This is a genomic window from Bordetella holmesii (genome assembly GCF_020735985.1).
Classification (GTDB): domain Bacteria; phylum Pseudomonadota; class Gammaproteobacteria; order Burkholderiales; family Burkholderiaceae_B; genus Bordetella; species Bordetella holmesii.
Genome location: NZ_CP085973.1, coordinates 3,586,589 through 3,642,490 on the forward strand (window position 1 = coordinate 3,586,589; position 55,902 = coordinate 3,642,490).

Below are 55,902 nucleotides of genomic sequence, written 5' to 3' on the forward strand. Positions count from 1 at the left end.
GCTGGGCGGGGTGGAACCAGATCGAAACCGATGAGGGATTGGGCTTCAAGGTGCCGCTAATGCTGGCCTTGATGCTGTTTGCACTGTTTGCCTGCGGCGCGGGTGACTGGTCGCTGGACCGACGCTTGGGACGCTGCAGGCAGCGGCGAGGCGGCTAACTGTGAACTGTCAATAGGTTGTATTCGTCCAGGTTGAGTCTGGAGATGGGTACAGCGCGCCCGATGCCTTGGTGGGGTCGATGCCAGTTGTAGTGGTGTAGCCAGGATTTCATGGCATCGGCTCGGTGTTGGGAGTTCTGGTAGGTGTGAGCGTAAGCCCACTCACGCAAGGCCGACTGGATGAAGCGTTCGGCCTTGCCATTGGTCTGTGGGCGGTAAGGTCGGGTAAAGCGGTGCTTGATGCCCAGCTCATGGCACAGCGCGGCGAAGGCGCGGCTGCGAAAGGCCGAGCCATTGTCGGTGAGCAAGCGCTGGATGGTCACGCCCAGGCGCTGGTAGTAGGCCACTGCGTCCTTGAGGAACTGGACGGCGCTGGGGAAGCGCTCGTCGGGGTGGATGTCGGTGAAGGCCACGCGGGCGTGGTCATCGATGGCCACGAAGACGAAGTCCCAGCCGGCCCCCTCAACGGTATCGCGTCGGTTGCCCGTGACCCGGTGGCCAGGGCGCTGGATACGTCCCAGCTTCTTGATGTCGATGTGCAGCAGATCGCCGGGGGCCTGATGCTCGTAGCGCACCACCGGCTCGGCCGGCTCCAGGTCGGCCAGGTGCGACAGACCGGCGCGGGCCAGGACGCGGCTGACGGTGCTGGCTGACACGCCCAGCGCCTGGGCGATGCGCGCTTGGGTCAGCCGCTTGCGGCGCAGCTCCACGATAGCCAGCGCCTTGGTCGGCGCAATCGCTCGGGGCGAGACCGTCGGGCGCGAGGACGCATCGGCCAAGCCCGCCTGGCCCTGAGCCAGGAAGCGGCCCAGCCATTTGCGCACAGTCGGCGCGGTGACCCCATAGGCGCGGGCCGCTTCAGGCACACAAACTTGATGGGCGATCAATTGCTGGACCATTTCGAGGCGACGTAGGAAGGTCAATCGGGCATGCTTATGGGTGTTCATCCGGCCGGGCTCCTTGAGTGAACTGGGGGGTTGGCGATTTCCAGTTTCTCAAATCCGGTTCGGATGAACCATGCATACAACCTATTGAATCTTCACAGCTAACTGGCTTGCCGTGCATGGACGCCCTGGGCCAGCAGCTGCGGCGCTGCGTAAGGCTGATCGGCCAGACCGGCCGGGCGCACGCGCATGGGCTGGTGCACACGATGCGCGGGCACAAGGGAGTCGGGATCTTCCGGCTGGCTCCATAACGGGTCCGGGATCTCAGCGAACACCTGGCGCAGCCGCTCTCCCCAACTGCCACGGATCATTGCGAAGTATTCGTTCTGCTCGTCGATGCTCGCAAAATGGGTCACCTGCAGCGACCCCGACTCGTAGACGAGTAGATCCAACGGCAATCCGACCGAGATATTCGAGCGCAGTGTCGAATCCATCGAAATGAGTGCGCATTTGGCGGCCTCATCCAGCGGAGTGTCGGGCTGCAATACGCGGTCAAGGATGGGTTTGCCGTATTTGGCTTCGCCGATCTGAAAATACGGGCACTCCGGCGTGGCTTCGATGAAATTGCCTGCGGCATAGACTTGAAACAGGCGGTATGGCGCAGCGCCGATCTGGCCACTAAAAATCAGATTGATATTGAACTCCACGCCTTGCTCGCGCAAGGCCTCGGCATCGCGTTCGTAGACCAGTCTTACTGCTTGTCCCACGCGGCGAGTCGCTTCGAACATACTGGGGACCCGCCATATCGAGTCCGGGCGTCGGGCGTTTTCTTCCGCCAAGACGTTGAGCACGGCTTGACTGATGGCAAGGTTGCCGGAGGTCATGAGCACCATGACACGATCGCCTGGCAGCTCGAAAACATGTAGCTTGCGAAAGTTGCTGATCTGATCGACGCCGGCATTGGTGCGCGAGTCCGATAGAAAGACCAGACCCTGGTTGAGTTGGGCTGCGATGCAATAGGTCATGGGGCAGGGGCGATAAAGAGGGATGGCGGGGCTTACTGCTGATGGGCGGCCTGGACCTGAACCGAGACGCTCATGACCTCGCCTCCGCCGCCATTGCGCACTCCGCGCACGGGCGAAGCGGAGTCATAGTCGCGGGCCACTGCCAACCGACAGTGACAATCCGAGGCAAATTGCCGGTTAGTGATGTCCACGCTGATCCACCCTTGGCCGTCAAGCCAGACATCGACCCAGGCGTGGCTGGCAGCGTGGGCGGCCTCAGTATAGAGGTAGCCGCTGACATAGCGTGCCGGCACGCCCAGCCCGCGAGCGCATGCCAGGAAGAGGTGGGCGTGATCCTGGCAGACTCCATGACCCAGGCGCAGGACGTCACCGGCCGCGGTGCCGACGTCAGTCGTGCCAGGCTCATAGTGGACTCGGTCGCAGATAACGTCGGCCAGCTTGAGTGCATCTTCGGCCGTTCTCAGACCGTGTGGTAAAGCACCGCGCGCGAGTGCCCGCACGGGGTCGTTGGGTTGGGTGAGTGCGGTGGGCACGCAGAAGGCCTGCAAGGGAAGGCGAGGTTCTTCCTCGGGCAGTCGGCCTTGCGCGAGCGTGTCGATCTCGATGTGGCCGGTTACGCGCAGTTCAATCTCTTCGTGCGGCCGGGTCATCGTCAGTGTGTGGGTGATATTGCCGAAGGCATCGACCTGTTCCTGCAAGGGCGCGGGCGCGTCGATGAACCAGCGCAGTGCACGCTGATGTTCGTCCTGCCGGGGGGTCAGACGTAATACCTGGATGCTGTAGCTCACCGGCGAGGTGTAGCGGTAGTGCGTGATGTGGCGAATGAGGTGTTTCATGCTGGCTCCGGTTTCAGGTCGACAGCGGCAACAGGAAGTCCTGACTGATGCGGTTGCCCAGGTCGTTGATGCGTGCGAGAAAGGTCTCCAGAAAGCCGTGCAGACCGCTGCGCAGAATATCCTCGACGTGCCCAAACCGCAGTTCCGCGCTGAGCATTCCGGCGTGCCTTTCGGTTTGCGCCGAACGTTGGTTGGCGACCCGGCCGAGGTTGTCCGCCACTGCCTGTGTCGAGGCCAATAGCGAACGCGGCATGTCGCCGCGCAGGATGAGCAGTTCGGCCACGCGCTCGGGAGTGACGACGTCGCGGTACACTTTGCGGTAGACCTCAAGGCCGGAGACGGAGCTCAGAATTGCCGACCAGCGGTAGAACTCATTCTGGGGGCCGTGTTCGCCTTCGTGGAATTTCACGTCCAGCAGCCGCGCGGTGTTGTCGGCACGCTCCAGATGCATGCCCAGGCGCAGGAAGCACAGCGCCTCGTCTTCGAGCATGGTGCCCAGGGTCACGCCACGCGCGACGTGGGAGCGGAATTTCACCCATTCGAAGAATTCGCCTGGATTGCGCTCCGGCAGCCCGGAGCCGAGATGCTTTTGCAGCTCAAGCCAGGTGCTGTTGTAGGTTTCCCAGAGTTCGGTGGTCAGGCTGCCGCGTACGGCGCGGGCATTCTCTCGTGCGGCGCGCAGGCAGGCATGAATCGACGAGGGGTTGTCCGGGTCGCGCACCATATAGTGCAGCACGCTGGCCGGCGTGAGCTCCTCGTGGCGCGATTCGTAGTGGCGGTGCAGTTCCGAGATACGCAGCAAGGCGCGCCAGGAGTTTTCCCGGCTCAATGCGTCCTGAGGCAGCAGCGACATCTGAAGATTGACATCGAGCATGCGCGCGGTGCTTTCGGCGCGTTCGATGTAGTGGCACATCCAGAAAAGATGGTCGGCGGTTCGGCTCAGCATGATCAGTCTTCCAGTACCCAGGTGTCCTTGGTGCCGCCGCCCTGGCTGCTGTTGACCACCAGCGACCCCTCGGTCAGTGCGACGCGGCACAATCCGCCCGGCACGGTGCGGATATCCTTGCCGCACAGCACGTAGGGGCGCAAATCGACGTGACGTGGTGCCACGCCGGATTCCACGTACGTGGGAATCGTCGACAACGACAGCGTTGGCTGGGCGATGTAGTTGGCCGGGTGGGCTTGTACTCGCAGTTTGAAGTCGTCTATCTCTTGCCGGATGGCGCATGGACCGACCAGCATGCCGTAGCCGCCCGCACCGTGCACCTCCTTGACGACCAGTTCGTGCAGGTTCGCCAGGACATGCGAACACTCATCGGGACGGGCGCATTGCCAGGTAGGCACATTGGACAGAATCGGCTCCTCTCCCAAATAGAAGCGGATCATCTCCGGCACGTAAAGGTAGGTGGATTTGTCATCGGCGATTCCCGTGCCTATTGCGTTTGCCAGCGTGACGCGTCCGGCGCGGTAAGCCGATAGCAGACCCGGTACACCGAGCGCAGAGTCGGCGCGAAACGACAGCGGATCCAGAAAATCATCATCCAGCCGCCGGTAGGTCACATCCACCCGGCGCGGCCCGCGCGTGGTGCGCATGTAGACGGTGTTTTGCTCGACGAACAGATCCTGGCCTTCGACCAGCTCGACACCCATTTGCTGTGCCAGAAAGGCATGTTCGAAATAGGCCGAGTTGTACATGCCCGGCGTGAGTACCACGACTGTCGGATCGACATTGCCGCCCGGCGCGACCTCGCGCAGATTGTCTAGCAACAGGTCGGGGTAGTGGGCCACGGGCCGCACCTTGTTGCTGCCGAAGGCCTCTGGCATCAGACGCATCGACATCTTGCGGTTCTCCAGCATATAGGACACGCCGGACGGTACGCGCAAATTGTCTTCCAGCACGTAGAACTCACCTGCGCCTGCGCGCACGATGTCAACGCCACGCGACGTGGCAGTAGATATCCTCCGCCACATCGATATCCTGCATCTCAGGCCGGTACTGCGCGTTGAGGAACACTTGTTCGGCCGGAACAACGCCGGCACGGACGATGTCGTGATCGTGATAGATGTCGTGGATGAAGCGATTGAGTGCGCGCACACGTTGCTTCAGGCCCGCATCCAGACGCCGCCATTCCTGCGCGGCGATGATGCGCGGAATGAGATCGAAGGGAATGAGTCGTTCGGTGCCGGCCGCGTCTCCGGCCATCGAGAAGGTGATGCCCACCCGGCGGAAGTTCAGATCGGCTTCGATCTGGCGCGCGGCCATGATGTCGGGTGCCTGTCCGTCGAGCCAGTAGGCATAGTTTTCATAATGGGGACGGACGCGACCCTGGGCGTCGAACATCTCGTCAAAAGCAATAGCCAGGCCGTCCTTCATGGCGTCTCCTGCAATACACGGCCAAGGCGGCCGTGCGTTTTACAGAAGCTGACGCAAGCCCCGTGCCAGCTCTGACGGATTCGCGCCGACGGGTATGCCTCCACTGGATCCGAGAAATTGCGGGGTGGCCGCGGGCTGAAGGAGTACAGCAGGCCTGGTTTTGACGCTCGGCCTGACTGCACCGCGGCCACACGCACCAGAAAAGGTGCCGGCCGTTGCTTCAGAACGGTGCGTTCAGCGCAGGGTGCGTGAGAATACTGTGCCTTGTCCGGCGGACAGGCCGCCGGTTTCCAGCGGTGCTTCGGGCACCCAGCCGGATGGCGTGAGCACCGCAGCTAACGGAATGTCGTGCGCAGCCGGCGTGTAGTCGGAGGGCAGCAGCCCTTCATCCCAGGCAATGCCGATGGCCGTGTACGGGTGGCCTGCGGCGGTGAGCGCGGCCAGTGTGCGGTCGTAATAGCCGCCGCCATAACCGAGGCGCTCGGCCTGGGCGGTATAGCCAAGCGTAGGCACCAGGACGACATCCGGCAGGACGATGGCCCCGGATTGGGGCTCGGAAATGCCATAGGCGCCGGCGCGCATGGGCTCGTGCGGCAGCCAGCGGTGAAACTCCAGGGGGCGGTCGGCGCCTTGCACGACCGGCAGGGCCACCGTGATGCCGTTGTCGGCCCATTGTTGTAACAGAGGGCGCAGATCTGGCTCCTCGGCCATGGGCCAGAAGGCGGCCACGCTTTGCAGCGGCCGGCCCAGGATGGCGCTGCGCTCGCGTGCTACGTTGAGCCACGTAAACAGCCGGCCACGCATCAATAGCGCGCTGCGGCTGCGTTGGTTTTCGGGTACACCGGCACGCAGGCGGCGCAATCGCGCGCGCAGCGTGACTGCGGTATTCTCTCCAGTATTTGGGGTCTGCATGCGAGCGGGCCTGGTCTAGCGTTGTGAGACGTGAAGGGGCGGACGGTGAAGCCTACAGTAATAGCGGGGCGTCAATCCCAACGGTATCAGAATTCATTCGCAGGAGGCAGCCTGCAACGTATGTTGCCCTTGCTGGCGTTGCTGGCCGCGGGATGTGCGCCTGTCGATGCGCAACAGCGTGCTGACGTGCCGCCGCAAGGCCTGCAGGCTTCGCTCGGCCAGCAGCAAGGGGCACGGCCCATCGCCGTGCCGTCTGCCGTGCTGGCGGGTCTGCCTGCGTCTCCGGAGTCCAGCGCCCGCCAGGCCGTGGTGGCGGCGCGCGAAGCCGTGGCGCGCAAGCAGTGGTCCGTGCTCGGCGCTTTGGTGCCACAGGCAGACAGCGATGTGCTGGGTGCCTATCCACAATATTGGCTGTTGCGTTATCAACTGGCCGTGCCGCCCAATGGGGTGCGACCGAACCGTCAGCTCGAACGCTTTCTGGCCGACAATTCAGGGAGCTATCTCGAAGACCGCTTGCGCTCCGATTGGATATTGGCGGCGGCGCGCAGCGGAGATTTCGAGACGGTGCGCCGCCTGGCTCCGGCCAAACCCGGTAACGCCCAGGTCAATTGCGCCGTGCTGGACGCCCGTCATATGACGGGCAAGCGGGTCAGCGCCGAAGAGGCCTTGAGCGCCTTTAGCCCCGGTTCGGCCTGCTGGGCACTGTATGACCAGCTCGTCGCCGATCGCATACTTGGCTGGGATGAGCTGCTGCCCCCATTGCGCGATGCCATTGAAAGCAATCGGACCACCGACGCACGCAAACTGGTGCAGTATTTGTTTGAGCCTCGGGACGTCAAAACATTCGACCTGATGATGCGTGACCCCATGAAATGGCTGGTGCGGCAGGGGAAAACGCCCGTGGGCCGCAACGAGAAAGAGCTCGTAGCGCTGGCGCTGGCCCGCTTGGCGCGATCCGACATCAGTGTGGCCGACTCCTATCTCGAGCGCGAGTGGGCGCGTCACCTGCCCCGTTCGCACCTGGCTTGGGTGCGGGGGCAGTACGCGCTGGTGGCCGCCACGGCATTGGATCCGCGTGCCTACGACTGGTATCGCGAGGCCGGCCACATTCGAATGACGGACAACAACCATGCCTGGAAAGTGCGCTCGGCGCTGCGGCAGCAGCGCGTGGACTGGAAATGGGTGGTGGCCTCGATAGACGAGATGTCGCCCGCGCAACGCAATGAAGAAGTGTGGGTCTATTGGAAGGCACGCGGTCAGGCCGCACAGGGCCATGCCGCTGAAGCGCGCCGCGCCTATGCCCGCATTGCCGATCAGTTCAACTTCTACGGCCAGTTGGCCACCGAAGAGTTAGGCCAGCGTATCCAGGTGCCGCAGCAAGCTGCACCTGTCACGGATGCGGAAATCCGCGCCGCGCGCGCCAATCCTGCCCTGGTGCGGGCCATCCATATGTTCCGGCTGGGCTGGCGCGCCGAGGCGGTGCCGGAATGGAATTTCGCATTGCGTGGCATGAGCGACCGTCAGTTACTGGCCGCCGCAGAGTTGGCCCGAGCCGAAAGGATATACGACCGGGTCGTCAATACCTCCGAGCGTACGGAGCGCGAGTTTGATTTTTTGCAGCGCTATATCGCGCCCTTCGAGGGCCGGGTCTCGGCCAAGGCGCGTGCGCTGGATGTGGATCCGGCCTGGGTCTACGGCCTGATACGCCAGGAATCGCGCTTCATCATGGACGCGCGCTCGCATGTGGGCGCATCCGGCTTGATGCAGCTCATGCCGTCGACGGCCAAATGGGTCGCCGGCAAGATAGGTATGACCGACTTCACCCCGGCCAGTGTCAATGACTTCGACGTCAATACGGAGTTGGGCACGCAGTATCTGAATATCGTGCTACGCGATCTGGATGGATCGCAGATGCTGGCCAGCGCGGGCTACAACGCCGGCCCTGGGCGGCCGCGCAATTGGCGGGCGACGTTCACCTGTCCTGTCGAGGGTGCTGTATTTGCCGAAACGATACCGTTTACGGAGACGCGGCTGTACGTCAAGCACGTCATGTCGAACGCGGTTTATTACGCGGCCATGTTCACCGGCCAGCCTCAATCACTCAAAGAGCGGCTGGGCAACGTGGTGCCGCCCGCAGCCGTCATGGCAAAGTCCCAATGAGCGCAGTCGAGGACGCGGCCACGGCCGGCCTGGAGGTCTACATCGTCGGCGGAGCCGTGCGGGATGCCCTGCTGGGCTTGCCGGCCGGTGATCGCGACTGGGTGGTGGTGGGCGCCACGCCGCAAGACATGGTGCGGCGCGGTTTCATTCCGGTGGGCGGTGACTTTCCTGTTTTTCTCCATCCCCTGAGCAAGGAGGAGTACGCGCTGGCGCGCACCGAGCGCAAATCCGGTCGCGGGTATAAGGGTTTCACGTTTTATACCGGCACGGATGTCAGTCTGGAGCAGGATCTGCGCCGGCGCGACTTTACGGTCAACGCCATGGCGCGCACGCAGCAAGGTGAGCTGGTCGACCCGCTCAATGGCCAGGCGGATCTGCGCGCCCGATGCTTTCGTCATGTAGGCGCCGCGTTCGCGGAAGACCCCGTACGTATTCTTCGGCTGGGGCGTTTTGCCGCCCGGTTCGCTGATTTCAGCGTAGCTGCCGAGACGCAGGCGCTGTGCCGCCAGATGGTCGACGAGGGCGAGGTCGACGCGTTGGTGCCGGAGCGTGTCTGGAAAGAGCTGTCGCGCGGGCTGATGGAGGCGGTGCCTTCACGCATGCTGCAGATCTGGGATGCGTGTGGAGCACTGTCGCGCGTGCTGCCCCAGTTGCGCCAATGGCACAGCGTTGCAGGCGATCTTGATGCAGCGGCGCGGCGCGGGCTTGCGTTGCCAGGGCGCTATGCTTTGCTGGCCCGGCTTAGCCCGGAGCGCGAGACGTTGGCCACCAGGCTGCGTGTGCCCGGGGACTGCGCCGATCAGGCGCGTTTGTTGCCGCTCGTGCTGCAGGCGTTGCCGGCGGCATCTGCGTCCGAGCGCCTGGACGTCATCGAGCGCTGCGATGGCCTGCGTAAACCTGATCGCTTCCTGGCCTTGGTCGAGGCGGCCAGTGTGGTGAGCCAGGTCGATATCGCCCCATGGTCGCGGGCGCTGGCTGCCGTGCGTGGCATAGATGCTGGCGCCATCGCCAGACAGTGCTCAGGTGATGCCGTGCGTATCAAGGCAGCCTTGCGCCATGCGCGTCTGGCGGCTCTGCAAGTCGCCGCCTGACCCGGTGGCGGGGCGGGCTTACAGCGTGTCGCGCCGGTCGCCGCGTGCAAAGCCGATGGATCCGGCGGGGACATCCCGGCCGATGGCCAGCACTTTGAACAGCTCGCCCATCTCGGCTTCGGAGAGCAGCTTCTGCACGGGCGCGGTGGCTTGTGCATAGGCACGGCTGTCGGTGGGATCCAGTCGGCCCAGCAGATCCAGCAGTCCGGCATTCATGAGAAAGCGGGCCTGAGAGGTGTAACCCAGCACCTGCAGGCCTGCGTCCAGCGCCGCGTCGGCCATGGCGGTGAAATCCACGTGGGCCGTGATGTCCTGCATACCGGGGGCTACGAAGGGATCGGCGTGCGCATGATGGCGTAGATGGCACATCAGCGTGCCGCCGGCGCGTTGAGGATGGTAGTACTCGCGTTGAGGGAAACCATAGTCCACCAGCAACGCGGCACCCCGTTTCAGCCAATGGCCCATCTCGCGGACCCAGGCCTCCCCTTGCAGATTGATTTCGGATACATAGCCTGGCAACGCGGGCAGGCGCGCGGCCAGGGTACGAGCCAACGCCGGGTCGGCCGGCCGGTCCTGCCAGACAAACCCTTGCTGCCAACCGACGCCGCGTTCGAGCACCTGACCATCTTCTGCAAAATGGAACAGCCGCACGGGCATGGCGTCGAGCACCTCATTGGCCAACACTACGCCTTCGAAACTGTCCGGCAGGTGGTCCAGCCATTGCACGCGGGCTCCCCTTGGTGCGAGCCGGCGCTGCTGGCGGGCGCGCAGATCGGCCGAAACTTCCACGATGGCGTATTCCACCTGTATACCCAGCCGGTCGAGCTCGGCCAACACGCCTTCGGCCAGCGCACCGGAGCCGGCGCCGAACTCGAGGATGCGACTCGTGCCCGTGGCCTGCAGCCACTGCGCGGCCTGACGCGCCAGCGTGTAGGCATATAAAGGTGTCAGCTCTGGCGCGGTGACGAAGTCGCCGCCAGGTTCACGCGCGTGGCCGGCGTTGGAGGCCAGCTTTACCGATCCAGCCGTGTAATAGCCCAGGCCGGGAGCGTACAGGGCCAGGGCCATCCAGTGGTCGAACGACAGCCAGCCGCCTAATGTGGCGATATGCTGACGCAGGTGGTCCACGACCAGTGCGCTATGTGCGCTGGCCTCGGCATCCAGGGCGGGTAGGGAGGAGGGGCGGGTGGATCGCATGATGCTATTTTCCCACGGGGGCCCGGCGCGTGCAGTGAGGCCACGCCAGGCGAAAAAAAGTTCATCGAGGAATACCGGGGAATGCAGACCGGATCTTGAGGAAGAAGTACTCCTGATCGCGGTAGCCGTAGGCGCGGCGCTTGATGACTTTGATGGTGTTGTTGATGCCCTCGACGATGCTGGTGTTGAGCCGGTGGCGACAGCGAGACAGAATCCCGTGCAGATAGGCTTTTAGCTTGAGCGCGAAGTGAGCCAAGGCGGCGATGCCGCTGCCCTGAGCCTGTTGCAGCCAGTGATCCCATGCCTGGCGGGCGTAGCCGGGGTGTTGGTAGAACCACAGCTGTTTGAGCTCATCGCGCATCAGATAAGCGGTGAGCAAGGGCTGGTTGGCCTGGAGCAACTCGTCCAACTTTACCGATTGGCACGGATCGAGGTTTTTGCGATTGCGCAGCAGTAGCCAGCGACTGGACTTGATCACCCGGCGGGCCGGCTTGTCGTGCCGCAACTGGTTCGCTTGGTCTACACGCACCCGGTCTATCACTTCACGGCCGTACTTGGCCACGACGTGGAACAGGTCGTAGACGATCTCGGCGTTGGGGCAGTTGGCCTGGATCTCCAGCTCATAGGCCGTCGTCATGTCGATCGCTACGGCCCGGATCTGCTGGGCAACTCCTGTTGGCAGTTGTTCGAAGAAGGCTCTGGCCGTCTCGCGCGAGCGGCCATCACCGATCCATAGCACCTGACGGCGGATCGGATCGACAACGACCGTGGCATAACGATGGCCCTTGTGTAGAGCGAACTCGTCCATCGCTAGGTAGTGGATCTGGCTCCAGTCCGGCTCTTGGATCGCCCGTCGCAGCAGGGCCTTGTCCAGCGCCTTGACCGTGTGCCAACCCAGTTGGAAGAAGCGCGCCACGGCCAGAATGTTGCTGGACTCAAGCAACTGGCTGACCGCCTCGGCCAGCCGGTCGGTCACTCGCTGGTAACGGCCCAGCCAGCTCAGCCTCTCCAGATGCGGTCCACCGCACTGCTCGCACCAGACCCGCCGACGCGGCACTACCAGCGTCACTCGCAGCGCCATTAGCGGCAGATCCCGCACCCGGCGCGTGGTCGTCTCATGCACCTGCCGACATCGGTTGCCGCAGTGCTCGCAGTGCATCGTTCGCGCTGAAGGCTTCAGGTAAATCGTGACCGTCCGGCTCTCACCTTCAGGCCACACGACCCGCTCCACCCGATAACCTTCCCACCCACCCAACCTCTCGATCGTCTTGCGGTCCAGCATGATCCCGGCCTTGATCCTTGAAAAATCAAGGATCAAGCGTAACGGCAATCAAGCACGGCTCCACGCTATTCCGCGATGAACCAAAAAAAACCGGGCCCTGCACGGGCCCGGTCTTCAGGGTGGCTAGTGATCAGCCGCGGCGGTCGCCGGCCGGCTTGCTGAAACGCTTGCCTGCAGCGGCGCCCTTGTTGTCAAAGCTGCGCTGGGGGCGGTCGCCGAAGCTGCGCTGGGGACGATCACCGGCGTCGCGCTGGGGGCGGTCGCCGAAGCTGCGCTGGGGACGATCGCCGAAGTCACGCTGGGGACGGTCGCCGAAGCTGCGCTGGGGACGGTCACCGGCGTCACGCTGGGGGCGGTCGCCGAAGCTGCGCTGAGGACGGTCACCGAAGTCGCGCTGGGGGCGGTCGCCGAAGCTGCGCTGGGGACGATCACCGAAGTCACGCTGGGGGTGGTCGCCGAAGCTGCGCTGGGGACGATCACCGAAGTCGCGCTGGGGACGGTCGCCGAAGCTGCGCTGGGGGCGATCACCGAAGTCGCGTTGGGGGCGGTCGCCCTGCGGACGGTCTCCTTGCGGACGATCGCCGAAGCGGCGCTCGCCAGGGCGCTTGTTGCCACCAAAACGCGGGCCGCCGCTGCTGGGGCGGGCCGTGCGTTGGGGTTCCAGACCAGCGATGGTCTCGGGTGCAATGGTCTGACCGATGTAATGCTCGATACGGCGAACCTTGTGGCGCTCGGAGTGCACGGCCAGGGTGTAGGCCAGGCCGTCGCGTCCGGCGCGGCCGGTACGGCCGATACGGTGCACGTAGTCTTCGGCCTGCAGCGGCAGGTCGAAGTTCACGGCGTGGCTGATGCCTTGGACGTCGATGCCGCGAGCGGCGACGTCGGTAGCCACCAGCACGCGTACCTGGCCACGTTGCAGCTGGGTCAGAGTGCGGGTGCGCTGGCGCTGGTTCATGTCGCCATGCAAAGCTGCGGCGGCAAAACCTTGTTCGGCCAAGCGATCGGCCAGTTCATCGGCACCGCGCTTGGTGGAGGTAAAGACGATGGCCTGATCCAGGCGCGTGTCGCGCAGCAGGTGATCCAGCAGGCGCAATTTGTGCGAGGAATCGTCGGCGTACAACAAGCTTTGCGTGATGTTGGCGTGCTTGTCGCGATGGCCCGAGATTTCGATACGCTCGGGCGAGCGCATCATTTTTTCGGCCAGGCGAGCAACGCTGCCGTCCAGGGTGGCCGAGAACAACAGCGTCTGACGGCTTTCCGGCAGGCGCTCAATGATGGTCTCGATATCTTCGATGAAACTCATGTCCAGCATGCGGTCGGCTTCGTCCAGCACCAGGGTGTGCACGGTGTTGAGCTTGACGCGGCCAGCCTTGAGGTGATCGATCAGGCGGCCGGGCGTGGCCACGAGCACGTCGACACGACGCGACAGCGCCTTGAGCTGGGCGCCGTAAGGCACGCCGCCGACGACGGTGGTCGCGCGCAGGCCAGGCAGGTTGGCGCCATAGGCAGCCGTTGCGTCAGCCACTTGCAGAGCCAGTTCGCGGGTTGGGGTCAACACCAGGATTTGCACGCCCACGCCTTTGTTGGGCGACATGTCGGCAACGCGGTTCAGGGCAGGCAGCATGAAAGCGGCGGTTTTGCCACTGCCAGTCTGCGAGGACACCATGAGATCGGCACCGGCGAGGGCGCGCGGAATCGCGGCGGCCTGCACAGGAGTGGGCTCGGTAAAACCAGCAGTTTGCAGGGCGGAGAGAATGCTGGGCGCCAGGCCCAAGTCTTCAAAAGACATAACTTTTCCTTGCCGCACAGGACGGCGCAGATGCATGGGCGGCGGGCAGCATTAATCAGCCCCGGGACCAGGCAACGGTTGATGGAAGCATCGTGCCGACCGAATCAACCGTGCGCGTAGTGCAAGCAACCAAGAAGGGCCTGCGGGGCGAAAGGAAAGAGGTCAGGAATCGATGAAGTTCGGCATGGGGCCCGTTACGGGCATCGACTGCATAGCGCCTAAAGGCGAGGAAAAATGCCGAATCTATTGGTGCAGTGCGGCGATCATAACCGAAATTCCGCCTGGCGGGGGTTTTTTTTGAAAGTTCGGGTCCAGTCAATCAGGGTTTGACCGTGTTTTTCCAGCCATTCGTTGGTCAGGCGGAAGTGTCCGCAACCGATGAACGGCGCGGGCGGTCGCGTCGCCGACAAGGGCGAAGGGTGATTGGCCGTGAGCACCAGATGGGGGTGGCCTGGGGGCATCAACGCCGCCTTGGCCTGGGCATGGGCGCCCCATAGGAGAAAGGCCTTGGGAACCGGATCCTGCGCCACGCGAGTAAAGAGGGCGTCGGTCACCGTTTCCCAGCCCTTTTTCGCGTGCGATCCGGGTTGGCCGTCCTCGACGGTCAACGACGTGTTTAAAAGCAACACTCCCTGCTCGACCCAGGGACTCAGATCATGGCCTGGAGTGCCGGACAGGGCATAGTCGCGCCCGATTTCCTTGAACATATTGCGCAGGCTGGGCGGGCATTTGCAGTCATCGGGCACCGAGAAGGCCAGACCCTGCGCCTGGCCCGGGCCATGATAAGGGTCCTGGCCCAGTATCACCACGCGCACCGCCGATGGCTGCAGGCAGCCCAAAGCACGCAGTGGGGTGGCGGGATAGACGGTGGCGCCTTCTGCCAGCCGTGACTCCACATGCCCGATGATGTTCTCCAGCGCCAGCGCGACGCGGGGCGGAGCCAGGGCCCGGGTCCACTCGGTGGGCAGATCGGCCACCTGGGCGGCCAGAGTGTGGGCAAGCAAGCGATTGTCGATAGCCATGACGGCGATTGTTGCACAAGCCTCAGGCCGCCAGCGGCCAGGTTTGCAGATAGCGGCGCAGGATGCCGGCCGAATAGACGCTGGCGACGTCGCGCAGAAACTGCAGGAAATCGATGTCCGCTTGCGAGTCCGCATGGTCGGAGATGGTACGCAGCAGCGCCCAGGGAACGCCGAACTCATGGCAGACCTGGGCCACGGCCGCACCCTCCATCTCCACGCAGAGGGCGTCCGGCAAACTGGCTCGCAGGTCGGCGCCGGTGACAGCATCGCCGACGAAACGATCGCCGGTGGCGACCAGGCCGCAATGCACGCGGCTGCCGCGTCCTTGCACGAAGTGTTCGGCGCACTCGGCCAGTCGGCGACTGAGCTGGCCGTCGGCGTGCAAGCGCGTCACGCCCAGCAAGGGCACCTCGTAGCGGGGAAAGAGCGGGCGTGCGTCCATGTCGTGCTGCAGTGCCTGGGCACCGATGACGACATCGCCCACGCGGACCCCTGAATGAATCCCGCCGGCCACCCCGGTGAAAATGACTTGGCCGATCCTGAAGCGTTGCAGCAAGGTCGCCGTAGTGGCCGCCGCCGCCACCTTGCCCACGCGGGTGAGCGCAATGACGCATTCGTGGCCGTGCAGTACACCTTGGTGGTAGTCGCGCATACCGATGCGATGCACTTGGGCGCCGGGGGCCATGGCGTCGATGAGATCGCGGATTTCGTCGGCCAGCGCGGCCAGAATGCCTATAGCGATGATGCTCTCCTTGGAGTGTGGAGCGAGAGCATAGCCATGCCCGGCGTTCTTTGCATCAGGCGTTGGCCCCATAACGGCTGGGGGTAACGCCGAATTGCTCGCGAAAAATGCCAATGAAAGCGCTGGTGCTTTCGTAGCCCACGGCCAGAGCCACCTGCGTGACGGCTTCCCCCTGGGAAAGCAACTCCAGCGCGCGCAACATTCTGGCCTGCACGCGCCATTGGCCCAGTGTCACGCCGGTTTCGGCTCGGAACCGGCGCATGAGCGTGCGCTCTGACATGTTGCACTCGCGGGCCCAGGCATCGATGCCTCGCCCATCGTCGGGAGCGGCCAGCAGCGCATAGGCCAGGGCCAGCAGGCGTTCGTCATGTGGGAGAGGCAGCGAGAGCCCTTCGGCGTCGACCAGCGCCAATTCGGCGGTCATGACGTCGAAGAGGCGGTGCGCACGGCTGTTGGCCAGGGCGGTGCCCTGTGTCAGGCGCAGATATAGCGCCTCGACCAGGGGCGTGGCCCGCCAACTGCACGAGGTCGATGGCAGGGTGGCGCAGGCATGGGCGCGCACGAACATGGCGGTGCCGCGCGCGCGTCCGAACCAGCGTGCCTGCAACTGCATGCCTGGTGGTATCCAGGCCAGTTGGCCGGGCGTCATCGAGCTGAATGCGCCACCGCTGTGCATCACCATCTGGCCTTCCTGCACCAGTAGAAACATCCCATCGATATGGGATGTGTGGCAGCACCTCCATGCCTTGGGGCTGACGTTCGCTCAGGACATGGTGGGACTCGAGCAATCAGCGGGGATCGGAGGGCAACGGCAGGTTGGCGGTTTTGCGCAAGTTGTTGACGGCTTTTCGTTAGTGCTCGTTGATGAAAATGTACATCATTCTCATTGTCTTGGCTTTCGCGGGAGAATCAGATGGACCAGACACCACTGCATCGTACGGGCATGAAGGCGACGTATCCGCGCCTGAAGATTCTGGATATGTTTCAGCGGTATCCGGAGCGTCATATGAGTGCCGCGGACGTGTATCGGCAATTGCTGGGCGAGCAGGTCGATATCGGATTGGCCACGGTGTATCGGGTGTTGGGCCAGTTGGCGCATGCGGGCTTGCTGGCGCGGAATCAGTTCGATGCACAGACCAGCGTTTTCGAACTCGCTGCCAAAGGCCAGCATGATCATCTGGTGTGTACGGGATGCGGCACGGTGGCCGAAGTCAGCAACGCGACGATTGCCGATCAGGCCAGACGCATTGCGCAACGCCATGGCTTTGCACTGCAAAGCTACAGCCTCGCCCTCTATGGCCGCTGCACGCAGTGCCGCAAGGTAATCAAAGGTGTATTCGAATGAATCCCGATCTTTTTCAATACCATGATCTTTCGCAGTTTCCGTTGGTGCTGACAAGGCATTTCGGCGCGCCTGCCGGCTATGCGCAGATATGGATCAAGGAGATGGAGCAACTGGTGTCGAGCCCCGAGCCCTTCGTGCTCGTGACGCAGGACCTGGGCACGCCGATCTCTCACGACGACCGCAAGAAGATGGTGCAGTGGCAGACTGAAAATATGCCCAGGATTCGGCAGGCCAGCCGTGGATATATCGCGGTCAAACCGGATATCTCGGGCTACGAGCGCGCGTGCAAGCAGGCTGAAAAAATGACGCGGGCGTTTGATTTCCCGTTTGTGGTCGTCAATAGCATGGTCGAGGCCCGCGCAGCCGCGCGCCGCTTAATGGCGGGGCTGGCCTGACGCGCTGGGGCTGTTTGACCGCAGCAGCAGATAGCCCGCAATCGCCGAGCACAGCGTGCCTGTCAGCACGCCAAGCTTTGTCGCGTCTATCGTGACCTGGCTGTCAAAAGCCAATGCACCGATGAACAGGCTCATGGTAAAGCCGATGCCGCACAGCAGGGCCACCCCGTAGAGTTGCCGATAGTTGGCCTGGCGCGGCAGGCTGGCAATGCCCAGTCGGATGGCCAGCCAGGAAAACCCGAAGACCCCTAATTGCTTGCCCAGGAACAGCCCTGCCGCGATGCCCAGCGGTACGGGCGCGGTCAGGGCGTCGAGCCCCAGCCCCTGGAAGGATACGCCTGCATTGGCAAACCCGAAGATGGGAACGATGAGCAGCGCGACGGGATGATGCAGGCGGTGTTCAAGCTTATGCAGCGGGGAGGGGGCTCCGTGGCGGCGCAAGGGGATGGTCAGCGCCAGCGCCACGCCTGCCAGTGTGGCGTGTACCCCGGATTTCAGGACGAAAAACCACAGCAGCACGCCCAGCGCGAGATAGGGAACGAGCGCCAGGACGCCCAGTCGATTGAGAATGATCAGACACAGTACCAGGGAGCCTGCCATTGCCAGCGCGAAGGCGTTGAGCTGGGCGGTGTAGAAGAAGGCAATGATGAGGATGGCTCCCAGGTCGTCCAGGATGGCCAGCGCCGTCAGGAAGACTTTGAGCGAGGTCGGTACACGGCTGCCCAGCAGGGCCAGGATGCCAAGCGCAAACGCGATGTCGGTAGCCGCGGGTATCGCCCACCCGCGCAGCCCCTGCGGATTGGCCGCGTTGACGGCCAGATAGATGAGCGCGGGGACCAGCATGCCCCCGGCGGCGGCCACGCCAGGCAGGACGATGCGCGCGGCCCCGCGGAGTTGGCCGTCGAGCACCTCGCGTTTGATCTCCAGGCCCACCAGCAGAAAGAAAACCGCCATCAGGCCGTCGTTGATCCAGTGTTGCACCGTCTCGCGCAGCATGACCGGCCCGACGTGCACACCCAGTTTGGTGCTCAGCCAGGAAAAATAACTTCCGGCCCAGGCCGAGTTGGCCACCCCCAGCGCCAGCAGCGCCGCCAGCATGAGGAGGTAGCCGCCCAGCGCTTCGGAAGCAAAGAAAGCGTGCAGAAAAGATTTGGGACGTAGCTGGAAATGCGGCACGGCGTTCGCTTCAAATGAAAAAGGCGGCCTGCAGGGGCCGCCTTTGGCTCAGCGGATAACGGGTTGAATTTTAGCTGAACGATTAGGGCGAGTTGAGGTGCCGTTTCAAATGGGAAGGGTTTACTGAGCGTGCGCGGCCTCAGTGCCAGAGCAAGGCGTTCATGACTTCGGTTACGCGGTCCCGGTAACGATGTAAGCGCGCCTGCAAGTCCTGTTGCCGAGTGAAAAACTCGGCGGGCTCCTGGCCGGCGGCGAACCGCGGCGGCGCCCATATGGGGCTGGGAAAGTGTCGGTCCTCGTGCCAGCGCGGGATGACGTGCCAATGCAGGTGGGGCACCATGTTGCCCAGCGCGGCGAGATTGACCTTGTCCGGGTGCAGCGTGTCGCGCTGTGCCTGCTCGATGGCGTAGACAGCGCGCATGATCAGATCGCGGCCATGCGTGGACAGGCTGGTCATTTCAGGCAGATGGGCGTTCCAGACGACGCGGGTAAAGCCGGGATAGTCTGCCTCCTGCGCGTCGATGATACGCAGGTGCTGGCCTTGCCAGAGCAGTTCGCCGCCAGTGCTCTGGCATAACGGACATTGGGGGTCGCGCGCGCTCAAGCCATCACCTTGCGATACTGAATGAAACCGGGACGGTCCGCGATGCGGTCGTAGAGCTGTATGGCGGTGTGATTGGTTTCATGCGTGAGCCAATAGACGCGCGCGGCGTTGTGCGCCTCGGCATCACGATAGACATGTTCGATCAGTGCGCGTCCGGCGCCCGTGCCGCGCACGTCTTGCGCCACGAAAAGATCCTGCAGATAGACATAGTCGCCTGCCGTCCACGTGGAGCGATGGTAAATCCAGTGCACCATGCCGACGGCTCGACCTTGCAGGTAGGCGAGTGCGGCGTGCATGGGCTGGCCGGCGTCCAGAAAGCGTTCCCAGGTCAGGCGGGTCACCGCGTCGTCGATGGTCACGTTATAGAAGGCCTGGTAGCCCTTCCACAATGGCAGCCAGACGTCGAAATCGGCTTCGGAGACGGGACGGATATCAAGAGCGGTCATGGGGTATCTCTTTCAATGAGGGGCCGTAAAGAAGGCTAGATGTGAAGATTCAATAGGTTGTATGCATGGTTCATCCGAACCGGATTTGAGAAACTGGAAATCGCCAACCCCCCAGTTCACTCAAGGAGCCCGGCCGGATGAACACCCATAAGCATGCCCGATTGACCTTCCTACGTCGCCTCGAAATGGTCCAGCAATTGATCGCCCATCAAGTTTGTGTGCCTGAAGCGGCCCGCGCCTATGGGGTCACCGCGCCGACTGTGCGCAAATGGCTGGGCCGCTTTCTGGCTCAGGGCCAGGCGGGCTTGGCCGATGCGTCCTCGCGCCCGACGGTCTCGCCCCGAGCGATTGCGCCGGCCAAGGCGCTGGCTATCGTGGAGCTGCGCCGCAAGCGGCTGACCCAAGCGCGCATCGCCCAGGCGCTGGGCGTGTCAGCCAGCACCGTCAGCCGCGTCCTGGCCCGCGCCGGTCTGTCGCACCTGGCCGACCTGGAGCCGGCCGAGCCGGTGGTGCGCTACGAGCATCAGGCCCCCGGCGATCTGCTGCACATCGACATCAAGAAGCTGGGACGTATCCAGCGCCCTGGCCACCGGGTCACGGGCAACCGACGCGATACCGTTGAGGGGGCCGGCTGGGACTTCGTCTTCGTGGCCATCGATGACCACGCCCGCGTGGCCTTCACCGACATCCACCCCGACGAGCGCTTCCCCAGCGCCGTCCAGTTCCTCAAGGACGCAGTGGCCTACTACCAGCGCCTGGGCGTGACCATCCAGCGCTTGCTCACCGACAATGGCTCGGCCTTTCGCAGCCGCGCCTTCGCCGCGCTGTGCCATGAGCTGGGCATCAAGCACCGCTTTACCCGACCTTACCGCCCACAGACCAATGGCAAGGCCGAACGCTTCATCCAGTCGGCCTTGCGTGAGTGGGCTTACGCTCACACCTACCAGAACTCCCAACACCGAGCCGATGCCATGAAATCCTGGCTACACCACTACAACTGGCATCGACCCCACCAAGGCATCGGGCGCGCTGTACCCATCTCCAGACTCAACCTGGACGAATACAACCTATTGACAGTTCACAGCTAGACGTGCTGCTCGAGCGTCTCGACGATGTGACGCAACACTTGCAGGCGCGCATAACGTTTGTCATTGGCGGGAATAGCGTACCAAGGGGCGTGCGGCAGATCTGTGCGCGCCAGCATCTCGTTGGTGGCTTGCGCATACTCCTGCCATTTTTTTCGGTTGCGCCAATCGTCGGGCGTAATCTTGTAGCGCTTGAAAGGTGTTTTCTCGCGTTCTTTGAATCGCGCGAGCTGCACATCTTCGGTGATGGCCATCCAGAACTTGATCAGGATGGCGCCGTTGTCGGTGAGCTGGCGCTCGAAATCATTGATCTCGGCATAGGCGCGGCGCCACAGCCCGGGCGGAGTGAGTTTCTCCACTCGCTCGACTAAGACCCGGCCATACCAGCTTCGGTCGAAGAGGGCGATGCGGTTCTGGCGGGGCACGTGGCGCCAAAACCGCCACAGATACGGGCGAGCCAATTCATGGGGCAGGGGCGCGGCGATGGGCGTGATGTCGTATTGTCGGGCATCGAGCGCTTGCACGACACGTTGGATGGCGCCGCCTTTGCCGGCAGCATCCTGGCCCTCGAAAGCCAGGATGAGCGAACGTTCGCGGAATTTCTCGCTGCGCACGGCACGCGCCAGCCGTCCTTGCAGCAGGCCCAGCTCGCTGTCGTAGTCGTGCTTGTCTTCGTGCGCGTCGTAATCGAGATCGGCCAACCGGTTGGCGACCGGCCCGAGACGGGGGCGATCGAGGCCGGCATGCGCAACCAGGGGAATCGCGCGCCGTTTCATGGTGGCCAGCACGGTTTCGGTAGTGCGTACCACGCGCAGGTGATCATCGGCACTGGGAATGACGACCCAGGGGGCGTGATCGACGTCGGTATGGGCCAGGGCAATGTGGGCGGCGTCGCAGATGCGATCGTATTTCTTGGCTACGCGGTAATCGTCGGGCGAAACCTGCCAGGAGGTTTCCGGGCTGGATTTCAAGCGCTTGATCCGCTCGGTCTGCGCCTTGGCCGACAGGTGATACCAGAGCTTGACGATCTGCACACCTTCGGTAGTGAGCATGCCTTCGAAACGGCGTATCTGCGCGGCCAGCGCTTCTACGCGTTCAGGCCGCGCCTTTTTTCGATAGCACTCACGCAAAAGGCGGACATACCAGGATCCGAAGACGATACCGGTCTCGCCTTTGGCGGGCATGGCGTTCCAGTAGCGCCAGTAGGGCGGGAACTCGGCCTCGACGTCATCGGGCTCGCCGAACGCCAGAGTGTGGATATGGCGCGGGTCCATTCAGTCGTTGAGCAGATTGATGGTCTGCCCTTTGCCCGCGCCATCGATGCCGGCGACCACGATCAACAAGCTGCGATCGGCACGGTTGAGCCGGTCATATTGCGCTTTGAGCAAGGCCGTTCGTAACTGGTGTTCGCGTGCCTTGTAATCCTCTTTGGCAAGGACTGGGTCGGCCTGCGCTTCCATGAACATATTTCCGGCTCCGGTCTGACTATCGACCGGTCGATGTTGCGGGATATTGCCTGCCTGCGCAAGCGCTTACTAAAGGCGGTTGAGCGGGATTTTCAGGTAGCGGGTGCCATTGTCATCAGGATCGGGCAGTGCGCCGGCTCGAATATTCACCTGGATGGCTGGCAGGATCAGGGTTGGCATCGGCAAGGTCGCGTCACGTTTTTGCCGCATGGCGACGAAGTCAGCTTCGGCCACTCCGTCGTGCACATGGATATTGGTGGCGCGCTGCGCGGCGACCGTGGTTTCCCAGGCCGCGACTCGTCCATCCGGAGGATAGTCATGGCACATGAACAGGCGGGTGGCCGGCGGCAGCGCCAACAACCGGCGGATGGACCGGTAGAGCAAGGCGGCATCGCCACCCGGAAAGTCGCAGCGGGCCGTGCCCACATCGGGCATGAAAAGCGTATCGCCCACAAATACGGCATCGCCGATCTGATAGGCCATGTCGGCTGGGGTGTGTCCGGGTACGTGCAGCGCGCGGGCCTGCAGGCTGCCGATGGCAAAGGTTTCGTCGGGCTGGAACAGATGGTCGAACTGACTGCCGTCGGCGGGCAGATCCAGATTGAAGATAGGTTTGAAGGCGGCCTGCACCTGCTGTATGGAGCGGCCGATCGCCAGCTTTCCGCCCATGTGATGCTGCAGATAGCGTGCCGCGGACAGGTGGTCTGCGTGAGCGTGTGTCTCGAGGATCCACTGGCACTGCAGGCCCTGCGTCTGGATGAAGGCCATGATGGCATCGGCGCCAGCGGTAGACGTGCGCCCGGACTTCGGGTCATAGTCCAGAACCGGATCGATGATCGCGCACACGCGCCCATCGTGCACGACATAGCTGATGGTGCCTGTGGTGGAATCAAAGAAGGCTTGGGGTTGCATGGCGGCTCCCGACAACTAATCTACTCAATGATATTCTATAAAAACATATATTAATGTTCCGGACCTCGCAGCCCATGCCTGCTTCTGTCATCGATGTCGATCTGCCGGCGCTGCGCGCCACGGCGGCTCATTGCTGTGCGCTGTTGAAGGCGCTGGCCAATACCGACCGCCTGCTGCTGCTGTGCCAACTGGTCGAGGGCGAACGCAACGTCGGGCAGCTCGAAGCGCTCACCGGCATCCGGCAACCCACGCTGTCTCAGCAATTGGCGGTACTGCGCGATGAAGGCCTGGTAGGCACGCGGCGCGCAGGTAAATATATTTACTACAGCATGGCCAGCCTTGAAGGCCGACAGGTCATGCAAACCCTTTCCGGCCTGTACTGCAGCCGGTCCCTGGAGCGTGCGCAATGAGCATTGCATGGCAATCCTTTACTCCCGGCACTGCGCTGGCCGGCGGGGTGCTGATCGGCGCGGCTGCCGCCTTGCTGATGGCTACGCTGGGTCGTATCGCAGGCGTCAGCGGCATATTGGGTGCGCTGGTGCCGCCGGCTGCCGGCTCGGCCTAGCGCGTCGCTTTCATTGCCGGGCTTGTGCTGTCGCCGTGGCTCTACGGTATCTTTGCTGATGTGCCGGCGTCCCGATTTATCTCCAGCACACCAGCGCTCATTCTGGCAGGTTTGCTGGTCGGGTTCGGCACCCGGCTGGGGTCAGGCTGCACCACGGGGCACGGCGTTTGCGGGCTGGCGAGCGGCGCACCGAGGTCCGTGGCTTCGGTGCTGATTTTCACGGTGACGGCCATGGCGGTGGTCGCCGCCGTGCGTCATCTGTCAGGGAGCTGATATGCATCTGGTGTTTGCGCTGGTCTGCGGACTGCTAATGGGCCTGGGGCTGACGCTGTCCGGGATGACGGACCCGGCCAAAGTGCTGGCCTTTCTGGATATCGGCGGGCAATGGGATCCCTCCCTGGTCCTGGTCTTCGCGGCGGCGATTGGCGTGACCGCGCCGCTTTTACAGACGCCTGAAGCGCCGGGGGAAAACGATCACCCTTGGCGCCCCGTTGCAATGGCCCACTGCCTGGAAGATCGACACCCGGCTAGTGTCCGGCGCGGTGATCTTCGGACTGGGTTGGGAGCTGGCGGGCCTGAGCCCTGTCACGGCCGTGCTGACCGCCTCCCAGGGTTATGACGAGGCGCTCACGTTCGGGCTGGCGATGGTGGTGGGCATGGGAGCCTTTTCGTTCTGGCAAAAGCCTACTTCAGAACGCCATCGATGACATCAGCCGTGGCAAGCGGCCAGCGCGAAGGCAGTTGTCATTCATACGTGCGCAGATCGTCGATGACTTTGCCGTCGTTGGGCAGCCCTGCGGGCTCGGCGCGTACGATGTCCGCCCGCAGCTTGGTGATGTCGCGCACCGAGGTGGCCAGCCGAGATGCTGCATCGGTGCCCAGGGTGGCGGCCTCGACATGCAGCACCATGTGTTCAGCACCGGTGGTTCCAGATATCACCAGACGCGCCCGGCCCACTTCAGGATGGCGGCGCAGGACTTCGGCCACCTGCGAAGGATGCACAAACATACCGCGAACCTTGGTGGTCTGGTCGGCGCGCCCAAGCCAGCCGCGGATGCGGGTGTTGCTGCGTCCGCAGGGAGACGGGCCCGGCAAAACCGCCGAAAGGTCTCCTGTCCCGAAACGCACCAGCGGGTAGTCCGGGTTCAGCGTGGTGATGACCACTTCTCCCACTTCGCCATCCGGCACGGGCTCTCCCGTGCCAGGACGCACGATCTCCAGGATCAGGTCTTCGCCCAGCACCAGGCCGTCGCGCGCGCTGGTTTCGAACGCAATCATGCCCAAATCCGCGCTGCCATAGGCCTGATAGCCGGCGATGCCGCGGGCAGCCAGCCAGTCACGCAGTGAAGGCGGAAACGCTTCGCCCGAGACCAGGGCCCGCTTGAGCGAGGTCAGTGGCAGGCCAAGTTCGTCAGCCTTCTCAAGAATGATCTTCAGAAAACTGGGCGTGCCGGTGTAGCCCGACGGCGCCAGGTCGCGGATCGCGTGGACCTGCTGCTCCGTCTGCCCGGTGCCGCCGGGAAACACCGTGCAGCCCACAGCATGAGCCGCCGTCTCCATCATGGAGCCGGCTGGTGTGAAGTGATACGAAAAGCAGTTGTACGCCAGTTCGCCGGCACGAAAACCCGCGGCATACAGGGCGCGCGCAAAGCGCCAGTAGTCCGGGCGGGCCGTTTCGGGCTCATAGATCGGCCCGGGCGAGGCAAACACCCGTACCGCCTGGCCCCAGCCGACCGCGGCAAAGCCGCCCAGGGCCTTGCTCGGGCCGTCTGGCGCATCGCTTGTCCTGGCCTGCTGCTGCAGTTCCAACAGTTCGTGCTTGCGCAGCACAGGCAGGCCAGGGCCTGACGACTGTCGATGCCTGCGGCATCGACGCCTTTGAGTTGGGCGGAGATGGCCGGTGCCCGCGCCTGGGCATGCGCAATCGCACCGGGCAGGGCCTGCATCAAGGCGCGCTCACGTGCGACCGGGTCGCGGGTTTCCAGGGTATCGAAAAACTGAGACATGGGTTGGCACCCTTGCTGTAGGGGATCGGATCAGGCCAGCCAACGCTTGCGGCGGCGATAGAACTTCTGGTCGCGGAAACTTTTGCGCTCTCCGCTGGAGATGCCGAGGTAGAACTCCTTGACGTCTTCGTTCTGCGCCAGGTCGCTGGCCGCGCCATCCATCATCACTCGACCGTTCTCCAGGATGTAGCCGTAATCGGCATAGCGCAGCGCAATATTGGTGTTCTGTTCGGCAAGCAGGAAACTGACGCCTTCGCGCTGGTTCAGGTCGCGGACGATCTCGAAGATTTCTTCGACGATCTGCGGAGCCAGGCCCATCGAGGGCTCGTCCAGAAGAATCATGTTGGGGCTGGCCATCAGCGCGCGCCCGATGGCGGTCATCTGCTGCTCGCCGCCGGAGGTGTAGCCGGCCTGGCTGCCGCGTCGCTGCTTGAGTCGCGGAAAATACTGGTAGACGCGCTCAAGCGCGATGCTAATGTCGCCTCGGGAAAGCTCGCGTGTATAGGCCCCGGTCAAAAGGTTTTCTTCGATGGTCAGGTGGGCAAAGCAATGCCGGCCCTCCATGACCTGCACCACGCCGCGCTTGACCAGCTCCGCGGGCGAGAGCCGCTCGATGCGTTCGTCGCGATACTGGATGTAGCCCTTGGTGACGTCGCCGCGCTCGCCCTTGAGCAGATTGGAGACGGCACGCAACGTCGTGGTTTTGCCCGCGCCATTGGCGCCCAGCAAAGCCACGATCTTGCCTTCTGGCACGCGCAGGGACACGCCCTTGAGCACCAGGATGACGTGGTTGTAGATGACCTCGATGCCGTTGACATCGAGCAGCACCTTGGAAGGCGGAGTGGGGGAAGCGACAGTCATGGCTGTTCCTGCAGGATAAGAAAGGCCGCCAGCCGGCGCTGGCGGCCGGTGCCTATCAGTCCTCGCACTTACGTGGCGTGATCTTCTTTTCCTGCGCGTACTTGGCAGCGGCTTCCTTTACCAACGGGTCGACCACCGTCTTGTCAGCCTGGTACCAGTCGGAGACGACGTTGAACTTCTTGCCGTCCCACTGCACGATACGGGCCCAATCATCGCCCATATGGTTGCTGCAGCTGGTCTTGACCGGACGCATGATCTCACCGAAACCGAGCTCGTTCAGGCGATCCTGGGTAAGGTTGAGATGCTCGAAGCCCCAACGCACCTGCTCGGGGGTAAGTGCCTTGCCTTTGCCGAACTTCTCCTGCGCAGCGCGGATGGCCTCGACTTGCAACATGGAAATGATCATGCCGCGTGTGTGGGCGATGGTCCCCAGGGTGGTGTTGCCGGATTTGTCGGCACCCTGGCCCTTGTCGTAGACGTATTTCTTGAGATCGTCGTAGACCTTGCCGCTGCCGGCGCTGTTGTGAATCGTGATGGCGTTATAGCCTTTGGCGACATCGCCAAGATCCTTGACGTCGCCCTCTGAACCGGCCCACCAGATGGCATACATCTTGTCGCGGGGATAGCCGCTTGCCTGCGCTTCGCGGATGGCAGTCGGCGTCATGATGCCCGCGCTCCAGAGCAACACGTAGGCCGGGCGCTGCTGGCGGATCTGCAACCAGGTGGATTTCTGTTCCACGCCGGGAGCGGTGACCGGGTAGAGCAGCAGTTCAAAGCCTTCCTTGGCAGCGCGTTTCTGCAATACCGAGATCGGCTCCTTGCCATAGGGCGAGTCGTGATAGACCAGGGCAATCTTCTTGCCCTTGAGCTTGTCCATGCCGCCCTCTTTCTTGGCGATGTCCTGGATCATCACATCGGCGGCCGTCCAGTACGTACCCAGCAGTGGGAAGTTCCATTCGAAGACGCTGCCATCGACCGATTGCGACAGCCCATAGCCCACGGTCTCGACCGGCACCTTATCCACCATGGCCTTGTCCGTCACGGCGAAGGTAATACCGGTGGACTGAGAATCAAAGCCCGAGGCACCCGTGCCTTTGTTCTTCAGCCGTTCATAACACTCCACGCCACGATCGGTGGCATAGGCAGTTTCGCACTCTTCGTAGGCGATCTTCACACCGTTGACGCCGCCGTCGCGTTCGTTGATCAGCTTGAGGTAGTCCAGTTTGCCGTCGGCCCATGGAATGCCCAGTGGTGCGAACGAGCTCGTGCGATAAACCAGCAGCGGCACGAATTGTTCCTCGGCGGCCGCCGCCGGCGTTGCGATGGCGCTCAGCGCGCCGGTTGCGGCCATCAACGCCGCGGCCAATTTCAGGTTAAGACGCTTCATCTCCATTACCTCCTGCGTGGTGCTTGCTATCGAACACCGGGGTTGGCCCGGTCTGCAGCCGGGTTGTTGAGAGCGCGGGCCCGTTGGGCCCGCGCCATTTCAATGCGGGAACGGCCAGATGCGAAGTTTCTCCTTGCCTATGCTCCACAGGCGCGCCAGGCCGTGGGGTTCGGCAATCAGGAAGAACACGATCAGCGCGCCGAACACCATGTGCTCGACGTGTGCTGCCGTATCCACTGACAGTGACAGGCCAAGAATATGAGGGATGTTGGTCAACGCCACGGGTACGAGCACGATGAAGGCCGCTCCGAAGAAGCTGCCCAGAATCGAGCCAAGCCCGCCGATGATGATCATGAACAGCAACTGGAAGGAACGGCCCAGGTCGAAGGCCAGAGGCTCCCAGGAACCCAGATGGATGTATCCCCAGAGCGCGCCGGCCACACCGACGATGAAGGAACTGACCGCGAAGGCCGACAGTTTGGCGTACATGGGCCGTATGCCAATGACCGCGGCGGCCACGTCCATGTCGCGGATGGCCATCCATTGGCGGCCGATGGCGCCACGCACGAGATTCTTGGCCAAAAGTGTGAACACCACGACCAATATGAGTACGAAGAGGTATTTCTGCAGCGCGCTTTGTACAGGCATCCCAAAAACTGTCAGCGGCGGCACGGAGACGCTTCCCGAGGCCGAGTAGTTGGTGAAAAAGGGAATCCGCAGGAATGCCCAGTCCACGAAGAACTGCGCCGCCAGCGTGGCCACGGCCAGGTAAAGGCCCCGGATGCGCAGGCTGGGGATGCCGAAAATCACGCCCACCAGTGTGGCAAAGCCGCCGCCGATCAGAATCTGCAACAGCAGCGGGGAACCGGGAAAGCGCACGCCGATGTTCCAGGCGGCGTAGGCGCCTACGGCCATGAAGGCCCCTGTGCCCAGGGAGATCTGGCCGCAGTAACCCACCAGGATGTTCAGGCCGACTGCTGCCAAGGCGAGGATGAGAAAGGGGATCAGGATGGCGCGCATCAGATAGTCGCTGACCAGCAGCGGTACCGCCACGAAGGCGACGGCCATCAGCAGCCCGAAGAAGATACGGTCCTGCCGAATGGGGAATATCTGCTGATCGGCGCGATAGCTGGTCTTGAACTGGCCGTTTTCGCGGTAGAACATGATGTCTCCAAGCTAGGGTGCTAGACCCGGTCGATGATTTTTTCGCCGAACAATCCTTGCGGACGGAACAGCAGGAAGACCAATGCCAACACGTAGGCGAACCAGATTTCTATGCCTCCGCCGACCAGCGAGCCCAGATAGACCTCCGACAATTTTTCACCCACACCGATGATCAAGCCGCCCAGAATGGCGCCCGGAACCGAAGTCAACCCGCCCAGGATGACAACGGGCAAGGCACGTAAGGCGGCCGTCGACAGTGTGAACTGCACGCCGAATTTCGACCCCCAGATGATGCCGGCCACCAGCGCCACCAGGCCGGCCACACTCCAGACGATCACCCAGATGCGGTTGAGCGGAATGCCGATGGATTGCGCGGCCTGGTGATCATCGGCGACCGCGCGCAGTGCCCGGCCGGTGGAGGTGAACTGGAAAAACAACGCCAGGGCCGCCACCAGCAGCGCGGCGATGAGCGCGGCAGTCAGATCTTCGAGATTGATCAGCACGCCTCCTTCGAAGACCGAGTCCAGTACGAGCCACGGCTCCTTGGGCATGCCTACATTGATGGAGTAGACCGAACTGCCAAACGTGATCTGTCCGAGACCGTCGAGAAAATAGCTGATGCCAAGCGTGGCCATGAGCAAGGTGGTCAGGTCTTGGTTGACGAGGTGTCGCAGCACGAAACGCTCGATCACCACGGCCAGCAAGAACATGATGGCGGCGCTGACGATGAAGGCCAGCACATTGGCCAGCAAGAGGTTGTCAAAGCCCAGCCAGCGCGGCAGCCACTCGGAAAATCGCACCATCGATAGCGCAGCCACCAGGACCATGGCGCCCTGGGCGAAGTTGAAGACGCCCGATGCTTTGAAGATGAGCACAAAGCCCAGGCCGATGAGCGAATACATCATGCCGCTCATCAGTCCGCCCAGAAAGGTTTCGAGAAAGAATCCCATGTCGTATCCCGTCCGTTGAGCCGTGATCCACGCCGAGATAGGCGCGGATCACATCAGGATTACCCCGCACTTGCTCGGGTGTGCCATCACCGATCTTCTTGCCGTAGTCCAGGACGACCACCCGATCGGAAATATCCATCACCACGCCCATGTCATGTTCGATCAGAACGATGGTGGTGCCGAATTCATCGTTGACATCGAGGATGAAGCGGCTCATGTCCTGCTTCTCTCCGATATTCATGCCTGCCATGGGCTCGTCGAGCAGGAGCAGGCGCGGCTCCATGGCCAGCGCACGGCCCAGGTCCACTGGCTTCTGCAAACCATAGGGCAGGCGGCCCACGGGTACCTTGCGATAGGCCTGGATCTCCAGAAAATCGATGATGTTCTCGACGAACTTTCTGTGCTCGATCTCTTCGCGTTCGGCAGGCCCAAGCCGCAGCGCCTGGGATAACAGGCCGCATTTCATGCGCAGGTTGCGACCGGCCATGATGTTATCCAGCACGCTCATGCCCTTGAAGAGCGCGAGATTCTGAAACGTCCGTGCAATGCCCATCTCGGCGGCGCGGCGCGGGTTCATGCGAGAGAAGCGTTCGCCGCGCAACGTTATGCTGCCCTGCTGGGGTGTGTAGACACCGTTGATCACGTTGAGCATAGAGCTCTTACCGGCGCCATTCGGCCCGATGATGGCGCGTACCTCGTGCTCTCGCACGTCAAAAGAGATGTCCGTGAGCGCCTTGACGCCGCCGAATGAAAGCGAGATGTTCTGCATGTTCAGCAAGACGTCGCCTATCTGCTGGTCGCGGGTAGTGGTGCTCATGATCAAGCGGCCTTGGCGGTGATGGCAGGATAGGTCGTCGCTGGACTGATGCGCAGGTCGGCGGAAATCTTGCCGCTGCGGCCGTCTTCGAACTTGACCTCGGTTTCAATGAACTGGCGGTCCTTGTCGCTGTAGAGCGCATCGATCAGCACGCCATACTTTTGGGCGATGAACGCGCGACGAACCTTGCGGGTCCGCGTGAGCTCATCGTCGTCCGGATCCAGCTCCTTGTGCAGGATGAGAAAGCGATGAATCTGCGAGGCTGCCAGCCGCGGGTCGGCGGCCAGGTCGGCATTGACTTTCTCCAGGCACTCGCGGATCAGGGCATAGACTTCATCCTTGCCGGCCAGATCGGTATAACCGGCATACGCCAGACCGCGCCGTTCGGCCCAATTCCCAACGGCTTCCAGGTCGATGTTGATAAAGGCACATGCGTGCTCGCGATCGGCTCCGAAGGCTACGGCTTCCTTGATGTGCGGGAAGAACTTGAGCTTGTTCTCGATGTACTTGGGGGCAAAGAGGCTGCCATCGGCAAGTTTGCCGACATCCTTTGCGCGATCGATGATTTTCAGCTGCCCGTCGCCATCCAGATAGCCGGCGTCGCCGGTGCGAAACCAGCCCTCGGCGTCGCGGGCCTCTTCGGTAGCGGCCGGGTTGCGGTAGTACTCCTTGAACAGCCCCGGGCTTTTGACGAGGACCTCGCCGTTGTCGGCCACCCGGATCTGTACGCCTTCGACAGGAGGGCCTACGGTGTCGTCACGTACTTGCCCATCGGGCTGCACGCACACAAAGACGGAGGTCTCGGTGGAACCATACAGTTGCTTGAGATTGATGCCGATGGATCGATAGAAGACGAAGAGATCTGGTCCGATGGCTTCACCTGCCGTGTAAGCCACACGTACACGGTTCATGCCCAGGGCATTGCGTAACGGGCCGTAGATGAGCAGATCGCCGAGTCGGTAGCGCAGCCTGTCCCACACCGATACCGACTCACCATCGAGGATGCGTGCGCCGACCTGGCGAGCCAAGTTCATGCAGGCGCCAAACAGTTTTCGCTTGACCAGGCCGGCGTCTTCCATGCGGATCATCACGTGCGTCAACAGACCTTCGAGGACGCGCGGCGGAGCGAAGTAATACGTAGGTCCGATATCGCGCATATCGATGGACACCGTATCCGGTGATTCCGGATGGTTGACAGTGAAACCGGACACCAGAAGCTGGGTATAGGAGAACATGTTCTGGCCTATCCATGCGGGTGGCAGATAAGCCAGAACATCTTCCTGGTCGGTCAGGTTTTCCATCCGCGCCACGGCCTGGGCCCGGTCGATCAGAGCGTGATGAGTCAACACTACGCCCTTGGGCTTGCCCGTCGTTCCTGATGTATAGAACATGGCCACCGTGTCGTGGGGCTGCACGGCGTGCGCGGCCTGCAGATAGAACTCGGGATGTTCCTGGGCGTGCTGGCGACCGACGTCTTCGAGCGCTTCATAGGATTGCAGCAGGTCATCGTGGTAGTGACGCATGCCGCGCGGATCGTCATAGACCACGGTGCGCAGTGCCGGGCATTGCGCGCGCACTTCCAGCATCTTGTCGACCTGTTCCTGGTCCTCCACAACCACGACGCGGATCTGCGCATCCTGCAGCACGTAGACCATTTCCTGGGCCACTGCGTCCTGGTATAGCGGTACCGGGATCGCGCCCAGTGTCTGCGCGGCCATCATGGCGATGTACAACCGGGACCGGTTCTCACCGATGACGGCGATATGCATGCCAGGGCCGATGCCCAATGCGGCCAGGCCATGGGCCAGCAGACGCACGCGCTCGGCCACCTCGGCCCAGCTCAGGGTCTGCCAGATGCCCAGATCTTTTTCGCGGATGGCCGGGCGCGATGGGCGCACACTGGCGTGTTCGAGCAGAAGCGCGGGGAAGGTCTGCGCTGCCGCCGGGCGCGCCGGGGGCTGGGGATGTGCCACGTTGTCTCCTCCGGTTTGGGCGAGCACGGCTAGCGTTATGAGCTAGATATCCCGGCGTGCGCTTGACCAGTTCGTTTTAGATTTACGGCAGGACTTAAGGTATAAGGTTGGGTCGCCTTCAACTGTCACCATCGCGACATTCACGGTTTATTTAGGGTATTCCCGATGCAGCTAGCCGATTCGCTACACCTTGCCGCAGCCTGGTTTCGCGTGCTCGAAAGCGAACAGCGCGTGCGCGTCGAACGCGACATATCCGTGCAGCACGCGATTGCGGGAACGATCATAGAGCGCAAAGGCCAACTCGCCCAGGCGTGGATAGGGGTGCTTTCCGGCTTGGTGAAAGTATCGGTAGGCAATGCCGAGGGCAAGGTCGCCTCGTTGACCGGGGTGCCAGCCGGGGGCTGGATAGGCGAGGGTTCCCTGCTCAAACGCGAGGTTCGCAAATACGATGTGGTGGCATTGCGTGACTCGGTGGTGGCGCGCTTGCCCGCGGCGACCTTCGACTGGCTGCTTGACACCAGCATCCCCTTCAATCGTTATCTGCTGCACCAACTCAATGAGCGCGTGGCGCAGTTCATCGGCAAGGCCGAACACGACAGGTTGCTGGATCCGGACGCCCGGGTGGCCCGCTGCCTGGCCGAACTGTTCAACCCTTTGTTGTACCCCGGCATGGGCATGCGCCTGGCCATCACGCAGGAAGAGGTCGGCTATCTGGCGCGCGTCTCACGGCAGCGCGCCAATCAGGCCCTCGGAAAACTCGAAGAGGCAGGACTGCTGAAAGTAGAGTATGGCGCGGTGCGCGTGATGGATCTGGATGGCTTGAAGCGCTATGGTGCGGATGCCGCGGCCGTCGATGAAGAGTAAGACCCGGGCGGCGCCAGGATCGGCGCCGCCCGGGTAGCTGAACCGCGTCAGTGCCCGCCACCCAGATAGGCGGCCACCACCGCCGGGTCATGTTTGAGCTGGTCGGCGGGTCCGTGCACCGAGATGCGGCCATTTTCGAGCACGTACCCATAGTCGGCCACATTGAGCGCGGCGGCGGCGAACTGCTCGACCAGCAGCATGGTCACGCCCTGCTCCTTCAGGCGCGCGATGATGCGAAACACTTCTTCGACCAGAATCGGCGCCAGTCCCATGGATGGCTCGTCCAGAAGGACGAGTTGCGGATTGAGCATGATGGCGCGCGCCATGGCCAGCATTTGCTGTTCGCCACCGGATAGTGTGCCGGCCAATTGATCGCGGCGCTCTTTCAGGCGAGGAAACAAATCCATTGCCCGTCCCAGATCGGCCTGCACATCGCCGCGCGGGCGGCTGCCGGTCAGGCGCGGAAACGCGCCCAGCAACAGATTGTCGGTCACGGACAGCGTGGGAAAGACGCGCCGGCCCTCGGGCGAATGCGCCAGGCCCAGGCGTGCGATGCGAAAGGACTCCTGGCCGGCGATGGAGCGTCCCTCGAGGGTGATCTCGCCTGCGGTTGGCCGGATCATGCCCGATAGGGCGCGCATGGTGGTGGTTTTCCCCGCTCCATTGGAGCCTATCAGCGTCACCACCTTGGCTTTGGGAACATCCAGGCTGATGCCATGCAGCACCTTGACCTTGCCGTAGCCCGCTTCGAGATTCTTGACAGTAAGCATAGTGAGATCTCCAGGGCGTCAGGCGGTGGCGCCGCCCAGATAGGCTTCGATGACCTTGGCATTTTGCTGGATCTCGGCAGGCAGCCCCTCGGCAATCTTCTGGCCGAAGTCCAGCACGGATACCGTGTCGCATACGCTCATGACCACATCCATGTGGTGTTCGATCAGGATGAGGGTGATGCCGTGATCGCGCACCTTGCGGATGATGACCAGCAGCTCGGCGATGTCGGGCGCGGTCAGGCCGGCTGCCGGCTCATCGAGCAGCAGTAACTGTGGGTCCAGCGCCAGGGCGCGGGCAATCTCCAGCAAGCGTTGTTTGCCGTAGGGCAGGTTACGTGCTTCTTCGCCTGCGAGGTCGCTCAGACCGACAAACTCGAGCAGGGCCAGCGCGCGTGCGCGCGCCTTCTGCTCTTCGTGCTTCCAGCGTGGCGTATGCAGCGCGACACTGGCCAGCCCGGTGGTGAAACTGTGATGCAGACCCACCAGCACGTTCTCCAGCGCTGTCATCTCGCCAAAGAGCTGCACGTTCTGGAACGTACGCGCCACACCGTTGGCGGCGATCTCAGCAGGTGTCATCCCCACCAGCGACCGCCCGGCGAACGTCACGCTGCCGGCAGTGGGGAGATAGATCCCGGTGAGCACGTTCATCATGGTGCTCTTGCCTGAGCCGTTTGGTCCGATCAGCCCATGTATGGTGCCGCGTTTGACGTCCAGGTCCACCTGATTGAGCGCCTTCAAGCCCCCGAACTGCATGAGGATGCCTTGGGCCTGCAGCAAGGTCTCGACCGGGCCGGCCGCCGCCGTCGGGACGGCGTTGGCGCGCTCGGCCAGTTCTGAGCTGACCGAGAGCGCCTTGCGTCGCGTGGAGAAGAACAGGTTGCGCACAAAGCCCACGATGCCGTCGGGAAGGTAATAGACCACGAAAAGGATCATGACGCCGAAGATGCTCAAGCGCCAGTCGGTGACGGCGTCGAGCCAGTAGGCAAATACAGCCAGGGCAATGGTGCCTGCCACCGGCACCGCCACGCGACGGGCGTCGGCCTTGCCGCGGGCCACTGCCAGCGCACTGCCCCCGGCCACGAGAACGGCGACGACCAGCGCGATGATGCGGAAGGTCTCGATATCATCGAGCATCTTGGGCAACAGGACGATGATGGACGCGCCAAGAATCGCCCCGGTGCGCGTTTTTCTGCCGCCCATGATGATGGCCAGCAGAAACAGGATGGTGAGTTCGAAGTTGTAGGTGTTGGGCGAGATGTACTGTTCGGAATAGGAGTACAGCGCGCCAGCCAGGCCAGCGAACCCCGCGCTGATCACAAAGGCGATCACCTTGTGCCGGTAGACCGAGACACCCATGCAGTCCGAAGCGATCGGACTGTCGCGCAAGGCTTCGAACGATCGGCCCAGGTGCGATTTGAGGATGCGATGCACCACGACGAGCGACAGCACCAGAAGCAGCGCGACCAGCCAGAAATACTCCTGTTTGTCGAGGATGTGGCTGCCGAAGGCGGGCTTGTTGATCTTGATGCCCAGCGGCCCCTCGGTGAGGAAGGTCATCTCGTTGATGAGAATCTGGATGATGGTGCCAAAAGCCAGTGTCACCATGGCCAGGTAGGGGCCCGTCACGCGCAAGGCGGGCAGAGCCAGCACGGCGCCGAACGCGGCCGCGATAATGATGGCCGCCGGCAGCGTGATCCAGATGGGCATTTGCAGGTGAAAGACCAGGACGCCTGCCACATACGAGCCGATGCCGAACAGGCCGGCGTGGCCCAACGACACTTGTCCGGTGTAGCCCACCACGATATCGAGCCCGAACAGCAGGATCGAGTAAATCATGATGGTTTCGAGAAGGTGCAGATAGTAGGTGTTGGTCACGCCCAGCGGGATGGCTGCCAGGCAGGCCAGGGCCACGAGGGCCAGGACTCGGTGCAGAGGTTTCATCAGCGTTACACCTTCTTGATCGCGGTCTTGCCGAACAGGCCGGCGGGTTTGAAGGTCAATACCAGCAGCAGAAGAACCAGGCCGGGGACATCCTTGTACCCGGTCGACAGATAAAAGCCGGTGGTGGTCTCAGCGATGCCGAGGATGAGGCCGCCGACGACTACCCCCATGCCGCTGGACAGGCCGCCGATGATGGCCACGGCGAAGGCCTTCAGGCCAAGAACCGCACCCATGGTGGCGCCCGTGAGGGTCAGTGGTGCGACCAGCACGCCGGCAAAGGCGGCGGTCAGCGAGGACATGGCGTAGGAGAACGTGATGACCAGGCCGGTGCTGATCCCCATCAAGCCGGCGGCATCGCGGTCATTGGACGTGGCGACGAAGGCCTTGCCGTAAATGGATTTGCGATTGAAGAGTTCGACCAGCAACATCATGGCCAGCGCGCCGAACACCACCAGAAGCTCCATGGGCAGAACGTTGGCGCCCATGATTTTCATGGGTGCCTCGGGCAGGGGGGATGGGAAGCGCAGATCGTCGCGGCCCCAGATGTTTTCGGCCACATTGCGAAAAATAATGCCCAAGGCAATCGTGGCCATGATCCAGCCGAATTCGGAACGTGTCTTGATAGCTGGACGTACGCCGACGCGCTCGACGAACATGCCTTGCAGGAACCCGAAAACGCAGACAATGGGGATCATCACCCAATAGTTCACGCCCAGGCCGACGAGTGTCAGTCCGACCAGTGCGCCCAACATGAGCGCTTCGCCCTGGCCAAAGTTAAGGGTGCCGGAGGTGGCAAACGTGAGCTGATACCCGAACGCGATGACGGCATAAATCATGCCCAGCGCGATACCGCTGTAGATAAGCTGTAGAAGAATCATCATGTGTGCGCAGTAAGAATCCCGGCCCGCGCGCCGAGCGGATACCGCGCGGGCCCCGGGTGGGGCCCGCGCTGCGGTGAACAACGTATGGATTACTGGGCCTTGACGACCCGGCCGCCCTTGACTTCGCCGATCACGACTTCTTTTTCGGTGATGGCGTCGTGGTTGTCGTGCGTGAAGGGCTTGTTGTAGGTCATCACCACGCCTTCGACGGGCGTTTGCAGGTTCTCGAGCGCTTCGCGCACCTTCGGACCGTCGGTGGTGCCTGCCTGCTTGATGGCCGCGGCCAACAGGTAGATGGAGTCATAGCCCTGAGCCGCCGACACCGGCGAGTCGATGCGGTTGTTCTTGGGCTTGAACTTGGCCAGGTAGGCGTCGATGAACGCTTTGCGGCGCGGTGTGTCCGGATCCTGGATGAAGGTCTGCGGCATGCGCGCACCCTCGCCATTGGCGCCGGAGTTGTCGATATAGTTGGCCATGGACAGCGTCCAGCTACCGATGATGGGCACCTTCCAGCCGAGCTTGGTCATGCCGTTGGCGATCTGAGCCAGCTCAGGGCCGATGCCGTAGGTCAGGATGGCCTGTGCGCCGGCTTCCTTGGCCTTCAGAAGCTGGGCGGTCATGTCCACATCCTTGATGTTGAACTTCTCAACGGCCACAGGCTTGATGCCCTTGGCCGCGAGGGCTTTTTCAAGGTCTTCACGGCCGAGCTGGCCATAGTTGGTGGAGTCGGCCAGGATGGCGACTTTCTTGAAGCCGCGGCGACCGACGGCTTCTTCGACGATCATGGGCGCCTGGATACTGTCATGCGCTGCGTTGCGGAACACATAATTGTCGGGATATTCGGGTGCCTTGAACTGATGCGTGATGACGCTGCCAGTGGCCACGTTGTTCATCACCGGGATCTTGGCGTCCTGATAGAAACGCTGCGAGGCCAGGGCGACCCCTGTGTTGATATACCCGACCGAAGCCGCGACGCGCTCTTTGTTGATGAGCTCCTGGGCGATCTGAACGCCACGCTCGTTTTTGGCTTCGTCATCGCGTTCGACGCCGACCAGTTGGCGACCCAGCACCCCACCGTTTTTGTTGATTTCCTCGATGGCCAGGCGTACGCCATCGCGCATGCTCACGCCCATGGAGGAGGATCCTCCGGTGTAAGGGCCCGCCACGCCGATCTTGATGGGATCGGCGGCATGAGCCCCGGCCGAGAGAGCGAGCGTCAAGGCACCTGCAAGCAGCTTCAAGCGAAAGTCCATGTTGTTTCCGTTGAGTTTGGTATATGGACTTCCCACACTAAATCGAGTTGGGGCGGTGGTTGGTCCAACTGCGAAAAAACCAGCTCATGCGCCACTCGTTATCGGATTGTGGGGCGCTCTGCGTGCAAGGTACTCTGGTCTTGAATGCTTACGCGAAACTTATGTTTTCGGTCGATTCCAGGTAAATCCCTAGAAGAAAAGGCGGCCATCGGAGCAGAATTCCGTTTGGGTGCGGAATTATTTTCCGGTCAAGGATCAGAGGCGCGCAATCCGGGCGCATACGGTGGCGATCCTGGCAGCAAAGGCGCGCGCGCCGTTTTGTAAGGGACGGCGTTGCTCATAGCAGAGGTAATACTGCAGATTGCCGCGCGAGCGCACGTCAAAAAGCCGCATGAGCTTGCCTTCATTGAGCCATTCGGCAGCGAGCGTCTTGCGCGAGAGCGCGACACCCTGGCCGGCATGAGCGGCCGCCAGCACCATGCCCAGGTCCACCAGCCAGACGCCCTTGCTGGGTTCGGGCCAGTCAAGACCTGCCCGGTCGAACCACGGGCGCCAGGGCTCCATGGGGCAGCGCAGCAAGGCCGCCCGGGCCAAGTCTTCGGGCCGTTCAAAGGGCCCATGACGCCGAGCGTACTCTGGCGTGCAGACCGCGAAAACCTCATCGTCGGTCAATTTCTCGACCTGCAGGCCGGGGTACAGCCCGTTGCCAAAGCGTATCCATACGTCGGCATTGGGCGGCGAGATTTCCAGATACGGAACAGAGAAGAGAATTTCGAGATCGACTTGCGGGTGGGCGTCGGTGAACTCGGGCAGATAGGGGATGAGGACCTGGCGGGCGAACGTGGGGGTGGACACCACGCGCAGCAGTTCGGTGGGTGGTTCGACGCGTGCTTTCAGCGTGGCGGCTGAGAGCTGGCCCAGCGCGCTACGGACCTGCTCGAGATACTCGCGGCCGGCAGCCGTCAGTGTGCCGCCGTGGCGGCCACGGACAAACAGCACGGTGTCGAGCTGGGCTTCCAGTGTCGTGATGCGCTTGCCGATAGCGCTGGCGGTCACACCCAGCTCCGAGCCGGCGGGCTCGAAGCCGCCCAGGCGAGCAGCAGCCTCGAAGGCCTGTATGGCAGCCAGGGAGGGCAGACGTGACTGTCGGGTTCCGCGCATGGGCCTGAGGGCCGCGCCGGCGGCCGGGACAGAAGAGGAGTTTCATTATATGGAGTCTGTCAGCCGCCCAGATCGACGCGGGCCAGGGAGTAGGCCAGCGTCAGCATGACGACGGCGATCAGCGCATCCAAGAGGCGCCAGGCGCGCGCGTCGCTGAAAACGGGGGCAAACAGGCGCGCGCCCAGGCCCAAGATGGCCAGCCAGAGCACCGAGGCGGTCAAGACACCGACGGCAAAGGCCAGGCGGGCGTCGGCAAAACCGTGCGCCAGCGAACCGACGACCACCATGTCCAGCCAGAAATGTGGGTTGAGCAAGGAGAAGGCCAGCGCGCCCAATAGGGCCGCGCGGCGGGAGGGGACGGCTTGGCGGCACTGCGCCAGTGGCCCTGCCCGCCAAGCCCGCCGCGCCGATTGCAGTCCGTACCAGGCCAGAAACGCCACTCCGAACCACAGAATGGCCTGAGTCAGACCAGGCACCCATTCCGTCAGCCGTTGCAGACCCCAGACGCTGCCGAAGATGAAGACCGCGTCGACCAGCGCGCAGGTCGCCAGCACGGTCATGACATGGGCACGCATCACCCCTTGCCTGAGAATGAAGACACTTTGGGCGCCGACCACGGCGAACAACCCCAGGCCGGTGGCGGTGCCGCTGGCCCAGGCGCTGAAAAAGGGAGGAAAAGTGAGCGTGAACATCGTTGCAGCCTGGAATGAGGGCCGGCCGTAGTCGGCGCCACGGCCCGGATGCGTGCATTCTGACTTGCCAATAATATGAAATACAGCTAATTTCCTTAAACTATATTAAGCAAAACTTAATACATAGCATCCCATGTCCCGACTATCTCGTCCTTGTCCTGTCCGTGTGGCGCCATGAAGCTCGATCACGACCACCTGCGCGCGCTGGCCGCTGTGGTGCGCGAAGGCAGCTTCGAGCGTGCGGCCTCCGCCCTGCATGTCACGGCGTCGGCGGTCTCGCAGCGCATAAAGACGCTCGAGGACCGCAGCGGCCGGCTGCTGATCCAGCGGACGGTGCCAGCACGGCCGACGCCGGATGGCCAGGTTCTGGTCCAGTTGGCCGAGCAGACGGCCTTGCTCGAGCACGATGCGCTGCATCGTCTGGGCGTAGCCGAGGACGAAATCACCCAGGCCAGCATCCCCGTGGCGGTCAACCATGACAGCCTGGAGACTTGGTTCATCGACGCTGCGACGCGATTTGCTGCCCGATCGAGTGCAACGCTGGACATGCAGTCCGAGGATCAGGATCACACTGCGGCGCTCCTGCGCAATGGCACGGTGCTGGGTGCGGTGACTACGCTGGCCGAGCCAGTGCAGGGCTGCCGTATTCATCCGCTTGGCAGCATGCGCTATGTCGCGACGTGTTCGCCGGATTTTCTGGCGCGGCATTTTTCAAGCGGTGTCACTGCGCGCACGCTGGCCGCGGCTCCGGTGCTGGTGTTCAATCGCAAGGACGGGCTGCAGGCACGTTTTGCGCGCCGTATCATGCGCAGCCACCCCTGGCAGCCGCCGGTCTGGTGGGTCCCATCGAGCCGGGCTTTCGTACAGGCGACGCTAGACGGGCTGGGTTGGACCATGAATCCGCTGCCGCTCATCAAGGATGAGCTCGATAGCGGCCGTCTGGTGCCTTTGCGCCGCCGGGCCTGGGAGGATGTCCCCATCTACTGGCAGCATTGGCGGGTAAACTCTCAAGCCATGTCGGTCCTGACGGATTCCGTTCTGGCCGCTGCCCGCGCCCTGGTGCGCAAACGTCAGGCACAGGCTGTGCAACCCGCCGGCAGCTCGCCGGTATAGCTTTGGAGTAATGCGATGACTCTGCGTAAGTTCGTCTTTGCCGCCGCCTTGGCGCTGACCGCGGGCGCGACGGCTGTGGCTGCTGATTACAAGGTCGGCCAGATCGAGGTGGATGATCTGTGGGTGAGAGCCTCGGCTCCTGGACAGGAAAATGGCGCGGGCTACCTGGAGATCGAGAACGACGGCAAGATGGCGGATCGCCTGGTGTCGGTGTCTTCGCCGGCGGCCCAACGGGTCGAGTTGCACACGGTCAAGAATGAGAACGGCATGGCACGCATGCGTGAAGTCGAAGGCGGCATCGTGGTGCCGGCCGACGGCAAGGTCGAACTGCGGCCGGGCGGCTATCACGTCATGTTTCTCAAACTCAAGGCGCCTTTCGCCGAAGGGGGCAGCGTGCCTGCCACGTTGACGTTCGAGAAAGCAGGCGAGGTCAACGTCAATTTCAAGATCAAGGCGGTCAGCCACAACGCGGGCATGAGCCACGGTCACATGAGTCATTGATCGGCACACGCCGCCACGCATACCTACAGGCCTTCGGGCCTGTTTTGTTGTGGCCGAACGGATAGTGTTGCAACCCGGCAAGTCCTGCCCCCCGCGCTGGCGGCTCGTTTGATCCGATTCAAGATGTCTCTCCAGGCGTTTTCGTGGCCTTGCTTCATTGTGGGGGGTTTCCGCTGGCGGGCCGATCCTGGCCATGTTGCATCGTTACTCCTTTCTTGCCCTCGTGTCCTGTTGCTTATTGCGGAGTACAGGACACCATGGAAGTTCGTCACCCTCTTGCCTTGTGGTCGCTGCTGGCGGCCGCGCCTGTCATGGCCGACACTGCTGCCGGCGCGGCGGCTCCCGTGCCGGCCTGGCAGCTTGAGACCATCGTCGTCGAAGCCAACGCCGAAGCCGAGTCGCCGTCTACGGATGTACGCAGCGCCAGTCAGATCAGCCGCGACAATGTCCTGGATGCGCGCGACTTGGTGCGCCATATCCCGGGGATTACGGTATCTGAAGGCGGGCGCGCCGGTACCAATGGCTTTGCCATACGCGGGGTGGACGGCAATCGTGTCGCCGTCACCGTCGATGGCGTGGCACAGGCCGAGTATTTCCTGCCCGAGGTCTATCTCGGCTATGGGTATCTCAACGGCAACCGCAATAGCGTCGAGCTGGAGCACATGAAGCAGGTGACGCTGCACAAAGGCGCGGACTCCTATTCGTCCGGCAGCGGCGGTATCGGTGGTTCCGTGCAGTTCGTGACCAAGGACATCAATGACTTCGTCGATCCCGGCAAGACGGCTGGCGTCTATAGCAAGCTCGCCTATGCCTCGCGCAGCCGTCAGTGGCTTGGCGTGGCCGGTGCCGGGACGCGCCTGGGCGACCTGGGGACCAGCTTCTTTCTGCAATACACCCGCCGCGGGGGGCATGAGATCATGCACCACGGCGGCGGCGCGGATATCGCCGGCCGAAGTCGCGGCCGCCCGGACCCGGTTGACGCCACGACACAGGCTTGGCTGAGTAAGCTGGATGTTTGCGTGGTGCGTGGCCATTGCGTGCAACTGTCGCACGATGAACGCGCTGAGCGGCGCTTTACTGACGAGAAGTCTTACGGTGCGTTCGGCCAGACCCGCCAGGCGTGGGACAGCTCGCCTTACAGGCGGCAGGCGCTGGTGTACCGTTGGATCCCCTCGGATGGGCCCCTCGAATCCCTGTCGGCAGGCCTGCATCTGCAAAATGTCCTGCAACGCGCCCTGACGGAAAACCGCGATATCAAGGATGGATTCCTGGATCAGCGTTACGACCGGCGCACGACTCAGCGTGATCGGCAATGGCGGCTGGAGGCGGCCGCGCGCGTTTGGGATACTTCCTGGGGGCGGCACCGGTTCTCGGGCGAGCTGGCCTGGACGCAGCGCAGGCTGAACAACGACAACACCGATCGCTTGTTCTTCAAGAACTCCGCGGGCGGGCAAAGCAGCTATAGCATCGTTGATCCGGTACGCGTGCGCAGCCTGAGCCTAAAGCTCAAGGACAGCTTCGCGTTCGGCCCGCTGTGGCATGGCGAACTGGGATGGCGGGTGGATCGTTACGCGCATCAACCCACCCCGGGCGTGGCGCCGAGCTACGGCCTCGACGCGGTGGGGCGGCGGCGTTTCTCGGCGGGGAGCTGGTTTGGCAATCTCAGCCACGAGGTGACGAGTCATCTGCGTTTGAGCTATGCCGTTTCGCAAGGTTTTCGGGCGCCGTCGGCCCAGGAGTTGTATTTCCGCTTCCGTCGCGGCTTTAATTACTTTCTGCCCAATCCGGGCCTGAAAGCCGAGCGGGCACTGAATCAGGAGCTGACTTTGACCGCCCACGGCGATGTGGGCAACCTGGCCGTCGCGCTGTTCCAGACGCGTTACCGCGACTTCATCGAAGAGCGGCACACCACGCGCGAGGTGCCGAATCCGTTTTACGAGCCCTTCAACCCCTGGGGTATCCCGCCGGTGCAGATCGAAGACTACTTCCAGCAGCAGAATATCGACCGGGCGAAGGTATGGGGCGTGGAACTCAAAGGGTTACTCGATGCGCACACGGCCTTCGGCGCGCCCAAGGGATGGGGTATGGATGTCCGTGCAACCCTCACGCGCGGCAGGACAAGCCTCGGAGACGGGTTGCGGGCGCTGCAGCCCTTGCAAGTGGTGGCGGGGCTGTTCTACGAGGCGGCCTCCTGGGGGCTGCGAGCAGACCTGGTACATCATGGCGCCAAGCGTGAACGTGATACCTTGCGCACCACTTATGGGGCCCGTGGCGCCGTCAGAGAGCCGTCAAAGTATCTCAGCCAGGCTGTGTATCTGGTGGATCTGAGTGCCTACACGCGTCTGGGCCGGCACATGACGCTGTCGGCCGGTATCTACAATCTGTTCGACAGAAAGTACTTCCGCTGGGACACGCTGCGTTCGCTTGCGTCTTTCGGAACGACGGGCCGGATCGACCCCGCGGGCGAAGGCCTGAATCGCTACACCGCGCCGGGGCGCAATGTAGCGGTCAATCTGGAGATACGTTACTAGGCTATTCGAGGTGGATATTCGCCTTCTTGATGACCTCGGCCCAGGTGGCGCGCTCGCGTTCGGCGTAGGCCTGGAACTCCTTCGGACTCATGGGCATGGGTTCGACGCCCATGTCATTGAGTTTCTGCGACACGGCGGGTGATCTGATGGTTTTTTCCAGCTCGGCCGAGAGCTTGTCTTTGACCGGCTGGGGCAGCCCGGCCGGGGCAACCAGCCCTTGCCAGGCATACGCGGTGAAGTCTGGCACGCCCTGCTCGGCCATGGTGGGCGCATCCGGCAACGCCTTCAGGCGCTCTGGAGTGGCCGCGGCCAGCACGCGCAGTTTGCCTGCCTTGACGTTGGGCAGGCCGGCGGCCAGATCGATGAACATGACGTCGACTTGGCCGCCCAGCAGATCCTGGATGGCGGGCGCGGCGCCCTTGTAGGGCACGTGCAGAAGATTGACGTGGGCGCGTTGTTTGAACAACTCCAAGGCCAGATGGTGGGGCGAGCCGGCACCGGCCGACGCGGCGGTCAGTTTGCCTGGTTCTTTACGTGCGGCCTGCAGCACGTCTTCCACCGTTTTGAAGGGAGAATTGGCGTTGACCGCCAGCAGCAGCGGAAAGCGCGCGATACCCCCGACATAGCTGAACTTGGACGGGTCGTACGATAGCTTGCTGTAAAGCGAGGGGTTGAAGGCCAGCGTGCCTGTGTCGGCCGTCCCGACCATATAACCGTTGGGCTCGGCCTGGGCGATGGCCGTCGCGCCGATGATGGTGGCCGCTCCCGGGCGGTTTTCGACCACGATGGTCTGGCCCAGCGGTTTCTCCAGCCCGCTGGCTACGCTGCGGGCGACGACGTCGGCGCCGCCGCCGGCGGGATAGGGCACGATCCAGCGGATGGGCTGTGTCGGCCAGCTCTGGGCCGAGGCGCTGGTGGCAATACTGAGGACGGCAAGCGCCAACAGGCGCTTGGCATGCTTGTGCATGACGTGTCTCCTAAGCGGGGAAATTATCGTTATGAGGCGCGATGCCGCGCCCTTACGGGCCCATTATGCCGCCACCCCTGCCGCCTGTGTGGCTTCAGGTGGCATAGTGGCGCGCACCGAACAGGGTGCTGCCGATACGGATTTCGGTCGAGCCCTCCTCGATGGCGAGTTCGAAATCCGCGCTCATCCCCATGGACAGACGTGCCATTGGTAGTTGCGGTGTCGCCACGGCGTCGCGCAATTTGCGCAGCCGGCGGAAGCAGGCGCGCACCGCCGCGCTGTCTTCGGAATGGATGGCCATGGTCATCAAGCCCTGCACGCGTAGCGCCGGGCAGGACTGCTGCAGATGCGACAGCAGGGCGGGCAGTTCCTCGGGGGGCAGACCGAACTTGCTCGGTTCGGGTGAGGTTTTTATCTGTATCAGGACATCGAGGCTGCGGCTGGCGGTTTCCAGCCGGCGCTGCAGGGCATCGGCCAGTTCCAGACGGTCCAGCGACTGGACTTCGGCCACATCGCGCACGACGTCTTTGACTTTATTGGTCTGCAGGTGCCCGATCATCACCCAGGACAGGCCCAGCTCGGCCAGGGGATCGGCCTTCTGACGGATCTCCTGGGTTTTATTCTCGCCGAAGCGGCGTAACCCCAGGGCGGCCGCCTCGCGCACAGCCTCGGCGCTGAAGGTTTTGCTCACTGGCAGCAGTTCGACGCAGCCGGCAGGGCGGCCTGCACGGTCGCAGGCCAGGGCGATACGTTGTTCGATGGCGGCCAGGCGTGTGGCCATGGAATCGGTCATGCGGGGTTCTCGTGGTTAGCGGGGCCGTAGTAAGCCATAACGCTATAGTTTAGGTCGGCTGCGGCGTCCGGACGACACCACTTTGCCGGACATGGCTTGCAGGCATAGAATCAGAAGAGCACTTCATGTTTCAACAATTAAGCCATCGTTGCTTGGCGCTTCGCAAGCGCGGCCAGGGCCGGCCGTGCCGCCATGTGACCTGGATCGCCTACGCCCCGCTCCCATGTCCCTCGTCACACCCGAGTACGCCTTTGCCCCGCCGTTTCAGGCGCCCTATATCCCCCCCATACGCTCGCTCATGCCTTACGCTCTGCGTGCGGGTACGATTTCCATGGCGGGTGGCTACCCGGCTCAGGAACTCTTTGACGTCGAGGGGCTGTCCAGCGCGTCCAATCAGGTGCTCACCCGCCTGGGCACTTGCCTGCAGTATTCCAATATCGACGGACAGGCGAGCCTGCGCGTCGAACTGGCCAAGCTGTCGGCCGAACGCGGCTTGCAATGCGATCCCGACACCGAACTGGCGGTCACCGGGGGGTCGCAGCAATCGATGGCTCTGCTGGCTCGGGTCATGCTGCAAAAGGGTGACAACGTCATCATCGAAAGCCCATCCTTCCCGAACTCGGTCCAGGCCTTGCTGTACACCGGCGCCAACGTACACACCGTTGATTCCGGTCCGCAGGGCATCGACGTGGATGCCCTCGATGAGCTGGCTGCGCGCGTCAAGCCCAAGATGGTGTGCGTGGTGGCGTCGTTTTCCAATCCCTGCGGCGCGACCATCAGCCGTGCCCGGCGGCTGCGTTTGCTGGAGCTGGCGGCCAAGCATCGCTTCCTGTTGGTGGAGGACGATCCTTACGGCGAGCTGCGGTTTTCGGGGGAAAGGGTGCCGCCCATCGCCGCGCTGGCCGATGCCGAACAGCGCAAATGGGCCGTATACATATCCAGTATGTCCAAGACCATGGCGCCGGGCTTGCGGATAGGCTGGATGGTGGCGCCCGCTGAGGTGCGCCGCCGCTGCGTGAGCGCCAAAGCGGCCGATGACATGGCCTGCTCGGCCTGGATTCAGGAAATCGTTGCGCAGTATTTGGCCGATGGGCACTACGCCCGCCATGTGCCGCGTATCCGTCAGGCCTATGGCCTGCGCTGTGATGCGCTGGCCGAGGCGCTGAGCCGCGAGTTGCCCGGCAGGGTCGTGTTCTCCAAACCCGAAGGCGGGATGTTCTTCTGGGCGCGGCTCAATGGCGACATCGACGCCACGCGTCTGTTGCCCTACGCCATCGAAAAAGAAGTGGTCTATGTCCCGGGCAAGGCCTTCTATCCCGATGAGTCCATGGCGGATATCTACGCCATGCGGATGTCGTTTGCCACGATGAACGAAGCCAAGATCGCGTTGGGCATCCATCGCCTGGCCCAGGCGCTGGCCGCCTGCGAAGCCAACGAGCCGGTGTCGATTTCGCTGGCGGCATGAAAATCCCGCGGCCGGCTTAGGCCTTGCGGCTATATCGGAACACGCGCAGGTTATTTTGCCGGCGCGCCCGTTCTCGGTACGCTTGCGGACGTTTCGGCGCCGACCGCGCCATGCTGGGTAACGAGAGGAGTACGAAATGAAGATAGCAGCTCTGGTGGCGCTTGGCGCCCTGTCTTTGGCTGGCGTGCAAGGTGCGCAAGGCGCCACGCTGGACGTGGTCAAAAAACGTGGTCAAGTGGTTTGCGGCACGACCACGGGTTTTGCCGGATTTTCGGCACCTGACGCCAAGGGCGTGTGGCAGGGGCTGGATGTCGATCTGTGCCGGGCCGTGGCTGCAGCGGTTTTCGGCGATGCCGACAAGATCAAGATCGTGCCGCTCAACTCCCAGCAGCGTTTCACGGCGCTGCAGTCCGGCGAGGTGGATGTATTGACCCGCAACACCACGGTGACGCAGCAGCGCGATACCGCTTTGGGCATCACGCATGCCGGCATCAACTTTTATGATGGTCAGGGTTTTCTCGTGCCCAAGAAGTTGGGAGTCAAAAGTGCCAAAGATCTCAATGGTGCCACGATCTGTCTGCAAACTGGCACGTCCAATGAGAACACCCTGGCTGACTGGGCGCGCGCCAACAAAGTCAGCTACAAGCCGGTTGTAATCGAAACGTTCAACGAAGTCGTCAATGCCTTTGCGTCAGGCCGCTGCGATGTCTTTAGCACCGATGCCTCGGGACTGGCTTCCATCCGTATCTCCAAGCTGGACAAACCGGATGATTACGTCGTGTTGCCCGAAATCATCTCCAAAGAGCCGCTCGGGCCTTTCGTTCGCCAGGGAGACGACGCGTGGCTGAATGTGGTGCGCTGGACGCTGTCGGCCATGATCGAGGCCGAGGAGTACGGCCTGACCTCGGCCAATGTGGACGAACAGCTCAAAAGTGAGAACCCAAATGTCCGGCGCATTCTTGGTGTGACTCCGGGCGCAGGCGCCAACATGGGGTTGGATGAGAAGTGGGCCTACAACATCGTCAAGCAGGTCGGCAATTATGGCGAGAGTTTCGATCGCAATGTCGGCAAGGATAGCCCTCTGAAGATTTCACGAGGCCTGAACTCGCAGTGGACGCAGGGCGGCCTGATGTACACGCTGCCCATACGCTGACGGCCTGACCGTGCCGTGCGCTGCCTTACCGACGCAGCGCACGCGCACTGGCGCTGTCCGCAACGGTCAGCGCCGATAGAGCTGAGCAATCTTGTCGAAGGCGGCTTGCAGCTCGCGGGTACCACCCTGGAACACCACCGGGCGGCCCCGGCGCGTCAATACCACCAGACGTTTGGAAAAAAACCAGGGCACGAAACGGGCGAAGCGGATATCCTCCCAGGCGACTTCACGCCGGGTGAACCAGCTCTGATGTAAGCCCTGATCGTTGATCGTGGTGATCGACAACTGCATGAACCACGACACCAGACCCAGGCCCAGAAAGCTCAGCCCGACGGTCACGGCAAGCAGCAGGTTGAGCTGGCCTGGCGGCAACTGGGCCGCACTGCTGAACAGCTGAACGCCCAATGCGGACAACAGTATCCAGGCCAGGATGCGAACCCAGTCAGGCCAGGCCTGGCCGTTAAGGGGCAGCGGGCCGATCTCTTGCAGGAGTGCGGCCCGTGCTGCGGGCGATGGCGCGGTTGCACTCATGGATGGCCTCAGGCGTAAAACCTGGATTCTACGCGGCCTGCACGTATCAGTCTTGACGTTTCGCAGCAATCGCGTTGCCGGCGCGGCTGGAGCCGCGGCGACCGAGGTGGGCGGCCATCCATTGGCCGATATCTACGACCGCATCGAAATCCACGCCAGTGTCGATATTCAGGCCACGCAACATATAAAGCACGTCTTCGGTCGCCACGTTGCCGGTGGCGCCCTTGGCATAGGGGCAGCCGCCCAGGCCGGAGACCGAGCTGTGGAAAATCGTGATGCCGGTTTCCAGGGCGGCGAGAATATTGGCCAGGGCCTGGCCATAGGTATCGTGGAAATGGCCCGACAGCCTGGCGGGATCCACGATGGCGCTGACTGCGCTCATGACGTCGCGCACCCGCTGCGGTGTGCCTACGCCGATGGTGTCTGCCACGTCGATTTCGTCGCAGCCCAGGGCCAGAAAACGCCGTGCCACGTCCACGACATTGGCGATCGGCACGTCGCCTTGATAGGGGCAGCCCAGCGCACAGCTGATGCTTCCTCGCACACGCACGCCTGCGGCACGGGCCGCCTCGGCCACGGGTTCGAAGCGAGCAATGAACTCCGCGATCGAACAATTGATGTTTTTCTGCGAAAAGGCCTCGCTGGCCGCGCCAAAGATGACGATTTCGTCGGCCTTGGCAGCCAGCGCGCCCTCGAGGCCTTTGAGGTTGGGCGTCAGGACAGAGTAGATCGTGCCCGGCTGGCGTGTAATACGTGCCATGACTTGTGCGCCGTCGGCCATCTGCGGCACCCATTTGGGCGAGACGAATGACGCCGCCTCGACATTGGGTATGCCCGCCAGGCTCAAGCGATTGACCAACTCTACTTTGATGTCGGTTGGGACGAACGCTTTTTCGTTTTGCAGACCGTCGCGGGGCGAGACTTCGACAATCTTGACGCGGGAGGGCAAAGGCATGTCTGTTCCTGAGGATGCGCGATTCGGGAGGTAATCAAGTTTAGATCAGCGCGGACGAGCCGCATAGATGGCTATCGAATGCGCTGATAGCGGCCATCGTCCATGCGCGCCACCCAGCCCTGAACTTCGAGTTCGGTGAGCTCCACGGCCACCTCGGCGGCAGTCGTGGCGCTGAGTTCGGCCAGCGCGTCAAGGCTCAGCGGATCGTAGCCCAACGCGGCAAGCAAGGGGCTGGGAGGGGGCGTGTCGGTGGGGGACTGCGCCCTGCTGCGGGGGCGTTGGGGTGAGCCGAGCTAATCCGTGATGTCCTGGGCGGTTTCGACCAGCTTGGCGCCTTGCCGGATGAGAGCATGGCAGCCACGCGACAAGGGTGAATGAATCGAACCCGGAATAGCGAAGACCTCGCGGCCGCCTTCGCCGGCCAGCCTGGCGGTGATGAGCGAGCCGCTTTGACGCGCGGCCTCAACGACCAGGACACCGCGCGCCAGTCCGGCGACCAGGCGATTGCGCTGCGGGAAGTGATGAGCCTGTGCGCCCGAGCCCAGAGCGAACTCGGACACCAGGGCGCCGCCTGCCGCAATGGCGTGAGCCAGGTTACGGTTGGCGGTCGGGTAGATGCGATCGATGCCTGTGCCCAGAACCGCCACTGTGCCGCCGCATTCCGGGCCCGCTGCCAGCGCCCCTTCGTGCGCGGCGGCGTCGATGCCCAGCGCCAGGCCGCTGGCCACGCACCAGCCATGCGCGGCCAGATGGCGGGCAAATGCACGTGCATTCTGCGTGCCAATGGGAGTCGCATTGCGGGCGCCCACGACGGCAAGCGTGGGGCGATTGAGCAGTTGCGGCCTGCCTTTGACATACAGCAGCACGGGCGGGTCGGTAATACTCAACAGCGCTTGCGGATACGCAGCATCTCCAAGGGTCAGCAGGTAGTGGTCGTCGGCCTGCGCCCACTCCAGCCCGCGCTCGATCAGATCTTGCAAGGGCGGCGCGGCCTGGGTGGCCAGTTGTATCGCCAGGGCCTGGGGTAATTGCCGAGCCAGCGTGCTGGCGCTTTCCGCGTAAAGCACCTGTGGCAGGCCGAAGGCGCGCAACAGGCCGCAGGCCGTGACGGGCCCCACGCCTGGCTCCAAGGATAGCCGTAGCCAGGCAGCGAGTTCTTCAGGGTCGTGTTGCAGGGGCATGGGAGGCGAAGCAGGGTCGGAAACGATGCAGTCGCAAGCGTAGCAGGCCAGTCGGGCAGACGGCGTGCCCGACATATCGCACCTTGTCCGGCCTCAAATGACGCGGTGCTCGATGGCGTACCTGATGAGCTCGGCCTGGCCTTCTATGCCCAGCTTGCGTTTGAGATTCTGGCGGTGGGTTTCGACCGTGCGCACCGACAGATTGAGCGCCTGGGCGATCTGTTTGTTGGCTTGCCCTGCACCGATGTGGCGCAGAATTTCGCGTTCGCGCTGCGTGAGCAGGCTGGCCGGTGCACAGCTCTGGGCCAGTTTCATGGACACGCGCGCGCTGAAATAGTTGCGCCCGGCCATGACGGCTTCAATCGCGGTGATGATTTCTTCGGCAGGTTCGTCCTTGAGCAGATAGCCGCGCGCGCCGGCGCGCACGGCCTGGAGCATATATTCCACGTTGTCGTGCATGTAGAGGTCCAGCAGCACCAGGTCCGGGAGGTCTTCGCTGCGGCAGCGCGCCAGCAGATCCAGCGCGGCCTGGGCATGGTCGGCCTCGCCGACCACCAGGAAAGCCGGATGGGACTCCAGATGCAGCTTCAGGCCATCGCGCACGAGGGCATGGTCGTCGATCAGCAGGATACGCGTGGGACTCATGCAAAAGTCTCTTTGTTGGCGGTGCGGGGCAGCGTGGCATGCAAGGTGGTGCCCTGCCGGCCGCTCTGGATGTGGAGTTCGCCGCCGAGGGTCGCCATACGCTCGGTCATATTGTGCAGCCCGATGCCGTCGCGCGGGTCGTCACGCACGGCATGCAGGTCAAAGCCGCGGCCATTGTCATGGATGATGAGTTCGGTTTTATCGACAGCGTAACGCAGTCGTATGTCGATGCGGTTCGCTTGGGCGTGGCGCAGCGTATTGGCCAGGGCTTCTTGCGCCAATCGAAACAGCGCCGTGGTTTGATTCTCCGGCATGGGCTGCGGAGCGCCCTCGATGTGCAGGTGCGCGCGCACCGCGCCTTGCGGGGTCTCCCAGGACTCACGCGTCAGATGCTCCAGAGCCGCCGGCAGGCTCAGGTCGTCGAGCAGGGTGGGGCGCAGGTTGTGCGAGATGCGCCTGACTTCACCCACGGCGCCGTTGAGACGGCCAAGCGCGCCTTCGAGCAGCGGGTCGAAGATCTGAGGGGCGTCGGCGGGGTTGCGCTTGAGCCGTGTGCGCGCGGCTTCGAGTTGCAGCTTGATGGATACCAGCAGTTGGCTCAGGCCATCGTGGAGTTCGCGCGACAGCCTGGCTCGCTCGTCTTCCTGGCTTCGCACGACCTGTCGCGCCAGCAGACGCAGCTTGGCATCGGACTGACGCTGGTCGCTGATATTCAATGCCAGGCCGCAGACGGCGACAAAGATCAGGCAAAAGGCCGATATCCCACCCACCCAGCCGATCATTTCGCTGATACTGCTTTGCACGGCGGCATCGACCTGGCCCAAGGTGTGCTGCACGTCATCGATATAGATGCCGGTGCCCAGCATCCAGCCCCAGGGCTGAACCTCCATGACATAGCCCAGCTTGCGCACCGTATCGTGCGCGGAGGGTTTTTCCCACAGGTAGCGGATGGGGCTGCCCGCCGGGCCCCCGGCATGGGCGGCGGCCAGCAGCTCCTGGATGACCAACGTGCCTTCACGGTCGCGCATATCCCACAGGTTTCGGCCCACCAGTTCAGGCTGCCGGGGATGCATGAGGCTCACCCCATCGAGTCCGTACACAAAGAAATAGCCGTCGCGGTCGAACTCCATGTTGGACAGCGTCTGCAGCGCCTGGGCCCGGGTCTGGGGCGTGTCCGGTGCCGCCAGCAAGGGAGAGATGGCGCTGTAGGCCAGCCGGACATAGTGACGCAGTTCGGCTTCCTTGGTGTCGATCCAGGCCGCGCGCAGCACGTCTTTCTGATGGCGCGCCAGCTCCAGCGTCTGCATGGTGATGCCCAGTGCGATGGCGCTGACGGCCACCAACAGCGGAACCACGGCCAACAGCAGAATTTTGGAACGGAGTTTCATAGCGGACGCGCCGAACGGGGGTTGATTTTTGGCGCATTTTCGCCGAGATTGAGAAATGCTTTTGGGATTGATGTGTCCCTAAAACTACGCAGCAATACGTAGTCTGCCTGCGTAGTGGCGCGCTTGTTTGCGATGTTCAGAATGGAAATACTATTGGCCGCCCGCATCGGGCGGACGGCTTATCGGCCGCCATGACAACACAACAGGCAAGGCGGACCCGCCCGAGATCGACAGATCACGATCAGCCTGCAGGAGGAGTTCTATGCAAACCAGTAAGGGACTGGGCCAACATTTGGTCTGGGTGGCCGTGACGATCGTGGGCGCGTTCGCGCTTGGCACCGTCGCTCTGGCGCGTGGCGAAACCGTCAACGCGCTCTGGGTGGTGATTGCCGCCGTCTGCGTCTACCTGATTGCTTACCGTTATTACAGCCGCTTCATCGCCGACAAGGTATTCCAGCTCGACGGCACGCGTATGACGCCGGCCTGGAAATACAACGACGGGTTGGACTATGTGCCGACGAACAAGCACGTGCTGTTTGGCCATCACTTCGCGGCCATCGCCGGCGCGGGTCCTCTGGTCGGCCCCGTGCTGGCCGCGCAGATGGGTTATCTGCCCGGTATGCTGTGGATTCTGGCGGGCGTGGTGTTTGCGGGTGCCGTGCAGGATTTCACCATCCTGTTCATTTCCACGCGTCGTGGCGGCCGTTCGCTCGGCGAATTGGTTCGAGAAGAGCTCGGCACGGTGCCTGGCGTGATCGCGCTGTTTGGCGCCTTCATGATCATGGTCATCATTTTGGCCGTGCTCGCGCTGATCGTGGTCAAGGCGCTGACCCATTCGCCTTGGGGCACCTTCACGGTCGCCGCGACCATTCCCATTGCCATTTTCATGGGCATTTATCTGCGCTACATCCGGCCGGGCCGGATCGGCGAGATTTCCGTGATCGGCTTCGTGCTGCTCATGGCAGCCATCATCTTCGGCCAGAACGTCGCCGATAGCCCCACCTGGGCTCAGCACTTCGATTTCGACGGCGTTGGCCTGACCTGGGTGCTGATCGGTTATGGCTTCGTGGCCGCCGTGCTGCCGGTCTGGCTGCTGCTGGCCCCGCGCGATTACCTGTCGACCTTTTTGAAGATCGGCACGATCCTGGCGCTGGCTATCGGTATTCTGATCGTGGCGCCCGAGCTGAAAATGCCGGCACTGACGAAATTCGTCGACGGCAGTGGTCCGGTATGGTCGGGCAATCTTTTCCCCTTCCTGTTCATCACCATTGCCTGCGGGGCGGTGTCGGGCTTTCACGCGCTGATCTCCTCGGGCACCACGCCCAAGCTGATTGAAAACGAAACCCAGGCCCGCTATATCGGTTACGGCGGCATGTTGATGGAGTCGTTCGTGGCCATCATGGCCCTGGTAGCCGCGTGCGTGATCGAGCCGGGCGTCTATTACGCCATGAACAGCCCGGCTGCTGTCATCGGCACTACGCCCGATCAGGTCGCCCAGGTGGTGTCGAGCTGGGGATTTGTGATCACGCCAGCCGAGCTGGTGCAAACCGCCAAGGACGTGGGCGAGAGCACCATCATCTCGCGCGCTGGCGGCGCGCCCACGCTTGCCATGGGGATGGCGCACATTCTGCACCAAGTGTTGGGCGGGCCGGCCCTGATGGCGTTCTGGTATCACTTCGCCATTCTGTTTGAGGCGCTGTTCATCCTGACCGCCGTCGATGTCGGCACCCGCGCCGGCCGCTTCATGCTGCAAGATCTGCTGGGCACCTTCGTGCCGTCGCTCAAGCGCACGGAGTCCTTGCCGGCCAACCTCATCGCCACCGCGTTGTGCGTGGCCGCATGGGGCTACTTCCTGCATCAAGGCGTGGTCGACCCGCTCGGTGGCATCAACACCTTGTGGCCGCTGTTCGGTATTGCCAATCAGATGCTGGCTGCCGTGGCGCTCATGTTGGGAACGGTGGTCCTGTTCAAGATGAAGCGCGACCGTTATGCCTGGGTCACCATCTTGCCGACCCTCTGGTTGCTGGCTTGCACGTTGACGGCGGGGTGGCAGAAGATCTTCGATGCCGACCCCAAGGTGAGCTTCCTGGCGCATGCCGCCCGCTACAACGCGGCCATCGCCGAGGGCAAGGTGCTGGCTCCGGCGAAGTCCCTGCAGGAAATGAGCCGCGTGGTCATGAACGACTACATCAACGCGAGCCTGTGCGGTATCTTCATGTTTGTGGTGATCAGCGTGGTGGTCTTTGGCATACGCTCGGTGATGCGTGCGCGCGCCAGCAGCCAGCCCACTGACAAAGAGACCCCGTATCAACCCATGCCCGCGGCACCTGCGGCGAGCTCGCACTGACAGGGAGGCGCTTATGCTATTTACCAATATGGGCCAGGCAGCCAGTACCGCCGGTCGTTATCTGGGCCAGACTTTGCGTCTGATGGTCGGCGTGCCCGACTACCAGAACTACGTCGACCATATGCGCCGCACCCATCCCGACCAGG

At 62.9% G+C, this 55,902-nt stretch carries 48 protein-coding genes and 7 pseudogenes (2 of these 55 only partly in view); 18 read left to right on the forward strand and 37 right to left on the reverse strand.

Annotation, left to right across the window (positions count from 1 at the left end; translation table 11 throughout):
• Nucleotides 1-158: the final stretch of a DoxX family protein gene (locus tag LK440_RS17290; RefSeq protein WP_005016929.1), read on the forward strand. It extends 322 nt beyond the left edge of the window; the window shows 158 of its 480 coding nt (coding positions 323-480); the start codon falls outside the window, past its left edge; its stop codon occupies nucleotides 156-158.
• Here the strand turns inward: LK440_RS17290 and LK440_RS17295 are convergent.
• From LK440_RS17295 to LK440_RS17320, 6 genes and pseudogenes are all read right to left on the reverse strand, one after another.
• The gene (locus LK440_RS17295) at nucleotides 155-1,105 is read right to left on the reverse strand and encodes an IS481-like element IS481 family transposase (RefSeq protein ID WP_005016926.1); all 951 of its coding nucleotides are present in this window, start codon (nucleotides 1,103-1,105) and stop codon (nucleotides 155-157) included. The two genes, LK440_RS17290 and LK440_RS17295, sit on opposite strands and share 4 nt — an antisense overlap.
• Nucleotides 1,106-1,203: 98 nt before the next feature.
• Complete coding sequence (locus LK440_RS17300; protein WP_005016923.1) at nucleotides 1,204-2,067, reverse strand: proteasome-type protease; 864 nt, start codon at nucleotides 2,065-2,067, stop codon at nucleotides 1,204-1,206.
• Between the two features lie 32 nt (nucleotides 2,068-2,099).
• Nucleotides 2,100-2,903, reverse strand: coding sequence for a transglutaminase family protein (locus LK440_RS17305; protein WP_005016921.1), 804 nt, complete (start codon nucleotides 2,901-2,903; stop codon nucleotides 2,100-2,102).
• Between the two features lie 13 nt (nucleotides 2,904-2,916).
• Complete coding sequence (locus tag LK440_RS17310; RefSeq protein WP_005016919.1) at nucleotides 2,917-3,849, reverse strand: alpha-E domain-containing protein; 933 nt, start codon at nucleotides 3,847-3,849, stop codon at nucleotides 2,917-2,919.
• 2 nt (nucleotides 3,850-3,851) lie between these two features.
• Nucleotides 3,852-5,244 (reverse strand): annotated as a pseudogene (locus LK440_RS17315) (circularly permuted type 2 ATP-grasp protein).
• A gap of 267 nt (nucleotides 5,245-5,511) precedes the next feature.
• Entirely contained in the window at nucleotides 5,512-6,189 is a 678-nt protein-coding gene (locus LK440_RS17320) for a 5-formyltetrahydrofolate cyclo-ligase (protein ID WP_005016917.1), read from the reverse strand.
• A gap of 120 nt (nucleotides 6,190-6,309) precedes the next feature.
• On the opposite strand from LK440_RS17320, the gene LK440_RS17325 reads away from it, so the two are divergent.
• Nucleotides 6,310-8,349, forward strand: coding sequence for a lytic transglycosylase domain-containing protein (locus LK440_RS17325; RefSeq protein ID WP_005016914.1), 2,040 nt, complete (start codon nucleotides 6,310-6,312; stop codon nucleotides 8,347-8,349).
• Nucleotides 8,346-9,440, forward strand: a complete 1,095-nt coding sequence (locus LK440_RS17330; protein WP_005016911.1) for a tRNA CCA-pyrophosphorylase — start codon at nucleotides 8,346-8,348, stop codon at nucleotides 9,438-9,440. The genes LK440_RS17325 and LK440_RS17330 overlap by 4 nt, the downstream gene beginning before the upstream one ends.
• An 18-nt stretch (nucleotides 9,441-9,458) precedes the next feature.
• Here the strand turns inward: LK440_RS17330 and LK440_RS17335 are convergent, their stop codons facing one another.
• From LK440_RS17335 to LK440_RS17360, 6 genes are all read right to left on the reverse strand, one after another.
• On the reverse strand, nucleotides 9,459-10,637 hold the full coding sequence (locus tag LK440_RS17335) for a class I SAM-dependent methyltransferase (RefSeq protein WP_005016909.1): 1,179 nt from the start codon (nucleotides 10,635-10,637) through the stop codon (nucleotides 9,459-9,461).
• Between the two features lie 61 nt (nucleotides 10,638-10,698).
• Complete coding sequence (locus tag LK440_RS17340; RefSeq protein ID WP_005011985.1) at nucleotides 10,699-11,919, reverse strand: ISL3 family transposase; 1,221 nt, start codon at nucleotides 11,917-11,919, stop codon at nucleotides 10,699-10,701.
• Nucleotides 11,920-12,049: 130 nt separating this feature from the next.
• Nucleotides 12,050-13,744: a DEAD/DEAH box helicase gene (locus LK440_RS17345; RefSeq protein WP_025341261.1), complete on the reverse strand. Its 1,695-nt coding sequence runs from the start codon at nucleotides 13,742-13,744 to the stop codon at nucleotides 12,050-12,052.
• 227 nt (nucleotides 13,745-13,971) lie between these two features.
• The gene (locus LK440_RS17350; RefSeq protein ID WP_005016904.1) at nucleotides 13,972-14,730 is read right to left on the reverse strand and encodes a uracil-DNA glycosylase; all 759 of its coding nucleotides are present in this window, start codon (nucleotides 14,728-14,730) and stop codon (nucleotides 13,972-13,974) included.
• A gap of 22 nt (nucleotides 14,731-14,752) precedes the next feature.
• Nucleotides 14,753-15,544, reverse strand: coding sequence for a 5'-methylthioadenosine/adenosylhomocysteine nucleosidase (locus LK440_RS17355; protein WP_005016903.1), 792 nt, complete (start codon nucleotides 15,542-15,544; stop codon nucleotides 14,753-14,755).
• The gene (locus LK440_RS17360; protein ID WP_005016901.1) at nucleotides 15,528-16,181 is read right to left on the reverse strand and encodes a helix-turn-helix transcriptional regulator; all 654 of its coding nucleotides are present in this window, start codon (nucleotides 16,179-16,181) and stop codon (nucleotides 15,528-15,530) included. The genes LK440_RS17355 and LK440_RS17360 overlap by 17 nt, the downstream gene beginning before the upstream one ends.
• A gap of 204 nt (nucleotides 16,182-16,385) precedes the next feature.
• Here LK440_RS17360 and LK440_RS17365 point away from each other — a divergent pair, with 204 nt between their 5' ends.
• Nucleotides 16,386-16,817, forward strand: coding sequence for a transcriptional repressor (locus LK440_RS17365; protein WP_005016899.1), 432 nt, complete (start codon nucleotides 16,386-16,388; stop codon nucleotides 16,815-16,817).
• Nucleotides 16,814-17,212 (forward strand): hypothetical protein, encoded by a 399-nt coding sequence (locus tag LK440_RS17370; RefSeq protein ID WP_005016896.1) that lies wholly within the window; start codon nucleotides 16,814-16,816, stop codon nucleotides 17,210-17,212. The genes LK440_RS17365 and LK440_RS17370 overlap by 4 nt, the downstream gene beginning before the upstream one ends.
• On the opposite strand, the gene nhaA is transcribed toward LK440_RS17370, so the two are convergent.
• The 3 genes from nhaA to LK440_RS17385 form a co-directional block, all read right to left on the reverse strand.
• Nucleotides 17,192-18,388, reverse strand: a complete 1,197-nt coding sequence (gene nhaA / locus LK440_RS17375) for a Na+/H+ antiporter NhaA (RefSeq protein WP_005016893.1) — start codon at nucleotides 18,386-18,388, stop codon at nucleotides 17,192-17,194. The two genes, LK440_RS17370 and nhaA, sit on opposite strands and share 21 nt — an antisense overlap.
• Nucleotides 18,389-18,527: 139 nt before the next feature.
• The gene (locus LK440_RS17380) at nucleotides 18,528-18,992 is read right to left on the reverse strand and encodes an HIT family protein (protein ID WP_005016890.1); all 465 of its coding nucleotides are present in this window, start codon (nucleotides 18,990-18,992) and stop codon (nucleotides 18,528-18,530) included.
• Nucleotides 18,989-19,438 carry a GNAT family N-acetyltransferase gene (locus LK440_RS17385; protein ID WP_005016888.1) on the reverse strand — a complete coding sequence of 150 codons (450 nt, stop codon included), beginning with the start codon at nucleotides 19,436-19,438 and terminating at the stop codon, nucleotides 18,989-18,991. Before LK440_RS17385 ends, LK440_RS17380 begins: the two co-directional genes overlap by 4 nt.
• Before the next feature lie 137 nt (nucleotides 19,439-19,575).
• On the opposite strand from LK440_RS17385, the gene LK440_RS17390 reads away from it, so the two are divergent.
• A complete protein-coding gene (locus tag LK440_RS17390) occupies nucleotides 19,576-20,526 on the forward strand; it encodes an IS481-like element IS481 family transposase (RefSeq protein WP_005012067.1) in 951 nt (316 codons plus the stop codon).
• Here the strand turns inward: LK440_RS17390 and pap are convergent.
• Nucleotides 20,523-21,989: pseudogene (gene pap / locus LK440_RS17395) on the reverse strand (polyphosphate:AMP phosphotransferase). The gene LK440_RS17390 and the pseudogene pap sit on opposite strands and share 4 nt — an antisense overlap.
• A gap of 69 nt (nucleotides 21,990-22,058) precedes the next feature.
• Nucleotides 22,059-22,901, reverse strand: a complete 843-nt coding sequence (locus LK440_RS17400) for an MBL fold metallo-hydrolase (protein WP_005016887.1) — start codon at nucleotides 22,899-22,901, stop codon at nucleotides 22,059-22,061.
• A gap of 74 nt (nucleotides 22,902-22,975) precedes the next feature.
• Between LK440_RS17400 and LK440_RS17405 the strand changes: the two genes are divergently transcribed.
• From LK440_RS17405 to LK440_RS18010, 4 genes and pseudogenes are all read left to right on the forward strand, one after another.
• A complete protein-coding gene (locus LK440_RS17405; RefSeq protein ID WP_025341259.1) occupies nucleotides 22,976-23,311 on the forward strand; it encodes an ArsR/SmtB family transcription factor in 336 nt (111 codons plus the stop codon).
• A pseudogene (locus LK440_RS17410) lies at nucleotides 23,308-23,739 on the forward strand (YeeE/YedE family protein). The gene LK440_RS17405 and the pseudogene LK440_RS17410 overlap by 4 nt, the downstream one beginning before the upstream one ends.
• A 37-nt stretch (nucleotides 23,740-23,776) precedes the next feature.
• Nucleotides 23,777-23,842 (forward strand): annotated as a pseudogene (locus LK440_RS18005) (DUF6691 family protein); the annotation flags it as partial.
• 115 nt (nucleotides 23,843-23,957) lie between these two features.
• Nucleotides 23,958-24,173 (forward strand): DUF6691 family protein, encoded by a 216-nt coding sequence (locus LK440_RS18010; RefSeq protein WP_005016884.1) that lies wholly within the window; start codon nucleotides 23,958-23,960, stop codon nucleotides 24,171-24,173.
• A gap of 37 nt (nucleotides 24,174-24,210) precedes the next feature.
• On the opposite strand, the pseudogene LK440_RS17420 reads toward LK440_RS18010, so the two are convergent.
• The 7 genes and pseudogenes from LK440_RS17420 to LK440_RS17450 form a co-directional block, all read right to left on the reverse strand.
• A pseudogene (locus LK440_RS17420) lies at nucleotides 24,211-25,472 on the reverse strand (phenylacetate--CoA ligase family protein).
• Between the two features lie 30 nt (nucleotides 25,473-25,502).
• Nucleotides 25,503-26,333, reverse strand: coding sequence for an ABC transporter ATP-binding protein (locus LK440_RS17425; protein ID WP_005016873.1), 831 nt, complete (start codon nucleotides 26,331-26,333; stop codon nucleotides 25,503-25,505).
• A gap of 55 nt (nucleotides 26,334-26,388) precedes the next feature.
• A complete protein-coding gene (locus LK440_RS17430; protein ID WP_025341258.1) occupies nucleotides 26,389-27,726 on the reverse strand; it encodes an ABC transporter substrate-binding protein in 1,338 nt (445 codons plus the stop codon).
• Nucleotides 27,727-27,819: 93 nt separating this feature from the next.
• Nucleotides 27,820-28,884, reverse strand: coding sequence for a branched-chain amino acid ABC transporter permease (locus tag LK440_RS17435; RefSeq protein ID WP_005016871.1), 1,065 nt, complete (start codon nucleotides 28,882-28,884; stop codon nucleotides 27,820-27,822).
• A 20-nt stretch (nucleotides 28,885-28,904) separates the two neighbouring features.
• Entirely contained in the window at nucleotides 28,905-29,834 is a 930-nt protein-coding gene (locus LK440_RS17440; RefSeq protein WP_005016870.1) for a branched-chain amino acid ABC transporter permease, read from the reverse strand.
• 22 nt (nucleotides 29,835-29,856) lie between these two features.
• Nucleotides 29,857-30,651, reverse strand: a pseudogene (locus tag LK440_RS17445) (ABC transporter ATP-binding protein); the annotation flags it as partial.
• Nucleotides 30,652-30,653: 2 nt separating this feature from the next.
• The gene (locus LK440_RS17450) at nucleotides 30,654-32,624 is read right to left on the reverse strand and encodes an AMP-dependent synthetase/ligase (protein ID WP_017685764.1); all 1,971 of its coding nucleotides are present in this window, start codon (nucleotides 32,622-32,624) and stop codon (nucleotides 30,654-30,656) included.
• A gap of 165 nt (nucleotides 32,625-32,789) precedes the next feature.
• Between LK440_RS17450 and LK440_RS17455 the strand changes: the two genes are divergently transcribed.
• Entirely contained in the window at nucleotides 32,790-33,488 is a 699-nt protein-coding gene (locus LK440_RS17455) for a Crp/Fnr family transcriptional regulator (RefSeq protein WP_005016863.1), read from the forward strand.
• A gap of 47 nt (nucleotides 33,489-33,535) precedes the next feature.
• Here the strand turns inward: LK440_RS17455 and LK440_RS17460 are convergent, their stop codons facing one another.
• The 6 genes from LK440_RS17460 to LK440_RS17485 form a co-directional block, all read right to left on the reverse strand.
• Entirely contained in the window at nucleotides 33,536-34,258 is a 723-nt protein-coding gene (locus LK440_RS17460) for an ABC transporter ATP-binding protein (protein WP_005016861.1), read from the reverse strand.
• Between the two features lie 18 nt (nucleotides 34,259-34,276).
• Entirely contained in the window at nucleotides 34,277-36,199 is a 1,923-nt protein-coding gene (locus LK440_RS17465; protein ID WP_005016855.1) for a branched-chain amino acid ABC transporter ATP-binding protein/permease, read from the reverse strand.
• 5 nt (nucleotides 36,200-36,204) lie between these two features.
• On the reverse strand, nucleotides 36,205-37,080 hold the full coding sequence (locus tag LK440_RS17470; protein ID WP_005016854.1) for a branched-chain amino acid ABC transporter permease: 876 nt from the start codon (nucleotides 37,078-37,080) through the stop codon (nucleotides 36,205-36,207).
• Nucleotides 37,081-37,169: 89 nt separating this feature from the next.
• Nucleotides 37,170-38,333: an ABC transporter substrate-binding protein gene (locus tag LK440_RS17475; protein WP_005016852.1), complete on the reverse strand. Its 1,164-nt coding sequence runs from the start codon at nucleotides 38,331-38,333 to the stop codon at nucleotides 37,170-37,172.
• 255 nt (nucleotides 38,334-38,588) lie between these two features.
• Entirely contained in the window at nucleotides 38,589-39,494 is a 906-nt protein-coding gene (locus LK440_RS17480) for a LysR substrate-binding domain-containing protein (RefSeq protein ID WP_005016851.1), read from the reverse strand.
• A gap of 59 nt (nucleotides 39,495-39,553) precedes the next feature.
• Complete coding sequence (locus LK440_RS17485; protein WP_005016850.1) at nucleotides 39,554-40,186, reverse strand: LysE/ArgO family amino acid transporter; 633 nt, start codon at nucleotides 40,184-40,186, stop codon at nucleotides 39,554-39,556.
• A 174-nt stretch (nucleotides 40,187-40,360) separates the two neighbouring features.
• Here LK440_RS17485 and LK440_RS17490 point away from each other — a divergent pair, with 174 nt between their 5' ends.
• From LK440_RS17490 to LK440_RS17500, 3 genes are all read left to right on the forward strand, one after another.
• Nucleotides 40,361-41,299, forward strand: a complete 939-nt coding sequence (locus LK440_RS17490; RefSeq protein ID WP_005016841.1) for a LysR family transcriptional regulator ArgP — start codon at nucleotides 40,361-40,363, stop codon at nucleotides 41,297-41,299.
• Nucleotides 41,300-41,314: 15 nt separating this feature from the next.
• On the forward strand, nucleotides 41,315-41,800 hold the full coding sequence (locus LK440_RS17495) for a copper chaperone PCu(A)C (protein ID WP_005016840.1): 486 nt from the start codon (nucleotides 41,315-41,317) through the stop codon (nucleotides 41,798-41,800).
• 257 nt (nucleotides 41,801-42,057) lie between these two features.
• Nucleotides 42,058-44,331, forward strand: a complete 2,274-nt coding sequence (locus LK440_RS17500) for a TonB-dependent hemoglobin/transferrin/lactoferrin family receptor (protein WP_227944748.1) — start codon at nucleotides 42,058-42,060, stop codon at nucleotides 44,329-44,331.
• A 1-nt stretch (nucleotide 44,332) separates the two neighbouring features.
• Here the strand turns inward: LK440_RS17500 and LK440_RS17505 are convergent, their stop codons facing one another.
• Both LK440_RS17505 and LK440_RS17510 read right to left on the reverse strand, forming a co-directional pair.
• Nucleotides 44,333-45,298 carry a Bug family tripartite tricarboxylate transporter substrate binding protein gene (locus LK440_RS17505; protein ID WP_005016838.1) on the reverse strand — a complete coding sequence of 322 codons (966 nt, stop codon included), beginning with the start codon at nucleotides 45,296-45,298 and terminating at the stop codon, nucleotides 44,333-44,335.
• Nucleotides 45,299-45,392: 94 nt separating this feature from the next.
• Nucleotides 45,393-46,091: a YggS family pyridoxal phosphate-dependent enzyme gene (locus LK440_RS17510; RefSeq protein WP_005016833.1), complete on the reverse strand. Its 699-nt coding sequence runs from the start codon at nucleotides 46,089-46,091 to the stop codon at nucleotides 45,393-45,395.
• Nucleotides 46,092-46,314: 223 nt separating this feature from the next.
• Here LK440_RS17510 and LK440_RS17515 point away from each other — a divergent pair, with 223 nt between their 5' ends.
• Both LK440_RS17515 and LK440_RS17520 read left to right on the forward strand, forming a co-directional pair.
• Nucleotides 46,315-47,556 (forward strand): aminotransferase-like domain-containing protein, encoded by a 1,242-nt coding sequence (locus tag LK440_RS17515; protein ID WP_005016832.1) that lies wholly within the window; start codon nucleotides 46,315-46,317, stop codon nucleotides 47,554-47,556.
• Nucleotides 47,557-47,692: 136 nt separating this feature from the next.
• Nucleotides 47,693-48,709: an amino acid ABC transporter substrate-binding protein gene (locus LK440_RS17520; protein ID WP_005016831.1), complete on the forward strand. Its 1,017-nt coding sequence runs from the start codon at nucleotides 47,693-47,695 to the stop codon at nucleotides 48,707-48,709.
• 66 nt (nucleotides 48,710-48,775) lie between these two features.
• Here the strand turns inward: LK440_RS17520 and LK440_RS17525 are convergent, their stop codons facing one another.
• The 5 genes and pseudogenes from LK440_RS17525 to LK440_RS17545 form a co-directional block, all read right to left on the reverse strand.
• Nucleotides 48,776-49,240, reverse strand: a complete 465-nt coding sequence (locus LK440_RS17525; RefSeq protein WP_005016830.1) for a hypothetical protein — start codon at nucleotides 49,238-49,240, stop codon at nucleotides 48,776-48,778.
• Nucleotides 49,241-49,286: 46 nt separating this feature from the next.
• A complete protein-coding gene (locus LK440_RS17530) occupies nucleotides 49,287-50,195 on the reverse strand; it encodes a hydroxymethylglutaryl-CoA lyase (RefSeq protein ID WP_005016827.1) in 909 nt (302 codons plus the stop codon).
• Nucleotides 50,196-50,266: 71 nt separating this feature from the next.
• Nucleotides 50,267-51,376 (reverse strand): annotated as a pseudogene (gene dprA / locus LK440_RS17535) (DNA-processing protein DprA).
• A 93-nt stretch (nucleotides 51,377-51,469) separates the two neighbouring features.
• Nucleotides 51,470-52,021 carry a response regulator transcription factor gene (locus LK440_RS17540; RefSeq protein ID WP_005016826.1) on the reverse strand — a complete coding sequence of 184 codons (552 nt, stop codon included), beginning with the start codon at nucleotides 52,019-52,021 and terminating at the stop codon, nucleotides 51,470-51,472.
• Nucleotides 52,018-53,409, reverse strand: coding sequence for a cache domain-containing protein (locus LK440_RS17545; RefSeq protein WP_005020233.1), 1,392 nt, complete (start codon nucleotides 53,407-53,409; stop codon nucleotides 52,018-52,020). Before LK440_RS17545 ends, LK440_RS17540 begins: the two co-directional genes overlap by 4 nt.
• Nucleotides 53,410-53,671: 262 nt before the next feature.
• Between LK440_RS17545 and LK440_RS17550 the strand changes: the two genes are divergently transcribed.
• Nucleotides 53,672-55,756: a carbon starvation CstA family protein gene (locus LK440_RS17550; RefSeq protein WP_005016824.1), complete on the forward strand. Its 2,085-nt coding sequence runs from the start codon at nucleotides 53,672-53,674 to the stop codon at nucleotides 55,754-55,756.
• Nucleotides 55,757-55,769: 13 nt separating this feature from the next.
• A protein-coding gene (locus tag LK440_RS17555) for a YbdD/YjiX family protein (RefSeq protein WP_017685759.1) crosses the window boundary here: on the forward strand, nucleotides 55,770-55,902 show its 5' portion. The gene runs 80 nt beyond the window's last position; 133 of the gene's 213 nt are visible here — the first part of the coding sequence; it begins with the start codon at nucleotides 55,770-55,772; its stop codon lies off the right edge, out of view.

Excerpts from the sequence above, each read along its gene's own strand:
- LK440_RS17540 (WP_005016826.1), bottom strand. The coding sequence starts at position 52,021 with ATGAGTCCCACGCGTATCCTGCTGATCGACGACCATGCCCTCGTGCGC.
- LK440_RS17545 (WP_005020233.1), bottom strand. The coding sequence starts at position 53,409 with ATGAAACTCCGTTCCAAAATTCTGCTGTTGGCCGTGGTTCCGCTGTTG.
- LK440_RS17455 (WP_005016863.1), top strand. The coding sequence starts at position 32,790 with ATGCAGCTAGCCGATTCGCTACACCTTGCCGCAGCCTGGTTTCGCGTG.
- LK440_RS17480 (WP_005016851.1), bottom strand. The coding sequence starts at position 39,494 with ATGCGCGGAACCCGACAGTCACGTCTGCCCTCCCTGGCTGCCATACAG.
- LK440_RS17490 (WP_005016841.1), top strand. The coding sequence starts at position 40,361 with ATGAAGCTCGATCACGACCACCTGCGCGCGCTGGCCGCTGTGGTGCGC.
- LK440_RS17345 (WP_025341261.1), bottom strand. The coding sequence starts at position 13,744 with ATGCATCTGCGCCGTCCTGTGCGGCAAGGAAAAGTTATGTCTTTTGAA.
- LK440_RS17305 (WP_005016921.1), bottom strand. The coding sequence starts at position 2,903 with ATGAAACACCTCATTCGCCACATCACGCACTACCGCTACACCTCGCCG.
- LK440_RS17520 (WP_005016831.1), top strand. The coding sequence starts at position 47,693 with ATGAAGATAGCAGCTCTGGTGGCGCTTGGCGCCCTGTCTTTGGCTGGC.
- LK440_RS17465 (WP_005016855.1), bottom strand. The coding sequence starts at position 36,199 with ATGAAACCTCTGCACCGAGTCCTGGCCCTCGTGGCCCTGGCCTGCCTG.
- LK440_RS17485 (WP_005016850.1), bottom strand. The coding sequence starts at position 40,186 with ATGTTCACGCTCACTTTTCCTCCCTTTTTCAGCGCCTGGGCCAGCGGC.
- LK440_RS17500 (WP_227944748.1), top strand. The coding sequence starts at position 42,058 with ATGGAAGTTCGTCACCCTCTTGCCTTGTGGTCGCTGCTGGCGGCCGCG.
- LK440_RS17325 (WP_005016914.1), top strand. The coding sequence starts at position 6,310 with ATGTTGCCCTTGCTGGCGTTGCTGGCCGCGGGATGTGCGCCTGTCGAT.
- LK440_RS17430 (WP_025341258.1), bottom strand. The coding sequence starts at position 27,726 with ATGGAGATGAAGCGTCTTAACCTGAAATTGGCCGCGGCGTTGATGGCC.
- LK440_RS17435 (WP_005016871.1), bottom strand. The coding sequence starts at position 28,884 with ATGTTCTACCGCGAAAACGGCCAGTTCAAGACCAGCTATCGCGCCGAT.
- LK440_RS17440 (WP_005016870.1), bottom strand. The coding sequence starts at position 29,834 with ATGGGATTCTTTCTCGAAACCTTTCTGGGCGGACTGATGAGCGGCATG.
- LK440_RS17495 (WP_005016840.1), top strand. The coding sequence starts at position 41,315 with ATGACTCTGCGTAAGTTCGTCTTTGCCGCCGCCTTGGCGCTGACCGCG.
- LK440_RS17400 (WP_005016887.1), bottom strand. The coding sequence starts at position 22,901 with ATGCAACCCCAAGCCTTCTTTGATTCCACCACAGGCACCATCAGCTAT.
- LK440_RS17355 (WP_005016903.1), bottom strand. The coding sequence starts at position 15,544 with ATGGGGCCAACGCCTGATGCAAAGAACGCCGGGCATGGCTATGCTCTC.
- LK440_RS17350 (WP_005016904.1), bottom strand. The coding sequence starts at position 14,730 with ATGGCTATCGACAATCGCTTGCTTGCCCACACTCTGGCCGCCCAGGTG.
- LK440_RS17510 (WP_005016833.1), bottom strand. The coding sequence starts at position 46,091 with ATGACCGATTCCATGGCCACACGCCTGGCCGCCATCGAACAACGTATC.
- LK440_RS17405 (WP_025341259.1), top strand. The coding sequence starts at position 22,976 with ATGCCTGCTTCTGTCATCGATGTCGATCTGCCGGCGCTGCGCGCCACG.
- LK440_RS17460 (WP_005016861.1), bottom strand. The coding sequence starts at position 34,258 with ATGCTTACTGTCAAGAATCTCGAAGCGGGCTACGGCAAGGTCAAGGTG.
- LK440_RS17360 (WP_005016901.1), bottom strand. The coding sequence starts at position 16,181 with ATGTTTCTACTGGTGCAGGAAGGCCAGATGGTGATGCACAGCGGTGGC.
- LK440_RS17475 (WP_005016852.1), bottom strand. The coding sequence starts at position 38,333 with ATGGACTTTCGCTTGAAGCTGCTTGCAGGTGCCTTGACGCTCGCTCTC.
- LK440_RS17330 (WP_005016911.1), top strand. The coding sequence starts at position 8,346 with ATGAGCGCAGTCGAGGACGCGGCCACGGCCGGCCTGGAGGTCTACATC.
- LK440_RS17370 (WP_005016896.1), top strand. The coding sequence starts at position 16,814 with ATGAATCCCGATCTTTTTCAATACCATGATCTTTCGCAGTTTCCGTTG.
- LK440_RS17340 (WP_005011985.1), bottom strand. The coding sequence starts at position 11,919 with ATGCTGGACCGCAAGACGATCGAGAGGTTGGGTGGGTGGGAAGGTTAT.
- LK440_RS17505 (WP_005016838.1), bottom strand. The coding sequence starts at position 45,298 with ATGCACAAGCATGCCAAGCGCCTGTTGGCGCTTGCCGTCCTCAGTATT.
- LK440_RS17300 (WP_005016923.1), bottom strand. The coding sequence starts at position 2,067 with ATGACCTATTGCATCGCAGCCCAACTCAACCAGGGTCTGGTCTTTCTA.
- LK440_RS17390 (WP_005012067.1), top strand. The coding sequence starts at position 19,576 with ATGAACACCCATAAGCATGCCCGATTGACCTTCCTACGTCGCCTCGAA.
- LK440_RS17425 (WP_005016873.1), bottom strand. The coding sequence starts at position 26,333 with ATGACTGTCGCTTCCCCCACTCCGCCTTCCAAGGTGCTGCTCGATGTC.
- LK440_RS17515 (WP_005016832.1), top strand. The coding sequence starts at position 46,315 with ATGTCCCTCGTCACACCCGAGTACGCCTTTGCCCCGCCGTTTCAGGCG.
- LK440_RS17335 (WP_005016909.1), bottom strand. The coding sequence starts at position 10,637 with ATGCGATCCACCCGCCCCTCCTCCCTACCCGCCCTGGATGCCGAGGCC.
- LK440_RS17550 (WP_005016824.1), top strand. The coding sequence starts at position 53,672 with ATGCAAACCAGTAAGGGACTGGGCCAACATTTGGTCTGGGTGGCCGTG.
- LK440_RS17530 (WP_005016827.1), bottom strand. The coding sequence starts at position 50,195 with ATGCCTTTGCCCTCCCGCGTCAAGATTGTCGAAGTCTCGCCCCGCGAC.
- LK440_RS17470 (WP_005016854.1), bottom strand. The coding sequence starts at position 37,080 with ATGATGATTCTTCTACAGCTTATCTACAGCGGTATCGCGCTGGGCATG.
- LK440_RS17525 (WP_005016830.1), bottom strand. The coding sequence starts at position 49,240 with ATGAGTGCAACCGCGCCATCGCCCGCAGCACGGGCCGCACTCCTGCAA.
- LK440_RS17295 (WP_005016926.1), bottom strand. The coding sequence starts at position 1,105 with ATGAACACCCATAAGCATGCCCGATTGACCTTCCTACGTCGCCTCGAA.
- LK440_RS17320 (WP_005016917.1), bottom strand. The coding sequence starts at position 6,189 with ATGCAGACCCCAAATACTGGAGAGAATACCGCAGTCACGCTGCGCGCG.
- LK440_RS17385 (WP_005016888.1), bottom strand. The coding sequence starts at position 19,438 with ATGACCGCTCTTGATATCCGTCCCGTCTCCGAAGCCGATTTCGACGTC.
- LK440_RS17310 (WP_005016919.1), bottom strand. The coding sequence starts at position 3,849 with ATGCTGAGCCGAACCGCCGACCATCTTTTCTGGATGTGCCACTACATC.
- LK440_RS17365 (WP_005016899.1), top strand. The coding sequence starts at position 16,386 with ATGGACCAGACACCACTGCATCGTACGGGCATGAAGGCGACGTATCCG.